The organism is Sideroxydans sp. (assembly GCF_054604835.1).
Genome location: NZ_JBTSFG010000009.1, coordinates 1 through 56913, shown reverse-complemented (window position 1 = coordinate 56913; position 56913 = coordinate 1). Strand labels below are relative to the sequence as shown.

At 59.3% G+C, this 56913-nt stretch carries 54 protein-coding genes, 2 tRNA genes and 3 rRNA genes (1 of these 59 only partly in view); 25 read left to right on the top strand and 34 right to left on the bottom strand.

The window, feature by feature from the left end; translation table 11 throughout:
• The 15 genes from ACYCZ5_RS12970 to pmbA all read right to left on the bottom strand — a co-directional run.
• A protein-coding gene (locus tag ACYCZ5_RS12970; RefSeq protein ID WP_461545221.1) for an NADP-dependent malic enzyme crosses the window boundary here: on the bottom strand, nt 1-1548 show its 5' portion. 729 nt of this gene lie to the left of the window's left edge; 1548 of the gene's 2277 nt are visible here — the first part of the coding sequence; its start codon is at nt 1546-1548; its stop codon lies beyond the left edge, outside the window.
• Nucleotides 1549-1604: 56 nt separating this feature from the next.
• Entirely contained in the window at nt 1605-3095 is a 1491-nt protein-coding gene (gene mqo / locus ACYCZ5_RS12965; protein WP_461545220.1) for a malate dehydrogenase (quinone), read from the bottom strand.
• A 36-nt stretch (nt 3096-3131) separates the two neighbouring features.
• Nucleotides 3132-6875, bottom strand: coding sequence for an ATP-dependent RNA helicase HrpA (gene hrpA, locus ACYCZ5_RS12960; RefSeq protein WP_461545219.1), 3744 nt, complete (start codon nt 6873-6875; stop codon nt 3132-3134).
• Nucleotides 6872-7528 (bottom strand): thermonuclease family protein, encoded by a 657-nt coding sequence (locus tag ACYCZ5_RS12955; RefSeq protein ID WP_461545218.1) that lies wholly within the window; start codon nt 7526-7528, stop codon nt 6872-6874. The genes hrpA and ACYCZ5_RS12955 overlap by 4 nt, the downstream gene beginning before the upstream one ends.
• Nucleotides 7525-8031, bottom strand: coding sequence for a phosphatidylglycerophosphatase A family protein (locus ACYCZ5_RS12950; RefSeq protein WP_461545217.1), 507 nt, complete (start codon nt 8029-8031; stop codon nt 7525-7527). The genes ACYCZ5_RS12955 and ACYCZ5_RS12950 overlap by 4 nt, the downstream gene beginning before the upstream one ends.
• On the bottom strand, nt 8015-8974 hold the full coding sequence (gene thiL / locus ACYCZ5_RS12945; protein WP_461545216.1) for a thiamine-phosphate kinase: 960 nt from the start codon (nt 8972-8974) through the stop codon (nt 8015-8017). The genes ACYCZ5_RS12950 and thiL overlap by 17 nt, the downstream gene beginning before the upstream one ends.
• A gap of 15 nt (nt 8975-8989) precedes the next feature.
• Nucleotides 8990-9436, bottom strand: coding sequence for a transcription antitermination factor NusB (gene nusB / locus ACYCZ5_RS12940; protein ID WP_461545215.1), 447 nt, complete (start codon nt 9434-9436; stop codon nt 8990-8992).
• Nucleotides 9433-9885: a 6,7-dimethyl-8-ribityllumazine synthase gene (gene ribH, locus ACYCZ5_RS12935; RefSeq protein WP_461545214.1), complete on the bottom strand. Its 453-nt coding sequence runs from the start codon at nt 9883-9885 to the stop codon at nt 9433-9435. Before ribH ends, nusB begins: the two co-directional genes overlap by 4 nt.
• Entirely contained in the window at nt 9882-10985 is a 1104-nt protein-coding gene (ribBA, locus tag ACYCZ5_RS12930; protein WP_461545213.1) for a bifunctional 3,4-dihydroxy-2-butanone-4-phosphate synthase/GTP cyclohydrolase II, read from the bottom strand. Before ribBA ends, ribH begins: the two co-directional genes overlap by 4 nt.
• Entirely contained in the window at nt 10982-11587 is a 606-nt protein-coding gene (locus ACYCZ5_RS12925) for a riboflavin synthase (protein WP_461545212.1), read from the bottom strand. Before ACYCZ5_RS12925 ends, ribBA begins: the two co-directional genes overlap by 4 nt.
• Nucleotides 11580-12665, bottom strand: coding sequence for a bifunctional diaminohydroxyphosphoribosylaminopyrimidine deaminase/5-amino-6-(5-phosphoribosylamino)uracil reductase RibD (gene ribD, locus ACYCZ5_RS12920; protein ID WP_461545211.1), 1086 nt, complete (start codon nt 12663-12665; stop codon nt 11580-11582). Before ribD ends, ACYCZ5_RS12925 begins: the two co-directional genes overlap by 8 nt.
• A 2-nt stretch (nt 12666-12667) precedes the next feature.
• On the bottom strand, nt 12668-13141 hold the full coding sequence (gene nrdR, locus ACYCZ5_RS12915; protein WP_461545210.1) for a transcriptional regulator NrdR: 474 nt from the start codon (nt 13139-13141) through the stop codon (nt 12668-12670).
• 71 nt (nt 13142-13212) lie between these two features.
• Entirely contained in the window at nt 13213-14460 is a 1248-nt protein-coding gene (gene glyA, locus ACYCZ5_RS12910; protein WP_461545209.1) for a serine hydroxymethyltransferase, read from the bottom strand.
• A 109-nt stretch (nt 14461-14569) separates the two neighbouring features.
• On the bottom strand, nt 14570-15847 hold the full coding sequence (locus ACYCZ5_RS12905; RefSeq protein ID WP_461545208.1) for a FecR family protein: 1278 nt from the start codon (nt 15845-15847) through the stop codon (nt 14570-14572).
• A 20-nt stretch (nt 15848-15867) separates the two neighbouring features.
• On the bottom strand, nt 15868-17214 hold the full coding sequence (gene pmbA / locus ACYCZ5_RS12900) for a metalloprotease PmbA (RefSeq protein WP_461545207.1): 1347 nt from the start codon (nt 17212-17214) through the stop codon (nt 15868-15870).
• Between the two features lie 71 nt (nt 17215-17285).
• On the opposite strand from pmbA, the gene yjgA reads away from it, so the two are divergent.
• Both yjgA and ACYCZ5_RS12890 read left to right on the top strand, forming a co-directional pair.
• Entirely contained in the window at nt 17286-17801 is a 516-nt protein-coding gene (yjgA, locus tag ACYCZ5_RS12895; protein ID WP_461545206.1) for a ribosome biogenesis factor YjgA, read from the top strand.
• A complete protein-coding gene (locus ACYCZ5_RS12890) occupies nt 17798-18493 on the top strand; it encodes an alpha/beta hydrolase (RefSeq protein ID WP_461545205.1) in 696 nt (231 codons plus the stop codon). The genes yjgA and ACYCZ5_RS12890 overlap by 4 nt, the downstream gene beginning before the upstream one ends.
• Here the strand turns inward: ACYCZ5_RS12890 and ACYCZ5_RS12885 are convergent.
• Complete coding sequence (locus ACYCZ5_RS12885) at nt 18490-20019, bottom strand: hypothetical protein (RefSeq protein ID WP_461545204.1); 1530 nt, start codon at nt 20017-20019, stop codon at nt 18490-18492. The two genes, ACYCZ5_RS12890 and ACYCZ5_RS12885, sit on opposite strands and share 4 nt — an antisense overlap.
• Before the next feature lie 153 nt (nt 20020-20172).
• Here ACYCZ5_RS12885 and aat point away from each other — a divergent pair, with 153 nt between their 5' ends.
• Entirely contained in the window at nt 20173-20868 is a 696-nt protein-coding gene (gene aat / locus ACYCZ5_RS12880) for a leucyl/phenylalanyl-tRNA--protein transferase (protein WP_461545230.1), read from the top strand.
• Between the two features lies 1 nt (nt 20869).
• Here aat and ACYCZ5_RS12875 read toward each other — a convergent pair whose 3' ends face one another.
• On the bottom strand, nt 20870-21724 hold the full coding sequence (locus ACYCZ5_RS12875; protein ID WP_461545203.1) for a GGDEF domain-containing protein: 855 nt from the start codon (nt 21722-21724) through the stop codon (nt 20870-20872).
• Nucleotides 21725-21861: 137 nt separating this feature from the next.
• Here ACYCZ5_RS12875 and ACYCZ5_RS12870 point away from each other — a divergent pair, with 137 nt between their 5' ends.
• The 13 genes from ACYCZ5_RS12870 (at nt 21862) to ACYCZ5_RS12810 (ending at nt 32055) form a co-directional block, all read left to right on the top strand.
• On the top strand, nt 21862-22602 hold the full coding sequence (locus ACYCZ5_RS12870; protein ID WP_461545229.1) for an arginyltransferase: 741 nt from the start codon (nt 21862-21864) through the stop codon (nt 22600-22602).
• The gene (locus ACYCZ5_RS12865) at nt 22596-23474 is read left to right on the top strand and encodes a hypothetical protein (RefSeq protein WP_461545202.1); all 879 of its coding nucleotides are present in this window, start codon (nt 22596-22598) and stop codon (nt 23472-23474) included. The genes ACYCZ5_RS12870 and ACYCZ5_RS12865 overlap by 7 nt, the downstream gene beginning before the upstream one ends.
• The gene (locus ACYCZ5_RS12860) at nt 23474-24508 is read left to right on the top strand and encodes a quinone-dependent dihydroorotate dehydrogenase (RefSeq protein ID WP_461545201.1); all 1035 of its coding nucleotides are present in this window, start codon (nt 23474-23476) and stop codon (nt 24506-24508) included. The genes ACYCZ5_RS12865 and ACYCZ5_RS12860 overlap by 1 nt, the downstream gene beginning before the upstream one ends.
• Nucleotides 24509-24618: 110 nt before the next feature.
• Complete coding sequence (rsxA, locus tag ACYCZ5_RS12855; RefSeq protein ID WP_461545200.1) at nt 24619-25194, top strand: electron transport complex subunit RsxA; 576 nt, start codon at nt 24619-24621, stop codon at nt 25192-25194.
• Nucleotides 25191-25739: an electron transport complex subunit RsxB gene (gene rsxB / locus ACYCZ5_RS12850; RefSeq protein ID WP_461545199.1), complete on the top strand. Its 549-nt coding sequence runs from the start codon at nt 25191-25193 to the stop codon at nt 25737-25739. Before rsxA ends, rsxB begins: the two co-directional genes overlap by 4 nt.
• A complete protein-coding gene (gene rsxC / locus ACYCZ5_RS12845; protein ID WP_461545198.1) occupies nt 25736-27427 on the top strand; it encodes an electron transport complex subunit RsxC in 1692 nt (563 codons plus the stop codon). The genes rsxB and rsxC overlap by 4 nt, the downstream gene beginning before the upstream one ends.
• 5 nt (nt 27428-27432) lie before the next feature.
• Nucleotides 27433-28464, top strand: a complete 1032-nt coding sequence (locus ACYCZ5_RS12840) for an RnfABCDGE type electron transport complex subunit D (RefSeq protein WP_461545197.1) — start codon at nt 27433-27435, stop codon at nt 28462-28464.
• Nucleotides 28461-29111, top strand: coding sequence for an electron transport complex subunit RsxG (gene rsxG / locus ACYCZ5_RS12835; protein WP_461545196.1), 651 nt, complete (start codon nt 28461-28463; stop codon nt 29109-29111). Before ACYCZ5_RS12840 ends, rsxG begins: the two co-directional genes overlap by 4 nt.
• Nucleotides 29108-29803 carry an electron transport complex subunit E gene (locus ACYCZ5_RS12830; protein ID WP_461545195.1) on the top strand — a complete coding sequence of 232 codons (696 nt, stop codon included), beginning with the start codon at nt 29108-29110 and terminating at the stop codon, nt 29801-29803. Before rsxG ends, ACYCZ5_RS12830 begins: the two co-directional genes overlap by 4 nt.
• Nucleotides 29800-30432, top strand: a complete 633-nt coding sequence (gene nth, locus ACYCZ5_RS12825; RefSeq protein ID WP_461545194.1) for an endonuclease III — start codon at nt 29800-29802, stop codon at nt 30430-30432. The genes ACYCZ5_RS12830 and nth overlap by 4 nt, the downstream gene beginning before the upstream one ends.
• Complete coding sequence (locus ACYCZ5_RS12820) at nt 30432-30854, top strand: DUF1841 family protein (protein ID WP_461545193.1); 423 nt, start codon at nt 30432-30434, stop codon at nt 30852-30854. Before nth ends, ACYCZ5_RS12820 begins: the two co-directional genes overlap by 1 nt.
• On the top strand, nt 30851-31384 hold the full coding sequence (locus ACYCZ5_RS12815) for a cob(I)yrinic acid a,c-diamide adenosyltransferase (RefSeq protein ID WP_461545192.1): 534 nt from the start codon (nt 30851-30853) through the stop codon (nt 31382-31384). Before ACYCZ5_RS12820 ends, ACYCZ5_RS12815 begins: the two co-directional genes overlap by 4 nt.
• A gap of 98 nt (nt 31385-31482) precedes the next feature.
• A complete protein-coding gene (locus ACYCZ5_RS12810; protein WP_461545191.1) occupies nt 31483-32055 on the top strand; it encodes a CBS domain-containing protein in 573 nt (190 codons plus the stop codon).
• A 70-nt stretch (nt 32056-32125) separates the two neighbouring features.
• On the opposite strand, the gene pssA is transcribed toward ACYCZ5_RS12810, so the two are convergent.
• The 5 genes from pssA to ilvB all read right to left on the bottom strand — a co-directional run bounded on the left by pssA (nt 32126) and on the right by ilvB (nt 36846).
• Complete coding sequence (pssA, locus tag ACYCZ5_RS12805; RefSeq protein WP_461545190.1) at nt 32126-32878, bottom strand: CDP-diacylglycerol--serine O-phosphatidyltransferase; 753 nt, start codon at nt 32876-32878, stop codon at nt 32126-32128.
• Nucleotides 32879-32882: 4 nt separating this feature from the next.
• A complete protein-coding gene (locus tag ACYCZ5_RS12800) occupies nt 32883-33524 on the bottom strand; it encodes a phosphatidylserine decarboxylase (RefSeq protein WP_461545189.1) in 642 nt (213 codons plus the stop codon).
• Nucleotides 33525-33599: 75 nt separating this feature from the next.
• On the bottom strand, nt 33600-34616 hold the full coding sequence (ilvC, locus tag ACYCZ5_RS12795) for a ketol-acid reductoisomerase (RefSeq protein WP_461545188.1): 1017 nt from the start codon (nt 34614-34616) through the stop codon (nt 33600-33602).
• Nucleotides 34617-34652: 36 nt separating this feature from the next.
• Entirely contained in the window at nt 34653-35144 is a 492-nt protein-coding gene (gene ilvN, locus ACYCZ5_RS12790) for an acetolactate synthase small subunit (RefSeq protein ID WP_461545187.1), read from the bottom strand.
• A gap of 1 nt (nt 35145) precedes the next feature.
• Nucleotides 35146-36846 (bottom strand): biosynthetic-type acetolactate synthase large subunit, encoded by a 1701-nt coding sequence (ilvB, locus tag ACYCZ5_RS12785; protein WP_461545186.1) that lies wholly within the window; start codon nt 36844-36846, stop codon nt 35146-35148.
• A gap of 158 nt (nt 36847-37004) precedes the next feature.
• On the opposite strand from ilvB, the gene ACYCZ5_RS12780 reads away from it, so the two are divergent.
• From ACYCZ5_RS12780 to ACYCZ5_RS12770, 3 genes are read left to right on the top strand one after another with little or no spacing between them, the layout of a single operon-like run.
• Nucleotides 37005-37586, top strand: coding sequence for an RNA polymerase sigma factor (locus ACYCZ5_RS12780; protein ID WP_461545185.1), 582 nt, complete (start codon nt 37005-37007; stop codon nt 37584-37586).
• On the top strand, nt 37571-37918 hold the full coding sequence (locus ACYCZ5_RS12775; RefSeq protein ID WP_461545184.1) for a DUF3619 family protein: 348 nt from the start codon (nt 37571-37573) through the stop codon (nt 37916-37918). Before ACYCZ5_RS12780 ends, ACYCZ5_RS12775 begins: the two co-directional genes overlap by 16 nt.
• Nucleotides 37908-38303 (top strand): DUF3106 domain-containing protein, encoded by a 396-nt coding sequence (locus ACYCZ5_RS12770; protein WP_461545183.1) that lies wholly within the window; start codon nt 37908-37910, stop codon nt 38301-38303. The genes ACYCZ5_RS12775 and ACYCZ5_RS12770 overlap by 11 nt, the downstream gene beginning before the upstream one ends.
• A 6-nt stretch (nt 38304-38309) precedes the next feature.
• Here ACYCZ5_RS12770 and lptG read toward each other — a convergent pair whose 3' ends face one another.
• Both lptG and lptF read right to left on the bottom strand, forming a co-directional pair.
• Entirely contained in the window at nt 38310-39386 is a 1077-nt protein-coding gene (gene lptG / locus ACYCZ5_RS12765) for an LPS export ABC transporter permease LptG (protein WP_461545182.1), read from the bottom strand.
• On the bottom strand, nt 39383-40477 hold the full coding sequence (gene lptF, locus ACYCZ5_RS12760; protein WP_461545181.1) for an LPS export ABC transporter permease LptF: 1095 nt from the start codon (nt 40475-40477) through the stop codon (nt 39383-39385). Before lptF ends, lptG begins: the two co-directional genes overlap by 4 nt.
• Before the next feature lie 82 nt (nt 40478-40559).
• Between lptF and ACYCZ5_RS12755 the strand changes: the two genes are divergently transcribed.
• The 5 genes from ACYCZ5_RS12755 (at nt 40560) to ACYCZ5_RS12735 (ending at nt 46067) form a co-directional block, all read left to right on the top strand.
• Nucleotides 40560-42047 (top strand): leucyl aminopeptidase, encoded by a 1488-nt coding sequence (locus ACYCZ5_RS12755; protein WP_461545180.1) that lies wholly within the window; start codon nt 40560-40562, stop codon nt 42045-42047.
• Entirely contained in the window at nt 42044-42469 is a 426-nt protein-coding gene (locus ACYCZ5_RS12750) for a DNA polymerase III subunit chi (RefSeq protein ID WP_461545179.1), read from the top strand. The genes ACYCZ5_RS12755 and ACYCZ5_RS12750 overlap by 4 nt, the downstream gene beginning before the upstream one ends.
• Nucleotides 42466-42813 (top strand): hypothetical protein, encoded by a 348-nt coding sequence (locus ACYCZ5_RS12745; RefSeq protein ID WP_461545178.1) that lies wholly within the window; start codon nt 42466-42468, stop codon nt 42811-42813. The genes ACYCZ5_RS12750 and ACYCZ5_RS12745 overlap by 4 nt, the downstream gene beginning before the upstream one ends.
• A gap of 91 nt (nt 42814-42904) precedes the next feature.
• Entirely contained in the window at nt 42905-45709 is a 2805-nt protein-coding gene (locus tag ACYCZ5_RS12740; RefSeq protein WP_461545177.1) for a valine--tRNA ligase, read from the top strand.
• Between the two features lie 10 nt (nt 45710-45719).
• Nucleotides 45720-46067 carry a DUF1622 domain-containing protein gene (locus ACYCZ5_RS12735; RefSeq protein WP_461545176.1) on the top strand — a complete coding sequence of 116 codons (348 nt, stop codon included), beginning with the start codon at nt 45720-45722 and terminating at the stop codon, nt 46065-46067.
• Between the two features lie 4 nt (nt 46068-46071).
• Here the strand turns inward: ACYCZ5_RS12735 and ACYCZ5_RS12730 are convergent, their stop codons facing one another.
• Genes ACYCZ5_RS12730 through ACYCZ5_RS12720 form a run of 3 tightly spaced genes read right to left on the bottom strand, consistent with a single transcriptional unit; the run spans nt 46072 to nt 47942 of the window.
• The gene (locus tag ACYCZ5_RS12730) at nt 46072-46299 is read right to left on the bottom strand and encodes a sulfurtransferase TusA family protein (RefSeq protein ID WP_461545228.1); all 228 of its coding nucleotides are present in this window, start codon (nt 46297-46299) and stop codon (nt 46072-46074) included.
• 8 nt (nt 46300-46307) lie between these two features.
• Complete coding sequence (locus ACYCZ5_RS12725; RefSeq protein ID WP_461545175.1) at nt 46308-46613, bottom strand: rhodanese-like domain-containing protein; 306 nt, start codon at nt 46611-46613, stop codon at nt 46308-46310.
• Between the two features lie 36 nt (nt 46614-46649).
• A complete protein-coding gene (locus tag ACYCZ5_RS12720; RefSeq protein WP_461545174.1) occupies nt 46650-47942 on the bottom strand; it encodes a protein kinase domain-containing protein in 1293 nt (430 codons plus the stop codon).
• Between the two features lie 95 nt (nt 47943-48037).
• Here ACYCZ5_RS12720 and ACYCZ5_RS12715 point away from each other — a divergent pair, with 95 nt between their 5' ends.
• On the top strand, nt 48038-49453 hold the full coding sequence (locus ACYCZ5_RS12715; RefSeq protein WP_461545173.1) for a M48 family metalloprotease: 1416 nt from the start codon (nt 48038-48040) through the stop codon (nt 49451-49453).
• Here the strand turns inward: ACYCZ5_RS12715 and mutY are convergent, their stop codons facing one another.
• The 7 genes from mutY to ACYCZ5_RS12680 form a co-directional block, all read right to left on the bottom strand.
• Nucleotides 49454-50497, bottom strand: a complete 1044-nt coding sequence (mutY, locus tag ACYCZ5_RS12710; protein WP_461545172.1) for an A/G-specific adenine glycosylase — start codon at nt 50495-50497, stop codon at nt 49454-49456.
• Nucleotides 50498-50520: 23 nt separating this feature from the next.
• Complete coding sequence (locus ACYCZ5_RS12705; protein WP_461545171.1) at nt 50521-52857, bottom strand: AsmA family protein; 2337 nt, start codon at nt 52855-52857, stop codon at nt 50521-50523.
• A 95-nt stretch (nt 52858-52952) separates the two neighbouring features.
• Nucleotides 52953-53066: ribosomal RNA gene (gene rrf, locus ACYCZ5_RS12700) — 5S ribosomal RNA — on the bottom strand.
• Between the two features lie 121 nt (nt 53067-53187).
• Nucleotides 53188-56073 (bottom strand): 23S ribosomal RNA (locus ACYCZ5_RS12695).
• A gap of 298 nt (nt 56074-56371) precedes the next feature.
• Nucleotides 56372-56447: transfer RNA gene (locus tag ACYCZ5_RS12690), tRNA-Ala, on the bottom strand.
• Nucleotides 56448-56462: 15 nt separating this feature from the next.
• A tRNA-Ile gene (locus tag ACYCZ5_RS12685) sits at nt 56463-56539 on the bottom strand.
• A gap of 124 nt (nt 56540-56663) precedes the next feature.
• Nucleotides 56664-56913, bottom strand: a 16S ribosomal RNA gene (locus ACYCZ5_RS12680); the annotation flags it as partial.

Here is a 56913-nt window from a genome sequence, read left to right as displayed (position 1 = left end):
CAGGCGGTGGTATTCCATCCAGTAGTCGCGGTAGCGCGGATCATCGTTCGGATCGACCAGCTCGAAATCCTGACCGGCACGGATGCGCAAACCCAGCCGTTCGATGCGCTTCGCGATCACATCCGGCCGGCCCACCAGTATCGGCAGTGCTAATCCCTCGTCCACCACGGTCTGTACCGCATGCAGTACACGCTCGTCCTCGCCCTCCGCATAGACCAGACGATGTTTTGTCTTCTTCGCCAGATCGAACACCGGCTTCATCAACATCGTCGAGTGATAGACGAAGCTGGATAAGTGTTCGATGTAGGCCGACATATCAGGTATCGGTCGCGTCGCCACCCCGCTATCCATCGCCGCCTGCGCCACCGCCGGCGCGACCTTGTAGATCAGACGCGGATCGAAGGGCTTGGGGATCAGGTACTGCTCGCCGAAGCTCAGACTCTCGTCGCCATACACCGCAGCCACCTCATCCGACTGCTCGGCCCGTGCCAGTTCGGCGATGGCGCGTACTGCCGCCTGCTTCATCTCTTCATTGATGGCGGTCGCGCCCACATCCAGCGCACCGCGGAAGATATAGGGGAAACACAGCACGTTGTTGACCTGGTTCGGATAGTCGGAGCGGCCTGTCGCCAGGATCGCATCCGGGCGCGCCTCCAGCGCCAGCGCGGGCAATATCTCGGGATTCGGATTGGCCAGCGCGAAGATCAGCGGCCTCGCCGCCATCTGCTGCACCATCTCCGGTTTCAACACGCCGCCCGCCGACAGACCGAGGAACACATCCGCACCCGCAATGACCTCCGCCAGTTTGCGCTGCGGGATGTCGCGCGCATAACGCGCCTTGTTGTCGTCCATCTCCTCGGCACGCCCCGTGTACACCACGCCCTTGATGTCGGTGACGACGATGTTCTCCATCTTCACACCCAGGCTCACCAGCATGTCCAGACAAGCCAATGCCGCCGCACCCGCACCGCTCGCCACCAGTTTGATGTCCCCGATGTTCTTGCCGACCACACGCAGACCATTCAACAATGCCGCGCCGACGATGATGGCCGTACCGTGCTGGTCGTCGTGGAACACCGGGATTTTCATGCGCTCGCGCAGCTTGCGCTCGATGTAGAAACACTCGGGGGCTTTGATATCTTCCAGGTTGATGCCGCCGAAGGTGGGCTCCAGCGCGGCGATGATGTCGACCAGTTTGTCCGGGTCGTTCTCGGCGATCTCGATGTCGAATACATCGATACCGGCGAACTTCTTGAACAGCACGCCCTTGCCTTCCATCACCGGCTTGGACGCCAGCGGGCCGATGTTGCCCAGCCCCAGCACCGCCGTGCCGTTGCTGATGACGGCGACCAGATTGCCGCGTGCGGTGAGGTTGCGCACTTCAGAGGGGTCGCGCACGATCTCATCACAGGCCGCCGCGACGCCGGGTGAATAGGCCAGCGCCAGATCGCGCGCCGTATGCAAGGGCTTGCTCGGCTGCACGGTGATCTTGCCCGCCGGGGATTGGCGATGGTATTTCAATGCGGCTTCGCGTATCTGCTTGTCCATACTGCCCTCGCTATTCTGACTCCCCTCAACGGGTACTTCGCACACCCCCGCCGTACTTACCCCTTGCGCTCCAGCCGCAAAGTCTCCAGCGTGCGCTTGCGAACCGCATGCAACAACGGCACATCGTCATCCAGCGATGAACCGTAAGACGGGATCATCTCCCGCATCTTGCGCTGCCATTCTGCGCTCTTCATGCGCGGTTTGAAACAGCGCTCGATCACCTCAATCATCGCCTGCACCGAGGTCGATGCGCCGGGTGAAGCACCCAACAGCGTGGCCAGCGTGCCGTCCTGCGCAGTCACGATCTCGGTGCCGAACTCCAGCTTGCCGCCTTTCTTGTCGCAGTCCTTGATGATCTGCACGCGCTGACCGGCCGAGGCCAGCTCCCAGCCGTTCTCGCGCGCATTACCGAAGAAATCGCGCAGCGCACCGACACGGTCCTTGTGCGACTTCATCGCCTCGCCGATCAGGTAGCGCATCAATGGCAGGTTGTCGCGCGCCACCGACAGCATAGGTTTGAAGTTGCCCGACTTGAGCGAACCGAACAGGTCGAAGATCGAACCTTCCTTGAGGAACTTGGTGGTGATGCTGGCGAACGGCCCGAACAGCAGCACCGATTCACCGCCCAGGATGCGCGCATCCAGATGCGGCACCGACATCGGCGGCGCGCCCACCGCCGCCTTGCCGTACACCTTGGTCGTATGCTGGCGCACGATCTTCGGATCGTGGCAGATCAGCCACTGGCCGCTGACCGGGAACCCGCCGTAGCCCTTCGCCTCCGGGATGCCGGATTTCTGCAGCAGCGGCAGCGCGCCGCCACCCGCGCCGAGGAACACGAAACCCGCCTCGACAGTGCGCGTCTTGTCGTCGTGCGTATCCTTCACGCGCACATGCCAGCGCCCGTCGTCGTGCTGCTTGAGACCGGTGATGGTGTTGTTCAGCTTCAGCTCGAAATTGGGCAACTTGAGCAGCGCCTTCACCAGCTTGCGCGTCAGAAAACCGAAATCCACATCGGTACCATGCTTCACCTGCGTCGCCGCCACCGGCTCCTTGTCGTCGCGCCCCTGCATCACCAGCGGCATCCACTCGCGCAACACCGCCGGATCGTCGCTGAACTCCATCTCCTCGAACAGGTGATGAGTGTGCAGCGCCGCATAGCGCTTGCGCAGGAATTCGACATCCGCCTTGCCGCGCACGAAACTCTGGTGATACACGGGATTGATGAACTTCTCCGGCGTCGGCAACAAGCCCTGATCGACCAGATAGGACCAGAACTGCAACGACACCTCGTACGCCGCGTTGATCTCCAGCGCGCGCTTGATACTGACACTGCCATCCGCCTGCTGGGGCGTGTAGTTCAGCTCGCAATAGCCGGCGTGCCCGGTGCCCGCGTTGTTCAGCCCGTGCGAACTCTCGCTCGCCACCTTGGACAGGCGCTCCACCATCATGATCTTCAGTGAAGGATCGAGTTGCGCCAGCAACTTGCCCAGCGTCGCACTCATCACCCCTGCCCCGACCAGCAACACATCCACTTTCTTGTTCGACATCTTCAGACTTTCCGGCACCGTTATCCGGCACACATTCTACCCGTTCAGGGACGCCAATACCTTCTCCAGCCGCTTGGCCGACACGATCACCGGAGTTTTCAATTCCTGCGCAAACAGGGATACGCGCAGTTCCTCCATCATCCAGCCGAAGTCTTCCAGACGCTCGTCGCGTGCGCCTTGCTGGGCTTGCAGGCGGCGTTGCCATTGCTGCTGCAAAGGCAGTAATTGGGCCAGATTGGTTGCGTCGCGCGCGGGGTTGCTGCGCAGTTTTTCCAGGCGCACGTTGATCCCCTTCAGGTAACGCGGCATGTGTTGCATGCGCTCGTAGGGCGTGCGGGCGATCCAGCCTTTTCCGAGCAGGCTCTCCAGTTGCTGGCGGATGTCCTGCTGCGCTTGGCCGTGCGCCTTGAAGCCGGGCAGGGCTTTTTGCAGGGCCTGATGTTCGGTGAGCACCGTGCCGACCAGACGCGCGATCTCCTGCCCCACCAGATTGAGGCGCGACTTCGCGTCCTTGCAGCGCACGTTGAAGGTCTTCTCACTGTCCGGCAGCGGATCGTTCAGACAGCAGCGGTCGAAGGTGACGCAGAGGATCTGCTGTTGCAGATCCTGCTGGCTGCCGAATGGAAGGAACAGCATCGCCATCTTCTGCAGGTCGGGCAAGTTCTTCTCCAGGAACTTCACCTGCTCTTTCAGCGCCAGCATGAACAGGCGGCGCAGCCCGGCACGGTGCACGGCTTGCGCTTCGTCTGCAGTATCGAAAGCTTGCAGCGTCACCGCATCGCCCTCGTCGTGCAGTGCGTTGAACACCGTCACCTGCTGACCGGCACGCGGCACTTGGGTGGTCTCGGCGAAATCGCCGAAGGTCCAGGATGTGTAGCGTTCCCTGTTGGTCGTGACTGCAGTCTGCGTCTGCTTCACAGGCGCGCTGGCGGCCAGCGTCACCTTAGGTGCCCACTCGCCGCGCAAATGCAGGAAGTTGCGCCCCATCCCCAACTGCCGTCCGTGCTCATCTATGACACGGAAGTTCATCAGCAGATGCGGCGGCAGTTGTTCCAAGCGGAAGGCATCCAGCGGCACGTCGACCTGTTTCTGCTCGCGCATGTATTTCGCGATGGCCTGCAACAGCGGCATGTCGCTCGGCTTCACTGCGACACAGAAGGCGGCGGCGAATTCCGGCACTGGCACGCAATGACGGCGCAGTTTCTGCGGCAGCGACTTCAGTAGTTGCGCCACCTTCTCCGCCAATATGCCCGGCACCAGCCATTCGCAGCGTGCAGGCTGCACCTGGTTGATGAGCGCCTGCGGCACGGTCAGCGTGACGCCGTCGTCGTTCTTGCCGGGCGCGAAGTTGTAGGCCAGCGCGTAGCTCACGTTGTTCATCAACAACTGCGGCGGAAAGTGCTCGGTGGTGATACCCGCCGCCTCGTGCCGCATCAGGTCGTCCTTCTTCAGGTACAGCAGTTTCGGATTCTCGCGCTCGACTTCCTTGCGCCACTTCTCGAAATTCGCACCGTTATGCATCCCGGCCGGGATGCGTGCATCGTAGAAAGCGAAGATCAGTTCGTCGTCCACCAGCACGTCGGGACGGCGCGATTTGTGTTCCAGCGCTTCGATGTCGGCGATGAGTTTCTGGTTGTGCGCGAAGAACGGCGCCTGCGTGTTGAACTCGCCTTCCACCAGCGCGGTACGGATGAACACCGCACGCGATTCCTGTGGATCCATCGGGCCGTAATGCACGCGCTTCTTCGGATTGATGAGCAGGCCGAACAGCGTGCTGCGTTCCCATGCTGCCACCTGCGCCGCTTTCTTCTCCCAGTGCGGATCGAAGTAGCTGCGCTTCAACAGGTGGTCGCCGACCTCCTCCAGCCATTGCGGTTCGATGCGCGCCACGCAGCGCGCGTACAGGCGCGTGGTCTCCATCAGCTCCGCCGCCAGCACCCACTTCGCGCCTTTCTTCGCCAGCACCGAGTTGGGCGCGATGAAGAACTTCGTCTCGCGCGCGCCAAGGTAGTGCGGCTCGTTCACCGCGCGCGTGCCGATGTTGCCGATCAGACCGGTGAGCAGCGCCTTGTGTATCTGCTCATAGCTGGCGGGCTGCTCGTTGAAGCGCATGTTCATCTCGGCCATCTGCGCATGCAGCTGCTGGTGCAACTCGTGCCATTCGCGCAGACGCAGCGGCGACAAGAAATGACTGCGGCATTCGTTCGCCCACAACTTGTTGCTCTTCTTGTGCTGCACGCCCTTCTTGAACCAGTCCCATAACTTGAGATAGGCAAGGAAGTCTGAACGCTCGTCGTTGAAGCGCTGGTGCGCGGCATCGGCCGCCTCGCGCCGCTCCGCCGGGCGGTCGCGCGGGTCTTGCAGCGACAAGGCGCTTGCAATGATGATGATCTCGGTCAGACACTGGTATTGCTTGCCGGCCAGCAACAGGCGCGCGATCTTGGGATCGAGCGGTAGCTTGGCCAGCTCGTGGCCGAGTTTGGTCAGCTGGCGCTGCTCGTCGATGGCGTTCAGTTCGTGCAGCAACTGATAACCGTCGGCGATGGCGCGCGAACCGGGCGGCTCGATGAAGGGGAACTCCGCGACATCGCCCAGCCCCAGCGCGCTCATGCGCAGGATGACGGTCGCCAATGAGACGCGGAATATCTCCGGATCACTGAACTCGGGACGTTGCGTGAACTCCTCTTCGTCATACAAGCGGATACAGATGCCGCTCATCACACGACCGCAACGACCGGCGCGCTGGTTGGCGGCCGAGCGCGCGATCTTCTCGATATGCAACTGCTCCACCTTCTGGCGGATGCTGTAGCGGTTGATGCGCGCCACACCGGTGTCGATCACATAACCGATGTTGGGCACAGTGAGCGAGGTCTCCGCCACGTTGGTGGCCAGCACCACGCGGCGCTGATTACCGACTTTGAACACGCGATCCTGTTCTGCTATCGACAAGCGGGAGAACAGCGGCAATATCTCTATGCCTTTGTGCTGATGCTTGCGCAATGCCTCGGCGGCTTCGCGTATCTCGCGCTCGCCGGGCAGGAACACCAGCACGTCGCCGTGCAGTCCGCCGATGGAAAGTTCATCGAGTGCGCTGCAGATAGCCTGCGGCACATCCTGCATCTCGCCTTCCTCATCTTTTTGCGGCGGTCGGTAGCGCACTTCGACCGGGTAGGTGCGACCAGAGACCTGCAACACCGGCGCGCCCGAAAAATGTTTCGAGAAGCGCTCCGCGTCCAGTGTGGCCGAGGTGATGATGAGTTTCAGGTCGGGCCGCTTGCGCAATAACTGCTTGAAGTAGCCGAGCAGGAAGTCGATGTTGAGCGAGCGCTCGTGCGCTTCGTCGATGATGAGCGTGTCGTATTGCTTGAGCAGCGGGTCGCTGTGGATCTCGGCCAGCAGGATGCCGTCGGTCATCAGCTTGATGGCAGAATCGGGCGACACCTTGTCGTTGAAGCGCACCTTGTAACCGACCAGCCCGCCCAGTTCGCTCTTCAGTTCCTGCGCGATGCGTGCGGCCACCGAACGTGCCGCCACTCGCCTGGGTTGCGTGTGACCGATGACGCCATGCACACCGCGCCCGATACTCAAACATATCTTGGGCAACTGCGTGGTCTTGCCGGAGCCGGTCTCTCCGCACACGATGATGACCTGATGCTTTTCTATGGCCTGCGCCAGTTCTTCGCGCCGCGCCACCACCGGCAGGTCGGCCGGATATTCGATGCTGGTGAGTTGCTGGATGCGCGCGAGGCGGCGCTGGGCGATGGCGGACAGTGGTTTCATCGCTGCTCCACGCACAATTTCGGACACGGGATGCCGTCACCATCCGTATCCAGCGAAGTCTCGCCGCAGCGCGTCAGGTAGAAGTGCGCTTCGTCGCAGGCAGACATTTGCGCGCAGCGCCTCTTCTTACCGCAAGTCAAATCATAGGGTTCAAAGACCGGCGGGGTGTTCGTTGTCGCATGCTGTCGGTAGTACAAGGGATGTTGCCTGCGCCATTCCCACGGCGCTTGCGGACTGGTTTGCGTCCACAGGCCGCGCCGCGCCTGTTGCGCTTCGTGCTGCAATTCGATGAACTCATTGTCGGCGTGATGGAAGGAATATTCCCATGCCAGCCCTTGACGCACTTGCTCACGATTCAAGTTGATTCCGCTCAAAGTGAGTGTGGCGATGGTGCGACCGTATTGGTCGACGGCTCTACTCTCCACCTGCACCACTTTTTTGATCACGCGGGACTTCAAATAATTTAGGGATTCAGGACCGAACGGTTGCGCCTTCTCGGGTGCATCGATATCGGCCAGCCGCAGTTTGATCTTCTGCTTGTCGCGCAACGCTAGCACGGTATCGCCGTCGAGCACGGCGATCACATACGCTTCGAACGTTTCCGCCTGCGCCGCCCAAGTCAGGCAACACAATAGAACGCACCACCACTTCATAGCAGGATGCTTTTAAGGAAAGCCAGGCAGAGCAGCGTGTAGCCCGCCGCCAGCAGGTCGTCGAACATGACCCCGAGACCGCCATGCCAGTGGCTGTCGTAATAGCGGATGGGTTGCGGTTTGACGATGTCGAAGAAACGGAACAAAGAGAATGCCAGTAACTGCCAGATCAGACCGTCAGGTGTGAAGAACAGCACCAGCAGGAAGGCCACCACTTCGTCCCACACGATGCCGCCGAAATCGGCCTCGCCCAGTGCCTTGCCGGTGATGTCGCACACCCACACACCGATGACGTACATCCAGATCAGCACGAAGATAAACATGGCGTCGGACAGGCGCGGCGACATGTACCAGAAGAACGGGAATGCCAGCAAGGTGCCGGCGGTGCCGGGCGAGCGCGGCACCAGCCCCAGCCCCAGCCCGAATGCAAGCATGTAGGCGGGATGGCTGAACAGGAAGCGCCAGTTTGGCTTGACCTTCAATACTTCATGCGAAGTGGTCATAGCCCTCCTTCTCGATCCTGATCACACTGCCGTCTGCCGCGCGCAATTTGCAGCTCTGCCCGGAAACGATCTTGCCGATACGCGTCAGCGGCAGGTGCAGCGGATCGGCCAGCGCCATGATCTCTTCGCGCCGCGCAAGCGGTGCGGTGAAGCACAGCTCGTAGTCATCGCCGCCGGAGAGCACGCAATCCTGTGCCAGCATGTCCATGCCTGCGCCTGAAGTGGCGAAATAAGCGCATTTCGGCAAACGGTCGTAGCGCACTTCGGCCGCCACATTCGAACTGTCCAGGATGTGTTTCAGATCAGCCAGCAGGCCGTCCGATATATCGATGGCGCTATGTGCGAGACCGCGCAGGGCCAGCCCCAGCTCCACACGCGGTTGCGGCTGCTGCAAGGCGGCGAGACAGGTCTGGCGCGCCCCATCGGGCAGCTGCACCCGATCCTGCAACTGCGCCAATCCCAACGCGGCTTCACCCAATACCCCCGACACCCAGATATCGTCACCGACCTGAGCGCCACTGCGGCGCAGCGCTTGCCCCTGCGGCACTTCGCCCATGATGGTCACGCTCAGATTGAGCGGGCCGCGCGTGGTGTCGCCACCGACCAGCTCCACACCGTGCGCATCGGCCAGCGCGAAGAAGCCCTCGCTGAATGCCAGCAACCAGTCGTCGTGCGCCTGCGGCAACGACAAGGACAGCGTCGCCCAGCGCGGTTGCGCGCCCATCGCCGCCAGATCGGACAGATTCACCGCCAGCGTCTTGTGGCCCAGTTGCCGGGGATCGGTATCGAGATAGAAATGGGTGCCACCGACCAGCATGTCGGTGGAGACTGCCAACTCCATGCCCGGGCTGACAGTCATCAGTGCTGCATCGTCGCCCACGCCCAGATTCGTGTTGGGGGTGGGGCGCGTGAAGTAACGCCTGATGAGATCGAATTCTGACATCAGGACGGCTTGCCCTTACTTGGCCGAGACTTCGATCGCTCGCGCCTGCGCCGCCAGCTTGTCCAGCACGCCATTGACGAACTTGTGGCCGTCGCTGCCGCCAAAGGTCTTGGCCAGCTCGACGGCTTCGTTGATGACCACGCGATAAGGCACTTCAGGCTGATGGAACAATTCGTAAGCGCCGAGCAGCAACACCGAATATTCAACCGGGCTCAACTCCGCCAGCGCGCGATCAAGTTGGGGGGTGATCTGCTCATCCAGCGCTTCATGCTGGGCGATGGCGCCGCGCAACAGTTGCTGGTACAGCTCGCTGTCGTAGCGTCCCAGACTCTTGTCGTCGCCCGTGCTGCGGCCGATCTGCGTCGCGCTGCTGCCGGAGATCTTCCATTCGTAGATGCCCTGCAGCGCCAGTTCACGCGCGCGGTGGCGCGGGCTGACGGCGACTTTCTTGGTGTCGGTCATGCCAGTTCCCGTGCCAGATTGACCATCTCAATGGCGACCAGTGCGGCTTCCGCACCTTTGACACTCATGCGCACTTCGGCCTGCTCATCGGTATCGGTGGTGAGGATGGCATTGGCGATGGGCATGCCGGTCGCCAATTGCACTTCGCCCACGCCGCGTGCGGATTCGTTGGACACAATCTCGAAGTGATAGGTGTCGCCGCGGATCACCGCGCCCAGCGCGATCAGCGCATCGTAGTCATGGCTCTCGGCCATCTGCCACAGCACCAGCGGTATCTCGAGCGCGCCCGGCACGGTGGCCAGCACGATGTCGTCGTCCGCCACACCGCTCTTGAGCAGTTGCGCATGACAGGCAGCCAGCAAACCGTCGCATACGACATCATTGAAACGGCTCTGCACGATGCCGATGCGCATCCCCGTGCCATTCAGATTCTTTTCGATCTCTCTCATTTTGTATCCTTGGAAGAACAATAACCCACGATCTCAAGGCCGAAGCCCGCCATGCTCGGCATCTTGCGTGCCGTGCCGATCAAACACATCTTGCCCACACCGATGTCGCGCAGGATCTGCGCGCCGATGCCGTAACTCTTCGGGTCCCACTTGCTCGCCGGATGTTCGGCATGATTCTCCAGCGCACGGTCCAGCAGCGTCTGCGATGTCTCGTCCTGATGCATCAACACCAGCACGCCGCTGGAAGCCTGACTGATCTTTTTCAGCGCCTCGTGCACACTGGTGCTCTTCTCGTAGCTGGTCTGCTCCATGAAGTCCATCACCGACAGCGGCTCGTGCACACGCACCAGCGTCTCGAACTCGGGCTGGATGTCGCCTTTGGCCAACGCCAGATGCGTGCGCTGCGTACTCTTGTCGGTATAGGCATACAGCTCGAACTCGCCATACGCGGTCTGCACGGTACGCTTGCCCACGCGATCGACCAGTGTCTCGTTGTGCGCACGGTATTCGATCAGGTCGGCGATGGTGCCAATCTTCAGGCCGTGCTGCTGGGCGAACGGGATCAGGTCCGGCAGGCGCGCCATCTCACCGTCTTCCTTGAGGATCTCGCAGATCACCGAGGCGGGTGTCAGCCCGGCCAGTTGCGCCAGGTCACAGCCAGCCTCGGTGTGACCGGCACGCACCAGCACACCACCGTCGCGCGCCATCAGCGGAAAGATGTGGCCGGGCTGCACGATGTCTTGCGGCTTGGCATCCTTGTTCGCTGCGGCGAGGATGGTGCGCGCGCGGTCCGCAGCGGAGATACCGGTGGTGACACCGGTCGCCGCTTCGATGCTGAGTGTGAAGTTGGTCGCCAGCGGCAGACCGTTCTCGCGCACCATCAGCGGCAGGTCGAGCTGCTTGCAATGCTGCTGGGTCAGCGTGAGGCAGATCAGGCCGCGACCATGCTTGGCCATGAAGTTGACCATCTCCGGTGTGGCGAACTCGGCGGCGAATACCAGATCGCCCTCGTTCTCGCGGTCTTCCTCGTCCACCAGCACGACCATGCGGCCGGCGCGTATCTCTTCGATGATCTCGTGGATCGGTGCAACGTCTGTCATGTGTTCTGTTCTTTCTCTGCCTGCATCATGCGTTCCACATAGCGCGCGATCAGGTCGATCTCCAGATTCACGCGCTTACCTTTTTCCAATTCATTCAGTGTCGTCACTTCCAGCGTGTGCGGGATCAGGTTCACCTCGAACTCGTTGCCCGCGACATGGTTCACCGTCAGGCTCACACCGTTGATGGTGATCGAGCCCTTCACCGCGATGTACTTGGACAGTGCCTGCGGTGCACGCACCACCAGACGCCAGCTTTCGCCGATATCATTGAACGCCGCCACCTCACCCACGCCGTCCACATGGCCGCTAACCAAGTGACCGCCGATGCGGTCTGACAGGCGCATCGCCTTTTCCAGATTGACGTGCCCGCCTTGCTGCTCCAGCCCGGTGGTGCAATCCAGCGTCTCTCGCGAGACATCGACGGTGAAGTCGTTGCCATCCACCGCGATCACGGTCAGACACACACCGTTCACCGCGATGCTGTCGCCCAGTGCCACATCGTCCATGCCCAACACTTCGGTCGCCACGGTCAGGCGCAGACCGCCTTCGCGATCGGCCACCTTCTTGATCATGCCGGCGTCTGCAATGATTCCACTAAACATGTTTCACCTCCGCTGTGATTCGTAGATCCTCACCCACCCGGCGCACGTCGCGCCAAGCCAGCTCCACGCGCTGCTCCAGACGCAACAACTCGCCCAAGTCTGCCATGCCGCGTGCGGCGTCGCCCAGTAGCTGCGGCGCCAGATACAGCACCAGCTCATCCACCAGTCCAGCTTGCAGCAATGCGCCGTTCAGTTCGCGCCCCGCTTCCACCAACACTTCGTTGATGCCGCGCCGTGCCAGTTCGCGCATCACTGCCTGCAGATCGACACGCCCTGAGGCATCGGCCAACAACAATACTTCCGCGCCCCGCTGCTGCAAAGCTGCACGCTTGCCGGCATCCTGCGATGCCGTGCAGACCAGCACCGAACCGCTTTGCAGCATGCGCGCCGCAGGCGGCATGCGCAGCGTACTGTCCAGCACCACGCGCAAAGGTTGGCGTTCGGTCGCGATGCGCACGTTCAATTGCGGATCGTCCGCCAACACCGTGCCGATGCCGGTCAGCACCGCACAGGAACGCGACCGCAGATGCTGCACATCCTGCCGGGCCGCCGCGCCGGTGATCCACTGACTGACGCCGTTCGCCAGCGCGGTGCGTCCGTCCAGGCTGGCGGCGATCTTGCTGCGCACCCAGGGCGAACCACGTGTCATGCGCGAGACGAAACCGACATTCAGTTCATGCGCCGCCGCTTCCATCAGACCGCATTCGACTTCGATACCTGCCGCACGCACACGGGCGATGCCTTGCCCGGCCACCTGCGGATTGGGATCCTGCATCGCGCACACCACGCGCGCCACACCCGCTGCGATCAATGCATCGGCACAAGGCGGCGTACGCCCGTGATGACTGCACGGCTCCAGCGTGACATAGGCAGTCGCCCCGCGCGCTTTTTCCCCGGCTGCACGCAAGGCGTGCACTTCAGCATGCGGCTCACCGGCACGTCTGTGCCAACCTTCACCGACAACTTCATCGCCCTTGACCAGCACACAGCCGACACGCGGGTTGGGCGAGGTCGTGTTCAACCCCTGCGCCGCCAGTTGCAGCGCCCGTGCCATCCACTGACTATCGGCCGCGTGCATGATCAGTCCGTCTTGCGCCGTCGCACCGGCTTGCGCATGGCGTCCACCTCGTCGGTGAAGTCGTCCACATCCTGAAAGCTCTTGTACACCGAGGCGAAGCGGATGTAGGCCACCTTGTCCAGCTTCAGCAGCTCTTTCATCACCAGCTCGCCGATCTGGCGCGACGGGATCTCACGCTCACCGAATGCGAATATCGTTTGCGTGACATGCCCGATCGCCGCATCCACCAACTCGGTCGGCACCGGTCGCTTGTGCAGCGCACGGGTGAAACTGTTGCGCAAACGCTCATCGTCGAACTCACTACGCGTGCCGTTATGCTTGACCACCTGCGGCATGCGCAGCTCCACCACTTCATGCGTGGTGAAACGTTTGTCGCACGACAGGCAACGACGGCGACGTCGGATGCTGTCGCCTTCTTCGCTCAATCGCGTATCCACCACTTGGGTGTCTTCGTGCTTACAGAATGGACATTTCATCGCTGCAAGTACCGGGTGATAGGTTTCAAGTGCCGGCTTGTGAGTCTGTTCAGGCCGGCACTCAAAACGATTTAGTTACCGTACACGGGGAAGGCGGTGGTCAGCTGCTTCACCTCGCCCACCACGCGCGCGATCACGGTTTCGTCGGTCGGCGCATCCAGCACATCGGCGATCAGGTTGGCCAGCTTCTCTGCTTCCAGCTCCTTGAAGCCGCGCGTGGTCATCGCGGGCGAACCGATACGGATACCGGACGTGACGAACGGCTTCTCGGGATCGTTGGGGATGGCGTTCTTGTTGACGGTGATGTGCGCTTTGCCCAGCGCCTCTTCGGCAGCCTTGCCGGTCAGTTTCTTGGCACGCAGATCGACCAGGAACACGTGACTGTCGGTGCGGCCGGAGACGATGCGCACGCCGCGCTCGGTCAGCACTTTGGCCATCACGCGCGCGTTGTCGATCACTTGCTTCTGGTACTCCTTGAACTCGCTGCTAGCCGCTTCCTTGAACGCCACCGCCTTGGCGGCGATCACGTGCATCAGCGGGCCACCTTGCAGTTGCGGGAAGATGGCGGAGTTCAATGCCTTCTCATGTTCCGCCTTGGCCAGGATCAGACCGCCGCGCGGGCCGCGCAAAGTCTTGTGAGTGGTGGTGGTGACGAAGTCGGCGATGCCGACCGGGCTGGGGTAGCAACCCGCCGCGATGAGACCCGCGTAGTGCGCCATATCAACGAACAGATAGGCACCGACGCTGTCGGCGATGGCGCGGAAGCGCTTCCAGTCGATTACCAGCGCGTAAGCCGAAGCACCCGCCACGATCATCTTGGGTTTGTGTTGCGTCGCCAAAGCCTGCACCTGGTCGTAGTCGATCTCTTCCTTGTCGTTGAGACCGTACTGGATGGCGTTGTACAGCTTGCCGCTGATGTTCACCGTCGCGCCGTGGGTCAAGTGACCGCCATGCGCCAGACTCATACCGAGGATGGTGTCACCCGGCTTCAGCACGGAGACGTACACACCCTGGTTGGCCTGCGAACCGGAGTGCGGCTGCACGTTGGCGTATTCAGCACCGAACAAAGACTTGGCGCGATCGATGGCCAATTGCTCGGCGACGTCCACGAACTCGCAACCGCCGTAGTAGCGCTTGCCGGGATAACCTTCGGCGTACTTGTTGGTCAGCTGACTGCCCTGCGCTTCCATCACCGCCGGGCTGGTGTAGTTCTCCGAGGCGATCAGCTCGATGTGATCTTCCTGACGGGCGGTTTCTTTCTGGATCGCATCCCACAGATCGGGATCGACGGCGGCGAGGGTGTTTTTGCGCGAGAACATGGATGGCCTTCCAAAGTTAAAGGATAAAAAGAAAGGCGCGCATTTTATCACGCCCGGAAGCTAAAACGCCGCCCATCAGGGCGGCGTCTCCTTGGGGCGCATCGGCCGCTCAGGGGGCGTCGAACAGCATCGGCACATCCCAGGCACCGGCCTGCCCGCCGGCAAATATCTGGCGCACACGCAGGAAATAGCGCCCGGACTGCGGGCGCGGCATATCGATCCAGTTGTCCGCCGTCTTGGCATCCAGCAGCAGATGCTGGAAATCCTGACGCGGCGCGACCTGCACCTGATAACTCACGCTCTGCTTGCGCCCCACCCAGCGCAGTTGCAATTGCTTGCCGCCGACATAGACCTTGGTCATAGCGAACTTGCGCGGCGGCACATTGACCTCGAAGCTGATCCGGCCCTCCATGCCCTGCAGACCGTGGCTATCCACCGCGCGCAACTTCAACCAGTAACGGCCGTTCGGCAGTTCGTTCAAACGGATTGTCTTGCCGTCGCTGCGCACCGAGACCAGTCGGTCAGAGAAGTCCGCGTTTCGCGCCAGTTCGCCGACAAAGCGCTGCGCGCCAGCCTGCTCGCCCATTGTCCACTCGATATAGGGCGTATCGAACGAGACAGGCAATTCGGGATAGACCGGCTCGGACAACAGCGGAATCACCTGCGCCGCGTCACGCCCATTGGCCACCGAACCCTCGCGCGCATTCAGCGCCAGCACGACCGGTGTCTGCGTGGCATCGAAGGCGACCGCGCCTTCTTCCACTTCGGTAAAAGTGACCACGCCATCCTGTCGCACACGGAAGTGCGTGCCGCGTATGCCGACTGTGGCATTGCGTCCCGCGATAGCCAGATCGGCCATGCCGACTTCATGCCGGACCTTGAACGCATCGATCTGTCCGGTCACCAGTCGCAACAGCGACGAGAGCACGCCATCCGCGCGCTGCTCCAGCTTCTCAACCTTGAGCTCGCTGCGCTCCAGCATGTTCACCAGCGAAGTATCCGGCATGCGCAAGCGCAAGGCTCCGCCTTGCGCGGTCAACACACTTGCACCGGCGGGGATCATGTCACCCGCTTTCAATTCTTTGCCATTCGCCGTCGCCTCGCCTGTCACGGCTTCGACTTTCAAACTGCCCGAACGGGACTTCAACCAGACGCGCTTGACGCGCAATTGCTGACCGGGCTCGATCAGGTTCGGATCGGGCAACAGGTTGTAGTTCGCCACGTCGCGCCAGCGCGAAGGCATATCCATCTGCGCGCGCGCCAGATCGCCCAGGGTGTCGCCGCTGCGCACTTCGATGGTCACATCGTCCGGCCCCGGCAACAGCGCTTCCGCACTGACGAATTGCATCCAGAACAGGACGACAACGCCCAACAATACTTTCTTCATTGCATTCCCCTCCATGCTCTTCATTGCCCCGCTATCGACATGCGCCCGAGCAACACCGAACCGCACTGGCGCGAACCCTGCACCAGCACATCGTTGCCGATGGCGACGATGTCACGGTACATGTCCTTCAGGTTGCCCGCGATGGTGATCTCTTCCACCGCATACTGGATCTCGCCGTTCTCCACCCAAAAGCCCGCCGCCCCGCGCGAGTAATCACCCGTCACCGGATTGACGCCGTGACCCAGCAACTCGGTCACCACCAGCCCGCGCTGCATGGTGCGCAGCAGACCGGCGAAATCCTGGTCACCCGGGCGGATGATCAGATTGTGCGTGCCGCCTGCGTTGCCGGTGGTTTGCATGCCCAGTTTGCGCGCGCTGTAGGTGCCGAGGAAATAGCCTTGCAGCACACCATCTTCGACGATGGTGCGTCGACGCGTGCGCACGCCCTCGTTGTCGAACGGACTGCTGGCCAGACCGCGCTTGATGTCCGGCACATCCTCGATGTGCACGATATCGGAGAACACCGGCTTGCCCAGTTGGTCCGGCAGGAATGACGATTTGCGATACAGCGCACCGCCGCTCACCGCCTGCACGAAATGACCGAACAGGCCGGCAGCCACCGGCGCTTCAAACAGCACCGGACATTGCATGGTGGACAACCTGCGCGCCTTGAGGCGGCGCACGGTGCGCTCGGCGGCGATGCGCCCGATCTCTTCCACCTTGAGGATCTGCGCCGCATTGCGCGCCACGCTATACCAGTAGTCGCGCTGCATGCCGCTGCCTTTACCGGCAATCACCGAACAACTCACGCTATGTCTGGATGAAGCGTAACCGCCGCTGAAACCGCGACTGTTGGCCTGCACGAAACAACCCTGATTGGCATTGACGCTGGCACCTTCGGAATTGACGATGCGCGTGTCTGCGGCGAATGCGGCTTGCTCGCATTCACGTGCCAGCTCGACCGCCTGATCGACATTGATACCCCACGGGTGACACAGATCAAGGTCCTGATATTCGAAAGCCAGCTGGTCGACATCGGGCAGACCTGCGCAGTCGTCCTCGGCAGTGAAGCGCGCGATGTTGAGCGCGGCATCCACCGTGTCGTGCACGGCCTGTGTGGAGAAATCCGAGGTACTGGCATTGCCGCGTCGCTGGCCGAGATACACAGTCACGCTCAAACCCTTGTCGCGGTTGTATTCGATGGTCTCGATCTCGCCCTGGCGCACGCTGACCGCATGCCCGTCACCTTCGGACACTTCGGCCACACAGTCCGAAGCGCCCTTCTTGCGGGCGTAAGCGACGATGTCGGCAGCCAGTTGGCGCAGGTCATCCAGGGTCGGTCGGGTATTGTTTACGGGAGCGCGCATAAAATTTTCAGTCGGGGGCAAGCAGCAGGGGCGCTATCATAACAACATACCGACCTGGAACGACACCCACGATGAAACCGCACAACACCCCCGACGAGGAGCTGGAAGAGCTCCCGCCCAGCAAGACCAAGATCAAGAAACAGATGCACGACCTGCGTGATCTGGGCAAAGAACTGACCGAACTTTCCAAGGACAAATGGCGCGAACTGGATCTGCCGGAGAACCTGTTCGATGCTTTGGTTGAATACAAGCGCATCACCAAGTTCGGTGCACAGAAACGCCAGCTGCAATACATCGGCAAATTGATGCGCGATGTGGAGACCGAGCCCATCCTGGCCAAGATGGATATCTGGAGCGGCAATTCGCGCCAGCACACGGCATGGCTGCATCAGGTGGAAGCCTGGCGCGACCGCATGCTGGAAGAACCGGATGCGCTGACCGAATTCCTGGCCCAGCATCCCGAGGCGGATGTGCAAAGACTGCGTACGCTGATCCGCAACGCGCTGAAAGAGAAAGAGCTGAACAAGCCGCCCAAGTCCTACCGCGAGATCTTCCAGTTGCTGCGCGAGATCATTCCGCAACCATGAGCGGACTGTTGCGCCACATCGCCTTCGACAGCGGACGCGAGCCCCGCCACAGCATGATCTGGCTGCATGGTCTGGGGGCGAGCGGTGACGATTTCGTGCCTGTGGCGGAAGCCTTGCAGCTGCCGCACGCGATGCGCCATATCTTCCCGCATGCGCCGCAGATACCGGTCACGCTCAATGGTGGATTCGTGATGCCCGCCTGGTACGACATCCGCAATGTCGATGCGTCCAGCTGGAACCGCACCGGCAGTGATTCATCACAGGATGTCGAGGGTATTCGTGCGTCGCAACAAGCGATCGATGCCTTCATCGAAAACGAGATCACGCGCGGCATTGCGCCTTCCAATATCTTTCTTGCGGGATTCTCCCAGGGCGGCGCCATCGCGCTGCAATGCGGACTGCGCAGACAAGCGGGCTTGGGCGGCATACTGGCCTTGTCCACCTATCTGCCGCTGGCGGACACGTTACAGACAGAGGCAAGCGAGGCCGGATCGCACACGCCATTGTTCATGGCGCATGGACGGCAGGATACGGTGGTGCCATATGCGCTGGGCACGCACTCGCTGCAGCTATTGCAGGATGCGGGTTGCATGGTGGACTGGCACGAATACGACATGCCGCATTCGGTATGCATGGAAGAGATCGACGATATCTCAGGCTGGCTTAGCCAGCGTATGACCAGCCCCGTTTAAGCTTCGCTGGTGGAGTCTTGCTCCATCATGCGGTAACGCGCGAGGTCATAATCATCCCCTCGCTCGACCAGCGCCAACGGCAACAGCAGGTAGGCCTTGTCATCCAGCTCCATATTCAGACTGCGCTGCGGCGTATAGGTATCCTGCTTCATCAGCAGCCACGCCTCGCCGCTGGTATCGGCCGGCCGGTTCAGATACAGACCGAGTTGCCCGCCTTCCGGCCCCCGCACTGCGCGATCCTGTAAAGGTACTCCGACCACGCGCGGACTCAACACTTCGACACCGATGTGCATAGTGCCATCACGCTCGCGACTCAAACGGCGCACCACACCCGCTCCCCAGTGGGTGACACTCTCCGGCTTGCTGCCGACCAGCGCACCGATCTTGATGCCGTCGACCCGCGCAGGTTGCACCACGCTGCGAAAACCTGTCGCACTGATGTCTTCGATCTCCCAGGTCTCGCTCTCTTCGGCGCCGAAATTCAAACCCACATCACTGTGCTCCAGCATCTTCAGGAAACCGTTGGCGACCTTGAGATTGACCTTGATCTTGCGGCGCGGCGTGCGGCGCGTGGGCGGCGGCAAGGTCAGGCTCTGCATCAACCTCCCCGCGATATCCTTCACCAGCTCCGCTTCGAACTTGGCACCGTACAGATTCAAGCCGTCCGGCAGGATGCCCTTGTCCAGCGTCTTGGTCATGTTTTCCAACATCTGGCGCATATCGTCAGCCACGATGTAGCGCAAGGCAGGATGGATGGTGCCTTCTGCCGTGGCGCGCATGGGAGGGGTGGGTTGTGCCATGTCGAATACGAACAGCGCCGTACCGTTGTAGGCATTGAACACCTTCACACCTTTGCCCAGTGCCGCGAACAGGCGCTCGGCGATATGTTCCTGCACGGGATTCAGGTTGCCGGCACTACAGCCGTACCACAGCATCAGCACGGCAAAAGCTTCTCCGGTGCTGAGATTGCATCCGGGATAGACGGTGACGCTTTCGTTGCTGAATTCCTGCGACTCGGCCAGCTCATAGTAGGCGGCCAAGCGTCGCCATAAGGCCGGGTCGACCATCGCATAGCGCGCCGCCGCCATCTTGAGCAGGCCGCCGATGGCACCGATCCCGCGCGTACACAGCAGAGCCAGATCCGGCTTGATCGCAGAAGCACCTTTGGCATTGTCGCGATAGCGCTGCAGCACATCGAAATGCGCGTAATCACTCTGTGTGTAATAGGTATCCAGCAGCGTCCACAGACGATTCTCCTGGAATTTCGAGAGCGTTTGCAGCACGAAGTAGTCGTGCAACAGTTTGCGTACATGTCCCTGCGCCGCCTGATCGTACAGACGCAACACCGCCCAATGATGGTCGAGCTTGAAGTTGTCCGCCTGCTCGCTGATGGCCTCGACCCAGTCGGTCAGCTCCTGCAGCGCCTTGATCGAATCATGCTTGGGAATATCGTCCAGCAGCGATTGGGCGGACTTCAAATCCGCCAATGGATGATCCGATTTCTTGCCAAATATCCCCAGTACCACCGTTGCCTCCCCTTTGAGCGCGCACCTTGCAGGTAGCAATATAAGCACATTTCAGGCGTACTGCACATAGGGAGAATGGCCTATATACCGGCATATACCCACCATCCATCCGCTTTCAGTGCCAAATCCGGCAAGTTGTTCTATGCTCAAGGCATGATCCTGCTGCTGCAAGAAGACACCCCTTTCCCGCCTGTCACACAAGCCCTCAGACATCCGAACGGCTTGCTGGCCGCCGGTGGCGACCTGTCGCCCGCACGTTTGCTGGATGCCTACCGGCACGGCATCTTCCCTTGGTTCGGCGAAGGAGACCCCATCCTGTGGTGGAGCCCCGATCCGCGCATGGTGCTGATCCCTGCCGAGTTCAAACTCTCCAATTCCTTACGCAAGACTTTGCGCCGTGGTGCTTACCAACTGCGCACCGACACTGCCTTCGAGCAAGTGATGCGTGCCTGCGCCGCGCCGCGTGACGGGCAGGACGGCACCTGGATACAGGATGAGATGGTACGCGCCTATTGTGAGTTGCATCGCCAGGGCTACGCGCACTCGGTGGAGACCTGGATGGATGATGAACTAGTCGGCGGTCTGTACGGCGTGAGCATCGGCAAGATGTTCTACGGCGAATCCATGTTCAGCCGCCGCAGCGACGCATCCAAGATCGCGCTGGCACATCTGTGCGCACAACTGCAACGCTGGGACTTCGGCATGATCGACTGCCAGATGAACACCGCACACCTCGCGTCGCTCGGCGCGCGCGAGATACCGCGTCAGTCGTTCACCACCGAGATAGCGCGGCTGACCGCATCGCATGCTCCGCCCGCCCGATGGCAGTTCGACGTTGCAAACTGGTGAATCAGGCTGCGCTGGACACCACGCAGTTACGCCCCATGCGCTTGGCTTCATACATTGCGTCGTCGGCGCGGGCGTAGATGCTTTCCTGCGTATCGCCTTCCCTGAAGTGGGCGATGCCGATACTGACCGTGATATTCCCCACCACCGGGAACGGCCGATCCGCCACGACCATGCGTAATTTCTCGGCGAGCGGCCCGATATCCTCATCACCCGCCACATTCGCCAGCAGACAAAACTCTTCGCCGCCGACACGAAACAGCTGATCCGCACTGCGCACCGCCCCGCTTATGCGCTCGCAAACACCGCGCAACACCTTATCACCGACCTGGTGACCGTGAGTGTCGTTGATAAGTTTGAAGTGGTCGATATCAATCATCAGCAAGGCGAAGCGATGGTCATGGCGTATGGCATTGGATACGGCGCGATCCAGCACATCGTGGAACTTGCGCCGGTTGTAGGTGCCGGTCAGGGGATCGGCGACCACCAGATGCTCCAGCTCCGCCTTCAGCCTCTCCAGTTCCGCATTGCTCTCGCGCAGTGCATGCCCGGCCTTCTCGGCGCGATCGAGCAGGATGGCGGCATACAGTCCGAACAAGACGAACAGCACGGACACCAGCAGCCGCATGTACAGCTCGACCGGCTCCAACTCGAACAGCCCATGATGGAATGCTTCGCCCAGACCGAACATATAGACGTCTATGGCACCATCCAGCAACCAGAACAGCGGCACCATCACCACACCGGCCCAGGCGACCCGTCGCGAGTCTTTGCTCAGATGGGCCAGCGCCCCGAACCACACGCACAAGATGCAGAACCGTCGCTGCGCCTGCGCAGGCTCATGACTTTTGTCTTGCATACGCCCCCCTCTTTTCTTCTTTTGTCAGCACTCTACTCTTCCGCCCGCACGCCGCAAACCCCTGCAAAATCGGGGTTACCGCCGCGAGCGCGGAATTGGTACACTTGCACACCGCTCGCGCCAACACCGTATCCCGCATGAGTCTGCTCAACGATATCCCGCTCTCTTCCATCCAGCTCTATCTGACTGCGCCCTATCCATGCAGTTATCTGGAGGGACTGGAAGCGCGCTCGCAGGTCGCCACGCCGTCCTTCCTGATCAACGCTCAGGTCTATTCCGAACTGGTGCGGCAGGGCTTTCGCCGCAGCGGCACCTTCACTTACCGTCCGCGCTGCGACACCTGCCGTCAGTGTGTGCCGGTGCGCGTCGAGGCGAATACATTCACTGCCACGCGCTCACAGCGCCGCAGTTGGAAGAAGCATGGCAACCTGCATGTCGAGTTGTTGCCGCTAGAGGACAAGCCGGAATATTTCGAACTGTACCGGCGTTACCAGCAGGCGCGCCATGCCGAAGGCAGCATGGCGGACGACGATCCCGAGCAGTACCGCAACTTCCTGCTGCAGAGTCACGTGGACAGCATGCTAGTGGCATTCCGCGAGAACGGTGCCCTGCGCATGGTCAGCATCGTGGATGTTTTGAAGGACGGCCTGTCCGCGGTCTACACCTTCTACGATCCGGATGTACCCGGTGCCAGCTATGGCACTTACAACGTGCTGTGGCAGATCGAGCTGTGCCGAAAACTGGAACTGCCTTATCTCTATCTCGGCTACTGGATCGCCGCCTCGCGCAAGATGGCATACAAAGCCACTTTCCAACCCCTGCAAGGTCTGCGCGACGGATTCTGGCAACGACTCGAACACAAGGACCGCACATGCTGACCCGTCTGGCACTATTCGTATCACTGATACTCGCCCTGCCCTTTGCCGGATCGTTATTATCCGACGGCGAAGTCGATTGGCGCTTCGGCGAACTGGCGACACAGCCAGTGCAGCCATTGCTGATATCACTGGGCGCGATACTGGCACTATTCATCGCGATCGAGGTCGGCAACCGTCAGCGTTCCCTGCTCAAGCTGCAACGCCATTACCTGATCGCCCTGAGTGTGGCGGGCGCGGTGAGCGGGTGGTTGTTGCTCTATCTGAATCGTTATGTGGAAAGCTGGCTGGCCCCTGCCGAGCTGGATACAGCAGGCATGCTGACCCTGACCCTGTTGTTCGCCTTGCTGCTGCCTGCCGTGCTGGGATTGCGCACCCTGCTCGCCGGGCTGCCCGGCCTGTTGCAGCGACTGGCACGGCTGCCTGCCATGCCGTCGCTTTCGGCCAGCCATACCGTCAATGTGTTGGCACCGCTCGCCCTGCTGGGATTGATCGGCGGCGCAGCCTGGCCGGAGTTGCTGTTCTGGTTGATGTGGCTCGCACCGCTACTGTTGCTGATCTCGTTGCAAGCCTTGTGGCATGAACGCAGCATCTTCGCCGAACTGGCGACCGGCGACTGGGGGCGTGTGCTGTGTGCCGCGCTGTCCGGTCTGCTGGTGTGCAACGTCGCCGTGCTGGCGTTCCGTCTCGGCGGCGGCACGCTGATCGTGCAAGTGCCCAACGCCGCCTTCGCGCAACTCGGCTACGCCCTGTTCGGCCTGCTCAGCCTGCAACTGGGCGATGTGATCGCCGAATACTGGCGCGGCAAGACGCGCGGCGAAGTGTTCAAACGCAAATCGTTTCCCATTCCAGTCGTTTCCAAGAAAGAGCAGTGATGTCATTTTTTCAGTTGTTCCGCCCCGCCCTGTTCGCGCTCGATGCCGAGACCGCGCACCACGCCACCATCGACGGCCTTAAGACCGCGCAATGCCTCGGCCTCACCTCGATGATGTTCAAGCGCCCCGCAAATGATCCGCGCACCGTGATGGGCCTGACCTTCCCCAACCCGGTCGGCTTGGCCGCAGGTCTCGACAAGAACGGCGAAGTGATCGACGCGCTGGCCGCATTCGGCTTCGGCTTCATCGAGATCGGCACCGTGACACCGCGCGCCCAGCCCGGCAATCCCAAACCGCGCATGTTCCGCATCCCCGAAGCGCAGGGCGTGATCAACCGCATGGGCTTCAACAACGGCGGCGTGGATGCGCTGATCGAGAACGTGAAGCGCGCGAAGTACCAAGGCATCCTCGGCATCAACATCGGCAAGAACGCCGACACCCCCATCGAAAAGGCGGCGGACGATTACCTGATCGGACTGCGCAAGGTGTATCAGCATGCCAGCTACGTCGCCATCAACATCTCCTCGCCCAACACCAAGAACCTGCGCCAGCTGCAGGGCGGCGACGAACTGGATGCACTGCTCGGCCAACTGAAAGCGGAACAGGAAAAACTCGCGCAACAACATGGCAAATACGTCCCGCTGGCCGTAAAGATCGCGCCCGATCTGGATAGCGAACAGATCAAACAGATCGCCGCGCTACTCACCAAACACCGTATCGACGCCGTCATCGCCACCAACACCACCCTGTCGCGCGAAGGCGTGGAAGGCCTGCCGCACGGCAACGAAGCAGGCGGCCTCTCCGGCGCGCCGGTGCGCGACAAGTCAACCGCCCTGATCCGTCAACTCGCCGCCGAACTGAATGGCGCCCTGCCCATCATCGGCGTGGGCGGCATCCTCAAAGGCGCGGATGCCGTGGAGAAGATGCAGGCCGGTGCCGCGCTGGTGCAGGTCTATAGCGGATTGGTGTATCGCGGGCAGGAACTGGTAACAGAATGTGCGGCCGCGATACACACTGTCGACAACAAGGTCTGACCCCCTTCAACCGCCTGCAAGTTATATGCTTATAGCCTGCCTGCGGTTGAAGCGCCCCCCGTTCCGGCGCATAATCCGCCCCTGTTTTTTCGCGCCTCGCGCTCCTTGCAATGACTGACTATCTGCTGATACTGATCGGAACGGTGTTCGTGAACAACATCGTGATGGTCAAGATCCTCGGGCTGTGCCCGTTCATGGGCGTTTCCAAGAAATTGGAGACGTCGCTCAGCATGGGCGCGGCCACCACTTTCGTGCTGACCATCGCTTCCGGTTCCAGCTATCTGGTCAATCACTATCTGTTGGGGCCCGATCTCGCTTATCTCACCACGCTGTCGTTCATCGTGGTCATCGCCGCCACGGTGCAGTTCACCGAAATGGTGGTGAAGAAGACCAGCCCGGTGCTGTATCAGGTGCTGGGCATCTATCTGCCGCTGATCACCACCAACTGCGCAGTGCTCGGCATCCCGCTGCTGAACGTGCAGGCCAAACATAACTTCATCGAGTCGCTGCTGTTCGGTCTCGGCGGCGCGCTGGGCTTTACTCTGGTGATGGTGTTGTTCGCCGGCATGCGCGAACGTCTAGAGGGTGCCGACGTACCCGCCGTCTTCCGTGGCACCGCTATCGCCATGGTCACTGCAGGATTGATGAGCCTCGCCTTCATGGGCTTCTCGGGCCTGGTTAAATGATCACTGCGCTGTGGATCATGATCGCCCTCGCGGCGCTGCTGGGCATGATCCTCGGTTATGCATCGATCCGCTTCCGCGTAGAAGGCAATCCGCTGGCGGAGAAGATCGATGCGGTGCTGCCGCAGACACAATGCGGCCAGTGCGGCTATCCCGGATGCAAACCCTATGCCGAGGCCATCGCCAAGGGCGAGGCTGACATCAACCTGTGCCCGCCGGGCGGCGAGGAAGGCATCCACAAGCTGGCCGAACTGCTGGGCGTGGAATTCAAACCGTTCGGCGAGAATGCGCAACCGAAACCGAAAGCGGTCGCCTTCATCGACGAGCAGACCTGCATCGGCTGTACCTTGTGCATCCAGGCTTGCCCGGTGGACGCCATCGCCGGTGCCGCCAAGCAGATGCATACCATCATCGCCGCCGAATGCACCGGCTGCGAGCTGTGCGTGCCGCCCTGCCCGGTGGATTGCATCAGCATGGTGCCCATCGAAGAGCAGCTGACCAACTGGAAATGGCGCTATCCGGTGTTCAAGTTGAGGCAGACCTCATGACCAGGCTGCACAGTTTCCACGGCGGCATCCATCCGCTCACGCACAAAAAAGAATCAACGCAGTCGCCGATCATGTCCGCACCGCTGCCCGCGCAACTGATCGTGCCGTTCCGCCAGCATGCCGGCGACGCGGCCAAACCAGTGGTACAGGTCGGCGAACGGGTGCTTAAAGGTCAGCTCATCGGCGAACCGGTGGGGATGATCTCCAGTTCCATCCATGCGCCGACCTCGGGCACCATCACCGCCATCGAACTGCAGCAGATCGCCCACCCTTCGGCGTTGCCCGATCTGTGCGCGACGCTGGTTCCGGACGGACTGGATGAATGGGGCGTGCGGCAGCCGCTGAACTATCGCCAGTTGTCGTCCGACGAATTGCAGAAGCATCTGCGCCGTTGCGGCATCGTGGGGCTGGGCGGTGCGGCCTTTCCCAGCGACATGAAGCTGAGCCACCCGGTCGTGGTCGACACACTGGTCATCAACGGCGCCGAGTGCGAACCCTATATCACCTGCGACGACATGCTGATGCGCGAACGCGCGGAAGGCATCGTGCGCGGCATCGAGATCCTGCGCCATGCGCTGGGCACCGACGCGGTGCTGATCGGCATCGAGGACAACAAGCCGCAGGCCATCGCCGCGATGCAGCGCGCGGTCGACGACAGCAGCCACCCGTTCAAGGTGGTCGCCGTGCCGACCCTCTACCCGGGCGGCAGCGCCAAACACCTGATCAAGGTGCTGACCGGCGTCGAGGTGCCATCGGGCAAGTTGCCCACCGATGTCGGCGTGCAGTGCTTCAACGTGGCGACCGCCTACGCCGCGCATCGCGCGGTCGAGCATGGCGAGCCGCTGGTGTCGCGCGTCGTCACCGTCACCGGCAATGTCGAGCAGCCGCGCAACTACGAAGCGCTGATCGGCACGCCTTTCAGTGACCTGATCGCGCTGAGTGTCGCCAAACCCGATACCAACCGTTACATCATGGGCGGCCCGATGATGGGCGTGGAACTGCCCGCCGTGAACGTGCCGCTGGTGAAAGCGAGTAACTGCGTGATCGCAGCCAGCGATGCGCTGTTCCCGCCGCCGCCCGCCCCCATGCCGTGTATCCGCTGCACGCGCTGCGCACAGGTCTGCCCGGTAGAGTTGCAGCCGCAAGACCTGTTCTGGTTCTCCCAGTCGCACAACTTCGGCAAGGCACAGGAATTCGACCTGTTCGACTGCATCGAATGCGGCGCCTGCGCCTATGTCTGCCCGAGCAGCATCCCGCTGGTACAGTATTACCGCTATGCCAAGAGCGAGATCCGTGCGCGCGACCTGGAAAAGCGCGCCGCCGATCTGGCGCGCGAACGGCACGAGTTCCGCCAGTTCCGCATCGAACGCGAGAAGCAGGAAAAAGCCGAGCGCCTGGCACAGAAGGAACGCGCGGCGGCGGAAGCCAAGGCAGCGGCTGCAACTGTGATCGCGACGCCTGTCGATCCAACCGCCGATGCCGACGATACCCAGCAGATGCGTATCGATGCGGCCCTGGCGCGCGCCAAGGAACAGGCTGCGGCAGCCACACCCAAGAACACCGAGGCGCTCACCCCCGAACAGCGCGCCGAGATCGAAGCGATCGAAGCACGCCGCGCGCATATCCACGAGCTGGCGGCCGATGCCGGTGCCGACGACGAACCGCCGAAACACAGCCAAGGAAACTGACCGATATGCTGTCTTCCCCTTTCATCACGCGCCCGCTCACCGTCGACCGCATCATGCTGCGCGTGTTGTATGCGCTGCTGCCCGGCATCACGCTGTATGTGTGGTATTTCGGCCCGGCCATCCTGGTCTCCATCGCGCTGGCGGTGACTGCCGCACTGGCAACCGAGGCGCTGATGCTCAAGTTGCGCGACCGGCCGGTGCGCCCCTTTCTGGCTGATTACAGCGCCCTGCTCACCGGCGTTCTGATCGCGCTGTCGATTCCGCCGCTCGCGCCCTGGTGGTTGCCGGTGGTCGGTACTGCATTCGCCATCGCGGTCGCCAAGCATCTGTATGGCGGACTGGGTAGCAATCCGTTCAATCCGGCGATGATCGGCTATGCCGTGCTTATCATCTCCTTCCCGCAGGAGATGACGCAGTGGCTAAGCCCGCAAGGCATGGGGCACAGCGTCCTGACTTACGGCGACCAACTGCGTTATGTATTCTCCGGCGTGCTGCCGGTCGGCATGCAACTGGATGCGCTGACCATGTCGACGCCGCTGGATACGATGAAGACGCAATTGCATCTGGGCATGCCAATGAGCGACATCCGCGACCTGCCCATTTACGGCCGACTGGCCGGCAAAGGTAGCGAGATGGTGGCGGCCGGTTTTGCGCTGGGCGGCATCTATCTGCTGATCGCACGCATCATCCCCTGGCAGTTGCCGCTGGCTTTCCTGGGTACCTTGTTCGCACTGTCCGGCATCTTCAACCTGATCGATCCCGCGCACTATGCGCCGCCGCTGTTCCACTGGTTCTCCGGCGCGGCCATGATCGGTGCGTTCTTCATCCTGACCGATCCGATCACCTCGCCGACCACCGCCAAAGGCCGTATCGCATTCGGCATCGGTGCGGGCCTGCTGACTTTCCTGATCCGTGCCTACGGCGGCTTCCCGGACGGTGTCGCGTTCGCCACCATCCTGATGAACATGTGCGTACCGCTGATCGATGCCTGGACGCAGCCGCGCATCTTCGGCAAGAAGAAAGGGAGCGAACGATGAAGCGCATCGCCCGTTCCTCGCTGCAGACCGCAGTCAATCTGGTGTTCTTCGCCATCATCGGCACTGCCATCCTGTCCGCCACCTATTACCTGACGCGCGACACCATCGCCGCCACGGTGGAGCAAGCCAAGCTGAAGCTGGTATCGCAACTGTTGCCACCCAGCTCGTACGACAACGACATCATGCAGGACATCCACACGGTCGCGGCGGATGAGATGCTGGGAACCGATGAAGCGACACAGGCGCATATCGCACGGCGAGACGGGCAGCCGGTCGCCGTGGTGCTGGAAGCTGTTGCGCCGGACGGCTACAGCGGCAAGATCGCACTGATCATGGCGATCCACCCCGACGGCTCGCTGGGTGGCGTGCGCGTGGTGAACCACAACGAGACGCCTGGCCTGGGGGATTACATCGACATCGCCAAGCACGACTGGATCAAGACCTTCGACGGCCGTTCGCGCACCCTATTCAAGGATGAGATGTGGAAGGTGCGCAAGGACGGCGGCATGTTCGAATACATGGCCGGGGCCACCGTGACGCCGCGCGCAGTGATCAAGGCAGTGAACCGTGCACTGCAATATTTCGAAGCGCATCGCGACGAACTGTTCATCGCCGATGCGCAGCCCGCGAAAGGAGCACGAAAATGACGCTCACCGAAATAAAGGACATCGCCTACAACGGTCTGTGGAAACAGAATCCGGGGCTGGTGCAACTGCTCGGGCTGTGCCCGCTGCTGGCGGTCAGCAATACGCTGGTCAATGCCGTCAGTCTGGGCCTTGCCACCACGTTGGTGATGACACTCTCCAGCGCGACCGTTGCGCCGGTGCGCAGCTATGTGCCGAACGAGATCCGCATCCCGGTGTTCGTGCTAATCATCGCGGTGCTGGTGACCGTGGTGCAATACTTGATGAACGCCTATCTGTACGGCTTGTATATCGTGCTCGGCATCTTCGTGCCACTGATCGTGACCAACTGCATCGTGCTGGCACGCGCAGAATCATTCGCCTCCAAGAACCCAGTGCTGCCCTCCGCCTTCGACGGCATGATGATGGGACTGGGGCTGACTGCCGTGCTGGCGGTACTGGGCGGCCTGCGCGAGATCGTGGGCAAAGGCACACTGCTGTCCGGCATCGATCTACTGTTTGGTGAACAGGCCAAAGCCTGGGTGATCCCGGTCATCCCCGACTATCACGGTTTCCTGCTGGCCATCCTGCCGCCCGGCGCGTTTATCGGCCTCGGCCTGATCATCGCTGCCAAGAACTGGCTCGATCTGCGCGCGGCAAAGAAAGTCTCCAGCCAGCCCGCACCGGAGACCTTGCCCGAGGCGGCACAGGGATGAACGCAGCCAAACGGCGCGAGATATTCCTGCGCCTGCAAGCCGCCAACCCGCATCCCACTACCGAGCTGGAACACAAGTCCGATTTCGAATTGCTGGTGGCGGTGATCCTTTCGGCGCAGGCGACCGACAAGAGCGTGAACATAGCCACGCGCGAACTGTTCCCCGTCGCCGATACCCCGCAGAAGATCTTCGATTTGGGCGAAGACGGCCTGCGCGAATACGTGCAACGCATCGGCCTGTACCAGACCAAGAGCAAACACATCATCCAGATGTGCCGCATCCTGCTGGAACAGCACGGGGGCGCAGTGCCGCAGACGCGCGAGGCGCTGGAAGCGCTGCCCGGTGTGGGCCGCAAGACCGCCAACGTGATCCTCAACACCGCCTTCGGCCAGCCCACCATCGCGGTCGACACACACATCTTCCGCATCAGCAACCGCATCGGCCTCGCGCCCGGCAAGGATGTGGCGGAAGTGGAGAAGAAGCTGATGAAGTTCGTGCCGAAGGAATTCATGCAGGACGCGCATCACTGGCTGATCCTGCACGGGCGCTATGTATGCGTGGCGCGCAAGCCGAAATGCGGCGAGTGCTGCATACAGGACTTGTGCGAATTCAAGGAAAAGGTGTTCTGATGTTCCAACCGACACGCGACGAAGCACGGCTGTTCCTGTTCGAATCCTGGCGCAAACGCAGCGCCGGTGAACTGCTGTCACCGCTGGAAGACCTGACTGCGCAGCTCATCGGCAAGCATCCCGAGTACCACGCGCTGTTCAACGACCCCGAGCACAATCAGGACAAGGATTTCGCGCCGGATGGCGATGTGGTGAACCCCTTCTTGCACCTGATGATGCACCTGACCATAGAGGAGCAGATCAGCATCGGCCAGCCGCACGGCATCCGCGAGCAGTTCGCACGGCTGACGCAGAAATACCAATCCGAGCACGAGGCGCAGCACGCCATGATGGATTGTCTGGGCGAGATGATCTGGCAGGCACAGCGCAACAAGACTGCACCGGATGCGGCGGTGTATCTCTCCTGTCTGGAGCGGCAATGAGACTGTCGAAGATCACCACACGCACCGGCGACGACGGCACAACGGGGTTGGCGGACGGCTCTCGCCTGCCCAAGGACGATCCTCGCATCGCGGCCATCGGCAGCGTGGATGAATTGAACAGCCAGCTCGGCTTGCTGTTGACCGAGTCATTGCCGGAAGCCGTGCGCAAGCAACTGCTGGATATACAGCATGAGCTGTTCGACCTCGGCGGCGTGCTGGCCACGCCCGGTGCCCCTTTCGATGCAGCGAGATTGGCTAAGCTGGATACCGCCATCGTTCGTTTCAATGCTGATCTTCCGCCCTTGAAGGAATTCATCCTGCCCGGCGGCAATCGGGCGGCGGCCTTGTGCCATGTCGCCCGCTGTATCGCACGACGCGCCGAACGTGAATACGCCCCGTTGGCGCGGGAGAACCTGGCCCCGATGCATGGCTTGCAATACCTCAATCGCCTGTCCGACCTGTTGTTCATCCTGTGCCGCGAGATCAATCGCTCCGAAGGCCGTGCTGAGACACTTTGGCAACGCAGCTGATTGGGATCATCCTCCGCCTTTACACTGACGAAATATCACCTTGCAGCTATAATCTGCACCGTATCGACAACAACCATCTGTTCTAAGGAGAGAGTTCCATGCCGCATCGCCCGCCGCAGCCTACCGAGCTGAAGACCACCAGCCACGTCCAGGACATCCTGGAGCCACATAACGAGCCTTGGCAGGTTGAACTGAAGGACCCCGCCACGTCCGTGATGACCGATTTCCACGTGCGCGGTATGTTCAAGATCACGCCGGATGAGACCATCGACCAGGCACTGCACGAGATGAAGGTCGCCGGGTTACGTATCGCCTTCGTAAAGGAGAAAGGTTCCGACAAGCTGCTGGGATCCATCACCGCTTACGACATCATGGGCTCCAAGCCTATGGAATTCCTGCAAAGCGTCGGCTTTGCTGACCGTGCTGTGACCCATAAGGACATCCGCGTCAGCGACATCATGGAACACACCAAGGATTGGGTGGTCGCCGAGATGCACGACGTGGAAAAAGCCACGGTGAAGGATGTGCTGACAGCCATGCAAAAAGCCGGCAAGACCCACATGCCGGTGCTGGAAGTCGCGGAAGGCAAACAGCCGCAATTGCGCGGCCTGTTCTCCTCCGCGAAGATCCTGCGTCTGACTGAACTCAGCCGCCAGAAGTCTGCCAAGTAAGCACAGGCCAACTACCTGCAAAAAAAGGGCGCATCGTGAGATGCGCCCTTTTTAATTATCCAATCGAAACTTATGGCTGCGGCGAGGAAGGCTTCTTGCGCAGATCTATCAGGCTCATCACATAGCCCGACAGACAATAGCCGAAGAACAGCAGGAACAGGTGCAGCGGCGGATTCTGCGCCACAAAGATGAAGAACAGCGCGAACAGGAAGATCACGAAGAACGGCACGCTCTTGCGCATGTTGATCGACTTGAAGCTGTAGTACTTGAAGTTGCTGACCATGGACAGGCCAGCGAACACGGTCAAGGCAGCGGCATACCAGCGCAGGTCGTAACCGGTGAACTTGTTATCCAGCATGACCCACACGAAACCGGCCACCAGCGCCGCTGCCGCCGGGCTGGGCAGCCCCTGGAAGTAGCGTTTGTCGACCACATCGATGTTGGTGTTGAAACGTGCCAGACGCAATGCGGCACCGGTGCAATAGATGAAGGCGGCGAACCAGCCCCACTTACCCAGATCGCGGAACGCCCATTCGTACATCAGGATGGACGGTGCGACACCGAACGACACCATATCGGACAGGCTGTCATATTCTGCACCGAACTCGCTCTGTGTGTGTGTGAGACGTGCGACACGACCGTCCAGACCATCCAGCACCATGGCGATGAAGATAGACACTGCCGCGATCTCATAGCGGCCATTCATCGATTGCACGATGGCGTAGAAACCGGCGAACAGCGCAGCGGTGGTGAACAGGTTGGGCAACAGATAGATGCTGCGCCGACGCAGATTCATTTTGCTGCGGGTGTTCATCATGGTCATCAGCTCAGGCCAGTTTGGCTAATATGGTTTCAGTGGCTCGCACTTTATCACCGATGGCGACCTTGACGGTAGCATCGAGCGGCAGGTAGACATCCACGCGCGAACCGAAACGGATGAAACCGTAACGCTGGCCGCGCGACAGCGCATCACCCGCATTGACATAGCACAGGATGCGGCGTGCGATCAGGCCCGCCACTTGCACAAAGGTCACGGTCTGCCCTTCGTTGGTCTTCAGCACGATGGCATTGCGCTCGTTCTCGCTCGACGCCTTGTCCAGATCGGCATTGACGAACTTACCGGGGAAATATTGCACTTTTTCGATGACGCCATCGACCGGACTACGGTTGGAGTGCACGTTGAACACGTTCATGAACACGCTGACCAGAATGGCTTCGCGCTCACCGTACAGATCGGTGGTGCGTTCAACTTTGATCACACGTCCATCCGCAGGTGACAGCACGGCACCCGCTTCTTGCGGAATGACACGTGCCGGATCACGGAAGAACTGCAACACGAACACGAAGATGATCCACAACGGGATCGCCCATGTGATGCACCATGCCGAGACGGCAAGTGCGACGACCAGCGATATCGCCAGGAAAGGCCAACCCTCGCGGGCGATGATGGGATGCGGATAGTTGCTCATATGAAATTGCCGGAAAAGTGACGACCAATGAAAAGAAGGTGAAGCATCTGCTTCACCTTCTATCTGTTACTGCGATCAGTTCTTGGATTGGTCGACCAGCTTGTTCTTGCCGATCCAAGGCATCATCGCACGCAGCTTGCCGCCGACAACTTCGATCGGATGCTCTGCATTGATACGACGACGTGCTGTCATTTCTGGATAGTTGGTGCGACCTTCCAGAATGAACTGCTTGGCGTAGGAACCGTTCTGGATGTTGGTCAGGCATTCCTTCATCGCAGCGCGCGCTTGATCAGCGATCACACGGTTGCCTGTGACATACTCACCATACTCTGCGTTGTTGGAGATGGAGTAGTTCATGTTGGCGATGCCGCCTTCGTACATCAGGTCGACGATCAGCTTCAGTTCGTGCAGACACTCGAAGTAAGCCATTTCCGGAGCGTAGCCCGCTTCGGTCAGTGTTTCGAAGCCAGCCTTCACCAGTTCCACTGCACCACCGCACAGCACGGCTTGTTCGCCGAACAGGTCAGTCTCGGTCTCTTCGCGGAAGTTGGTCTCGATCACGCCACCCTTGGTGCCGCCGTTGGCTGCCGCGTAGGACAGTGCCACGTCTTTTGCTTTGCCAGTCTTGTCCTGATACACAGCGATCAGTGTCGGGACGCCGCCACCCTTCAGATATTCGGAACGCACGGTGTGACCTGGGCCTTTAGGCGCGATCATGATGACGTCCACATCTGCAGGCGGCACGATCTGGTTGTAGTGGACATTGAAACCGTGGGCGAATGCCAATGCAGCGCCCGACTTAAGGTTCTTTTCAACGTTTTCGCGATAGATGTCTGCCATCGTCTCATCTGGCAACAGCAACATCACCAAGTCAGCGCCTTTGACTGCGTCTGCGATCTCGGCGACTTTATGACCAGCGGCCACAGCCTTGTCCCAGGAAGAGCCGCCTTTGCGCAGACCAACGGTCACGCTCACGCCGGAATCTTTCAGGTTTTGCGCATGGGCATGGCCCTGCGAACCGTAACCCACGATGGTCACTTGCTTGCCCTTGATCAGGGACAGGTCTGCGTCTTTGTCGTAATAAACTTTCATGTTGGCCTCGTCGAAAAAATCAGTAAAAGAAAGGGGTTAAATCTTCAGGATGCGTTCGCCGCGTCCGATGCCGGAAGCGCCGGTACGTACCGTCTCCAGGATCAGCTTGCGATCGATCGCCTGCAGGAAACTGTCCAGCTTGGAACCGGCTCCGGTCAACTCGATGGTGTAGGTCCTGTCCGACACGTCGATGACGCGACCACGGAAGATATCGCTCATGCGCTTCAGCTCTTCGCGATCGGCACCTTCCGCGCGCACCTTGACCAGCATCAGTTCGCGTTCGATATGGTCACCGTCGGAAAGGTCCATCACCGACACGACATCCACCAGTTTGTTCAGCTGCTTGTTGATCTGCTCGATCACCTCGTCGGAACCGCTGGTGACGATGGTCATGCGCGACAGGGTCGCATCTTCGGTCGGCGCGACGGTGAGCGACTCGATGTTGTAACCGCGCGCGGAGAACAGGCCGGACACTCGCGACAGCGCACCCGCTTCGTTCGCCATCAACAGGGAAATGATATGTCGCATGTTACAGGTCCTCCGCCAAGATCACTTCCGACAAGCCTTTGCCGCCGGGCACCATTGGGTACACGTTCTCGGTGGAATCGGTACGGAAATCGAGGAACACCAGTTCATCCTTGCGGGCGAACGCCTCTTTCAACGCGCCTTCCACATCGGACGGCTTCTCCACCAGGATGCCGACGTGGCCGTAGGCCTCGGCCAGTTTGACGAAGTCAGGCAGCGCATCCATGTAGGACTGCGAATAGCGGTTGCCGTGGAAGAACTCCTGCCACTGGCGCACCATGCCCAGATAACGGTTGTTCAGTGCGATCACCTTGATCGGCAGGTTGAACTGTTTGCAGGTTGACAACTCCTGGATGTTCATCTGGATACTGCCCTCGCCGGTCACGCAGGCGACCGTCTCGCCCGGATGCGCCAATTGCACACCCATCGCGGCAGGCAGGCCGAAGCCCATGGTGCCCAGACCGCCGGAGTTGATCCAGCGGCGCGGTTTGTCGAACTTGTAGTATTGCGCGGCCCACATCTGGTGCTGGCCGACGTCGGAGGTGATGTAAGCATCACCGTGCGTGATCTTGTGCAATGTCTCGATCACGAACTGCGGCTTGATGATCTCGCTGGAATTCTTGTAGTTCAGCGAATTCGCACCGCGCCATTCGTCGATCTGCTTCCACCAATCCTTGTGCGCATCCGGCTTTTGCTTGCTGCTCTTCAGCACCTTGATCAGGTCGGTCAGCACGCTGCCCACGTCGCCGACCAGTGGCACATCGACCTTGACGCGCTTGGAGATGGAGGCCGGATCGATGTCGATATGGATGATCCTGCGCGGCACGGAATTGAAATGCGCGACATTGCCGATTACGCGGTCGTCGAAACGCGCGCCGACGGCCAGCAGAACGTCGCAGTTCTGCATGCCCATATTGGCTTCGTAAGTGCCGTGCATGCCGAGCATGCCGACGAACTGTTTGTCGCTGGCGGGATAACCGCCCAAGCCCATCAGGGTGTTGGTGCAGGGCGCATCGACCAGGCGCACCAGTTCGGTCAGTTGCTTGGCCGCATCGGACAGAATCACGCCGCCGCCCGCATACACCATCGGGCGCTTGGCTTCGAGCAGCATCTGGGCCGCCTGCTTGATCAGATTGGCATCACCCGTCACTTGCGGATGATAGGAACGGATATTGACTGTGGACGGGTACTCGAACGCGGTCTTATGGTTGGACACATCCTTGGGGATATCCACCAGCACCGGGCCGGGACGACCGCTCTTGGCCAGATAGAAGGCTTTCTTCAGCGTGGCCGCCAGGTCCTTGACATCCTTGACCAGGAAATTGTGCTTGACGCAGGGGCGCGTGATGCCGACCGCATCCACTTCCTGGAACGCGTCCTCGCCGATGAAGCTGGTCGGCACCTGGCCGCTGATCACCACCATCGGGATGGAATCCATATACGCCGTGGCGATACCGGTGACGGCATTGGTCACGCCGGGACCGGAAGTCACCAGCGCGACACCCACCTTCTCGGTGGAACGGGCATAGCCGTCCGCGGCATGCACGGCGGCCTGCTCATGACGTACCAGCACGTGCTTGACCGCCTCCTGCTTGAACAGCTCGTCGTAAATGAACAACACTGCGCCGCCGGGGTAGCCGAAAACGTACTCGACCCCCTCCTCCTGCAAACAGCGTATGGTTATCTCTGCACCGGTCAGTTCCATGGCCTAAAACCTATATATCGCAACAATCGAAAGACCGCGCAAGATAAAGGCTGGCGGCCTTTTGGTCAACCCCAATCACGCCTTGACCGCCCGAAAACCCTTGCTGCAACAGGAATTTGCTATCATCCGGCGACCAGCGAACTTGCTCACCTCCATCCGTGTCCAGCCGAGAACAGCTTTCCGATTTTCTTGCCAGCGTCGAACGCCGCGCCTTCAAGCAGGCCGCCTATGCCGTGCGCGACGATCATGCGGCGCTGGATATCGTGCAGGATGCCATGATCAAGCTCTCCGAGCGCTATGGCGACAAGCCCGCTGCGGAATTCCCAATGCTGTTCCAGCGCATACTGCAAACCACTATCCTTGATTACTTCAGGCGGCAGAAAGTGCGTAACGCACACTTCAGCCTGTTCTCGTCCTTCACCTCGCACCATGATGACGAAGAATTCGAGCCGCTCGACGTGCTGCAGGATGGTGACAACGCCAGCCTGCCCGCCACACCGGAAGCAGCCCTGCAGCAATCCGAGATACTTGCTTTGATAGAAGGGGCTTTGCAACAGCTGCCGGTACGTCAACGGGAAGCATTTTTACTGCGTTATTGGGAGCGATTGGACACCGCCGAGACCGCCGCCGTCATGGGCTGCACCGAAGGCAGTGTCAAAACGCATTGTTCGCGCGCCACGCATGCGATGGCCGCCACTTTGAAAGCGAAGGGAATAGACCTGTCATGGGACTCAAACTGAAACTCGACGACCTCGCCCCTATTTTGGATCGGGCAGCGCAGCAACTCGACCACGACACACTGGATCGTTTGCATGCCGCGCGCCGACAGGCACTGAGCAGGCATCGCACTACTGCGCCCGCGGCGCTGTTGTCGCGACTGCATCATCTGGTCACCGACCACGGACATGAATCCCATCACCACCGGGCGCTTAACTGGGCCGGTGGATTGCTGCTGCTTGCTGCAGTGCTGGCCGGCGGCTGGCATTGGAACCAATCGACTTGGCACGACCATGCCGCTATCGACTTGGCCATCCTGACCGACGATCTGCCGCTGCACATGTATGTGGACTAAATTCAGCGCGATGCGTCCGATTCGTATGCATACGCTGCTGCCACTGCTTATCCTGGCACTGCTTCCGTTGTCAGCCAGTGCCGAAAAGTGGGATACGCTCAGCCCGACCGCCCAGCAGATACTCTCCCCTCTGGAGCAGACTTGGGAGACCCTGCCGCGTAGCGAACAGAAAAGCTTCATCGGAGTGGCGAAAGCCTACCCCTCACTGCCCCCCGAGAAGCAGCAGCGTTTGATCTCGCAGATACAGAAATGGGCCGATCTGTCGCATACACAACGCGAACGCGCCCGTGAAAAGTTCACCGCTTTCAGCAAAGTGCCCGAGGAAAAGCGGGAAGCCGTCAAACAGATGGTGCGTGAGCAGGAATCACAACCGGACAATCAATGAGCGCGATCATCTGCGCTCGGTGCGCCACAGCATGGCAAGCGCCAGCCCCAGGAAAATCCAGGTCATCGCCGTAGCACTCAATGCCGCGGGCCACTCATTGAGCGCGCCCAGATTCGCAAACAATCTGCCGGCAAAGTGGTAGCTCAGTCCCAGCACGACGCCGACGAATATCTTGCCGCCGATACCCCCCTCGCGTCGCTGATAGGACGAGAAGGGTAGCGCCAGCAACATCATCACCAGCACCGCGAACGGATACACCAGCTTGTTCCAGAGAGCGATGTCATAGCGCGCCGTACTTTGTTTGTTGTCCGCCAGATGCTGGGTGTACTGGTACAGATCCAGCGCCGACATCTGCTCTGGCAACACCAGCAGCACATTCAACAGATTGGGGTTGAGCGCTGTATGCCACTCCATATCCGGCAGGCTCTCGGCCGAGGCGCCTTGCCCGGCAAAATTCGTGCGCTGGATATCTTCCAGCCGCCACAGGCGCTCTTTCAGGAAGGTCGCGCGTTTGGCGGCCGTGACACTGACCAGGCGATAGTTCTCATCGAACTGGTAGATGCTGACATTCAGCAGCGATGTGTCTGGCAGCACGTTACGGATGTTGACGAAACTGCCTTCGTCCTTGACCCATACGCCGGAGCGGAACTCCCTCAGGTTCACTTGTGCCTTCTGCGCCTTAAGCTTGGTCTGCTGCGCCAACTGTTCGCTGTAAGGCGCGACCACTTCGCCGAACAACAGGCACAGCACCAGCAGCGGCGCGCCGATGCGCAACAGCGCAAAGATCAGCTGTTTCAGCGACACGCCGGATGCGCGATACACCGTCAATTCCGAATTGGCCGCCATCTGCACCAGCGCGAAGATAGTGCCTATCAGTACCGCGACAGGAAAGAGTTCGTAGACATGCCCGGGCAGGATCAATACCACGTAGAGCAGCATGTAACCCAGGCTGTAATCGCCGCGCCCCATCTCATTCAACTGGCTGATCAGGTCCAGCAACGCGAACAACATGAGCAGCGCGGCGAAGACCAGCGCCACACTGAAATAGATCTCACGCGAGAGGTACTTGGTCAGCAGCTTCATCGCTTCCAGCGCCGCCAGGAGAAAACCGAAGACCGGTGATAGAAGAACACCATCAATAGCGCCAGCATCAGCAGATGCAACCCCCAGAAGCCGGTCACCGCATCGACCTTCTGCCGCGCCACCCAAGAGTTGGTCACGCTGATCATGTTGTTGTAGAACATGTAGATCACGATGGCCGTGATCAGATTCAGCGAACGCCCGGAGCGGTTATCCACGTAACTTAGCGGGATGGCCAGCAAGGCAAGGATCAATGCGCTGATCGGCAGACCGAGGCGCCATTCCAGCTCGGACAGGTTGCGCGGCGTGGGATGCTTTACGAGATAGACCGTGGAATAGGCTTTCAGGTTGGGCTGCTCCTTACCCAGTTCGGCCGGCTCGATGCGCATGGCATAACGGTCGAACTCGGCGATCCTGAAATCGGCCTGCCCCGGGATGCCCTCGTAGCGCGTACCGTTCAGCAGCACCAGAAAGCGGTCGCCATTCTCGGCTGTTTCCTGATAGCCCTCTTTCGCCACCATGGTGCCTTCCTTGCCATGCTGCACAGAGCGCACGAATATGTTCCCGACGCGCTTGTTCTCGGAATCGACACCTTCCAGAAAGAACACGCGATCGGACTGTTTCGATTCTCGGAATGCGCCCGGCGAGGCGACCGAGACATCGTCCCGACTGTCCAGACGGCGTTTGTATTCATCCGCTTTGGAAAGCGCCCAAGGCGACAACACCAGACTCATCAATGCGATGACGGCCGTCACAGGCAGTGCATACCCGAGCACAGGGCGTATCCATCGCGTCAGGCCGATGCCGGAAGAGAACCACACCACCATCTCGCTGTCGCGGTAACAACGCGTCAGCGTGATCAACACCGAAAGGAACAGACTGATCGACAACAGGACAGGCAGATAGTTGATGGCGCTGAAACCCAGCATCACCATCACACCATCCACAGCCAGCAAACCGCTCACCGATTCGCCGAGGAAACGGATCAACTGGGTGAAAACCACGATTCCGAGCAGAATGGCGAACACCAGCATGCCGATGGAGGCGAATTCGCGTATAAGCGAGCGATAGAAGATGCCTCGCACACGCCGCACGTGAGCTTGTTTTGACTTTTGCGGCGGTGATTGCGGATAATCCGGCATCTGCAGAATTTTGAGATCTTTTGAGGAGAAGCGCGTGGAATTTAGCATAAAACAGGGTAGCCCGGAGAAGCTGAAGAGTGGATGCGTGGTGGTCGGCGTCTACGAAGGCGGAAAATTATCCAAAGCGGGGCAACTGCTCGACAAATCCACCGGACACGCTTTGAGCGATGTCATCGCGCGCGGCGACATGACGGGAAAGTCTGCCACCACGCTCTTGCTGCACAAGATCGCTGGCGCATCGGCCGAACGCATCTTGCTGGTCGGCCTCGGCAAACCCGCCGAGCTGGACAACCGAGGTAGCGTGGATATCCTGCGTGCCGCGTTCAAAGCACTGCATGCCACCTCCGCCAAAGATGCCGCGCTGTTCATCACCGATGACGGCGTGGGCAAGGATGCAAGCTGGGTACTCAAACAAGCCATACTCGCGGCAGCCGATGGCGCTTACCGCGCCGACGGCCTGAAGAGCAAACCTTCGAAACCCGCCACGCTGAAGCAAGTGACCTTCATCACGCTGGAAAAGCCTGCAGCAGAGCTGAAAAAGGCAGTCGCACAAACTTCCGCCGTCGCGCGCGGCATGGAACTGACCAAAGACCTGGCCAACTTGCCCGGCAACATCTGCACCCCTACCTATCTCGCAGCCAAAGCACTGGCGCTGGCTAAGGCGCACAAGAAGGTCAAGACCACCGTGCTGGAAAGGAAAGACATGGAGAAGCTCGGCATGGGCTCCTTCCTTTCCGTCACGCGCGGCAGCGCACAGCCGCCCAAGTTGATCACGATGGAATACAACGGCGGTGCCAAGACGCAGAAGCCTATCGTGCTGGTCGGCAAAGGCATCACTTTCGACTCCGGTGGCATCTCGCTCAAGCCGGGCGCCGACATGGACGAGATGAAATACGACATGTGCGGGGCAGCCAGTGTGTTCGGTACGCTGCAGGCCATCGCCGAGATGGAACTGCCGATCAACGTGGTCGGCGTGATCCCCACTTGCGAGAACATGCCCAGCAGCACCGCCACCAAACCGGGCGACATCGTCACCTCCATGTCCGGCCAGACCATCGAGATCCTCAACACCGATGCCGAAGGCCGCCTGATCCTGTGTGATGCACTGACCTACACAGCGAAGTTCAAGCCCGACACCGTGATCGATATCGCCACCCTCACCGGTGCCTGCGTGATCGCATTGGGCCATGTCGCCAGCGGCATGTTCGCCAACGACGACAAGCTGGCCAAAGAACTGGTCGGTGCCGGCGAACAGGCACATGACCGCGTATGGCAGTTGCCGCTGTGGGACGACTATCAGCCACTCCTGGACAGCAACTTCGCCGACATGGCGAACATCGGCGGTCGCGCCGGCGGCACCATCACCGCAGCCTGCTTCTTGGCACGCTTCACCAAAGACTACCGCTGGGCACACCTCGACATCGCGGGCACCGCCAACAAGTCCGGCAAGGACAAGGGCGCGACCGGACGTCCGGTGCCGTTGCTGACGCAGTATCTGATCAATCGCTCAACAAGCAAGTGACCAGAGTCGACTTCTATACCGGCAGCGAAGACAAGCTGCGCACCGCATGCCTGCTGAGCCACAAGGCGATGCAGAGCGGCATGCGTGTGTTGTTGCATGTGCCGGATGAAGACACGGCAGACAAACTGGATAAGCTGCTGTGGCATTACCCGGCCACGGCCTTTATGCCACATTGCCATAGCAGCGATGCCGAGGCCGGCGCGATGCCGATCGTCATCGGCCACGATGAGACCTTCCCCCACTCCGAACTTCTGATCAGTCTGCATGACGAATGTCCGACCTTCTTCAGCCGCTTCGAACGTGTGATAGAGATCGTAGGACATGATGCCGAAGAGGCCACACGCGGACGTGTCCGCTTCAAGTTCTACCGCGACCGTGGCTACGAACTCAACCACACCGACCTGTCCAAGTTGCGCCCATGAGTACGAACGACATCGATCAGGCATTACCCCACGACCTGCCGGTGCTGACCGAGGTTGTCAGTGACGACGACCTGCCCACGCTGACCGATATCGTCGAAGCGCCTGAAGCGGATGCTCCAGCCATTGAACTCGATCCGGCCGTAGCCGCCGCCCCTCTGCCCTATGCTGAAGAAATACCGTTTGAGGTCCCACCGCAACTCGAAGCACACCTGGAAGCTCTCTTCATGCAGCGCTTATTGCCGCGTCTCGAAGCAGCACAACGTCAGGCCATCGCCCAGACATGGGACGAACTGAAGGACGAATTGCCGCAGCTTGTTCGCGACATCCTCCCGCCACACTCATAAACCCGGCAAGCACCCCGCTGTCGCAGCGCCGTCTTGATATAATCGCGCCTTCCTCACGACAAGCTCAGGACAGGCATCACGCCGCATCGCAATGACTCAATCCAAAGAACTCGCAAAAAGCTTCGACCCCAAAGACATCGAATCCCGCTGGTATCCCGCGTGGGAATCCGCCGGACACTTCAAAGCCGGACTGGATGCAAACAAGCAGGACAACTTCTGCATCCTGCTACCGCCGCCCAACGTCACCGGCACGCTGCACATGGGCCACGGTTTCAACCAGACACTGATGGACGCGTTGACGCGCTACCACCGCATGAAGGGCGACAACACCCTGTGGCAACCGGGCACCGACCACGCAGGCATCGCCACACAGATCGTGGTGGAACGCCAACTCGATGCACAAGGTGTCTCGCGCCACGACTTGGGCCGCGAGAAGTTCATCGAGAAGGTGTGGGAGTGGAAGGAATATTCCGGCAACACCATCACCAAACAGATGCGCCGCCTCGGCACCTCGCCCGATTGGTCGCGCGAGCGCTTCACCATGGACGAAGGCCTGTCGCGATCCGTCACCGAAACCTTTGTGCGCCTGTTCAACGAAGGCCTGATCTATCGCGGCAAGCGACTGGTGAACTGGGACCCGAAATTGCACACCGCCGTCTCCGACCTCGAAGTAGTGCAGGAAGAAGAAGACGGTTTCATGTACCACATCCAGTATCCATTGGCGGATGGCTCCGGCCACTTGGTCGTTGCAACGACACGCCCCGAGACCATGCTGGGCGACGTGGCGGTGATGGTGCATCCCGAGGACGAGCGCTATGCGCACCTCATCGGCAAGCAAGTCACGCTACCGCTGTGCGACCGCACCATCCCGGTCATCGCCGATGACTATGTGGACAAGGAGTTCGGCACCGGCGTGGTGAAAGTCACGCCTGCGCACGACTTCAACGACTATGCCATCGGACAGCGCCACCAGTTGGAGATGATCTCCATCCTCACGCTGGACGCGAAGATCAACGAACACGCACCCAAGCAATATCAGGGCATGGACCGCTTCGCCGCACGCAAACAGATCGTGGCCGATCTGGAAGCTGCCGGTCTATTCGTTAAAGCAGACAAGCACAAACTCAAAGTGCCGCGCGGCGACCGCACCGGCGTGGTGATCGAGCCGATGCTGACCGACCAATGGTTCGTCGCCATGAGCAAGCCCGGCGACGGCGGCAAGAGCATCACCGAGCAAGCGCTGGAATGTGTGAGCTCCGGCGAGATCAAGTTCCATCCCGAGAACTGGGTGAACACTTACAACCAATGGCTGAACAACATCCAGGACTGGTGCATCTCGCGCCAACTGTGGTGGGGCCACCAGATCCCGGCATGGTATGGCGTGAACGGCGAAGTGTTCGTCGCGCACGATGAAGCCGAGGCGCGCAAGCTGGCCGACAAGGCAGGTTACGCCGGACAGCTGGATCGCGACAACGATGTGCTGGACACCTGGTTCTCTTCCGCGCTGTGGCCGTTCTCCACGCTGGACTGGTCGGGTGATGCGGACAAGGATGCAAAGAACCCGTTCGTGCAGCAGTACCTGCCATCCTCCGTTCTGGTCACCGGCTTCGACATCATCTTCTTCTGGGTGGCGCGCATGGTGATGATGACCAAGCACATCACCGGCAAGATCCCGTTCAAGGATGTGTACGTGCACGGCCTGATCCGCGACGCGGAAGGCCAGAAGATGTCCAAGTCCAAAGGCAACGTGCTCGACCCCATCGACCTCATCGACGGTATCGATCTGGCTGCGCTGATCAAGAAGCGCACCACCGGCTTGATGAACCCGAGGGATGCCGAGAAGATCGAGAAACGCACACGCAAGGAATTCCCGGACGGCATCACCGCTTTCGGCACCGACGCACTGCGTTTCACATTCGCCTCGCTCGCTTCGCCCGGCCGCGACATCAAGTTCGACATGCAGCGCTGCGAGGGCTATCGCAATTTCTGCAACAAGCTGTGGAACGCCACGCGCTTCGTGCTGATGAACTGCGAAGGCAAAGATGTTGGTCAGGATGAATCACTGCCGATGGAATTCTCTGCGGCCGACAAATGGATGATCAGCGAACTGCAGAAGGCCGAAGCCGAGATGGCGACGCATTTCGCCGACTACCGTTTCGACATGGCCGCGCGTGCCGTGTATGAACTGGTGTGGAACACCTACTGCGACTGGTATGTGGAGTTGGCCAAGGTGCAGATGGCGAATGGCAGCGAAGCTCAGCAACGCGCCACCCGCCGTACATTGGTACGCGTGCTGGAGACCATCCTGCGTCTGGCCCACCCCATCATCCCGTTCATCACCGAAGAGTTGTGGCAGACGGTTGGACCGATGGCGAATGCAAAAGGTGACACCATCATGCTGCAATCCTATCCCAAGGCGGATGCCGGCAAGATCGATGCAACGGCCAGCGCACAGATCGCACTGCTGCAAGAGCTCACCACCGCCACCCGCAGCCTGCGTAGCGAGATGAACCTGTCCCCCGCCGCACGCGTGCCGTTGATCGCGGCGGGCGATGCGACCGTGTTGGATGCACTCGCGCCCTACATCAACAGCCTCGGCAAGTTGAGTGAAGTGCAGGTGGTCGCAGAACTTCCGGAAGGTGACGCACCGGTTTCCATCGTCGGCAGCTACAAGCTGATGTTGAAGGTGGAGATCGATATTGCGGCGGAGCGCGAGCGTCTGGACAAGGAGATCGCGCGTTTATCCAACGAGATCACCAAAGCCAACGCAAAACTCGGCAACGAAAGTTTCGTGGCGCGCGCACCGGCTGCGGTAGTTGAGCAGGAGAAGAAACGTCTGGAAGAATTCGGCACCACGCTGGTGCAGTTGCAGGCGCAGCGCGCAAAATTCGACTGAGGAGAACGCCATGCTGCACGAACTGCTGATCGACGCCATCGCCTACATCGTGCCGCTCACCGAGTTGCTGGGCGTGGCGGTGGTCACCTGGGGCAGCGTGCACGGTCTCATCCTGCTCCTGCAACGCGGCTGGGACCTGCTTAGCAGCCGAGAACCGGGCAGTTCCTTGAGCGACATCCGCATCGCCATCGGCGAGAAGATGGCACTGGGCTTGGACTTCTTCCTCGCAGGCGACATCATCGGCACCATCGTGGTACCCAGTCAGGAGGCACTGCTGCTGCTTGGGGGTATCGTGGTGATCCGAACGGTGATGGCCTATTTCCTGGCCAAGGAGATCGAGAAGAAAGCGGCCGAATAAGCGGCTAGGCGCGACGGCGAAGCAGGATCACGAACTCGCCGCCCTGCTCGGTCGACGACAGCAGATCGTTGCCGGTCTTGCTGCAGAAATCGGCGAAGTCTCTGGGCGCGCCGCCGTCGGTCGCCACCACTTTCAGCACCTGCCCCGCGCTCATCCCAGCCAGTGCTTTCTTCGCGCGCAGGATGGGCAATGGACAAGCCAGCTTGCGCACATCCAGCTCCACGTCGAACATCTCTCCGCTCACGCGACCAATTCCCCGCCCGACTGCGCCCAAGCCAGAATGCCCCCCTGCAGATTGGCTGCACCATGCAATCCCTGTGCAGCAGCGAATGCCGCCGCCTGCGCCGAGCGTCCGCCCATCTGGCAATAGAACACAGTGGTCTTTTCGGAACCCAGCTCGTTCAGACGCAAGGGCAACAGATGCAAAGGCATGCAGATCGCACCTTTGATGCGACCGCGCGCGATCTCGGCATCGGTGCGTACGTCCACCAGTTGCACATCGGGCTTGTCCATCAATTCGTGCAATTCAGCCACGGTAATATTCATGAAACCGCTCATTCCCATCCACTCCACTTTTCTGATTCATTGACCTTCATCATGGTCGCTCAGCAGACGCGCGATGCGCGTATTGGCGACCGACAGCCGCTTGACGATGATGCGCAGGAAAGCTTCATCGAAGCGGTAACGACAGTTTGAGGTTGCTAACGCCAGAACCGACGGATCGATCTCTATCAGCTTCACATCCGTTTTGGCCAGCACATCGGTGCTCCGCCTGGTGCCATTCTCGCTCAGATGCGCCATCTCGCCGAAACAGTCCCCCTTGTGCAACAAGCTGAGCAAACGCCCCTGTTTCACCACGCGCACAGAGCCGCTGGCGATGATGAAGAAGTTCAGCCCTTCCTCTCCTTCGCGCAGTATCTGCTCTCCCTTGGACACTTTCCGCCACTCGCTGATGCGCAGCACTTCCCACAGCTCCACATCGTTGAACTGCTTGAAGAACGGCAAAGCGCGCACGGTATCGAACTTCTCAGTGTCGCGGATCCCTTCCTGTTGCGGCACGTTATCGCTGATGAATGACACCAGGTCGCGCGCCATCTCATCCCAGGTTCGATAACGCTTGGCCGTGTCCTTGTGCATCGCGCGCAACACGATACCGTCCAGCACCGCGGGGATCTCGGGACGGAAAGTGCTGGGAGGCGGCGGCTCGATGTTCATGATCTGATAGATCATGCTGTAGTTGTTGGCCGCGTCGTATGGCAACTTGCCGGTCAACATGCGGTACATGGTCACACCCAGCGAGTAGATATCGGTCTGGTGTGACAAAGAGTGTTCCTTGATCTGCTCGGGAGACATGTAGGCGGGCGATCCCACGCCGCTCACCTGTGTGGTCTGCTGGCTCTCGATCACGGCGGCGCCGAAATCCGATATCTTGATGTCGCTCTCGCCGCACAAGAGGATGTTGGCCGGCTTGATGTCACGATGGATCACCCCCTGGTACTGGGCGTATTCCAGCGCCTTACAGCACTTGTAGATGATCTCGGCAATACGCCCCAATGGCAGCAGGTGATCGACTTCGGCGAATCGCTCCAGCGTCTCGCCTTCGACATACTCCATCACCATGTAATTCGTATCGCCTTCCATGATGGCGTCGAATATCTTCACGATGTGTGGATGGGACAATTTGCCGGCGAGCGATGCTTCGGTCAGCAACAGTTTGCGGAAAGCCTTGCCGCTGGCACTGTTATTGAGCACATTCGCATTGAACACTTTGAGCGCGACCTGTTGCTCATTGAACGGGTCCAGCGCAAGATACACGGTGCTGGTCGCGCCGTGCCCGAGTTCTTTGACGATGTGATATTTGCCTAATGATTCCATACTGATATCGCTCGAATGGGAGCGCATTCTGCGGCTTTGGGGGCGTACTGTCCAGCTTGGGGGAACCAGTTCGAGCCGGTGCTATCATAGCTTCCATGAAAAAATTCCTGCTCCTGCTTTTGATCCCCTTCAATCTGTACGCAGAAGGGCTGCCCGATCTGGGTGACGAATCGCAAACCGTGATCTCTCCCCAGATGGAAAGACAGATCGGTGAGCAGAGCATGTTCCAGATCCGGGCCAGCGAGCAATATCTGAGCGATCCGGAAGTCACGGATTACCTGAATCGCCTCGGCAAACGACTGGTCGCCAACAGCAGCGAACCCAGCCAGCCGTTCGAGTTCTTCGTCATCGACGATGCGGCCATCAATGCCTTTGCCATGCCCGGCGGTTTCATCGGCGTCAACACCGGGTTGATCATGCTCTCGCAGAGTGAATCTGAGCTTGCCTCGGTATTGAGCCACGAGATATCGCACGTGACTCAGCACCATCTGGCTCGCATGATCTCGGGTCGCAAATACGATTCACTGGCGGCGATGGCGACCATCGCGGTCGCCATTCTGGCTGCTCGCGACAACCCACAAGCCGCGCAGGCCGGCATCGTCGGCGCACAAGGCGGACTCATGCAACGGCAGCTCGACTTCACGCGCGAGCATGAAAAGGAAGCGGACCGCATCGGAATCGACCTGCTGCAACAATCCGGTTTCGATCCGCACGCGATGCCGAGTTTCTTCGAGCGTCTACAGAAAGCCACACAACTGGTGGAGGGAGACACTCCCAGTTATCTGCGCACCCACCCGCTCACGACAGAGCGCGTCGCCGATGTGGGCAACCGTGTGCAGCGCATCCCGTTCAAACTGGTCGCGGACAGCCTCGATTTCCATCTGGTGCGGGCACGCTTGAATGCCATGCAGAAGCCGCCGCGCGAAGCGGTAAGCTATTTCCAGTCGGCACTGGGCGCACAACGCTTCGGCAATCAGATCGCGCAACGCTACGGACTGGTGCTGGCCTTGCTACGCGACAGGCAGGACAAGCGTGCCGCACAGGAATTCGCCATACTGCACAAACAGGCACCACGCAATGCCACGATCGAGACGCTGGCAGGGCGCATCCGCCAACTGGACAAGAAAGATAGCGGCGTGCTCGATTTCTATCGCACGACGCTCAAGGAGTACCCGACGCACCGCGCCTTGATCTACGACTACGCATTGCTGCTGCTGCGCACGCAGCATTATTCAGAGGCACTTACCCTGCTGGACGAGCAGATCAACCGCGATGGCAATGATGCGGCACTCTACGAATTGCAGGCACGAGCCTACACAGCATTGGGTCGTCATCAGGAAGCGCATCATGTGCTTTCTTACTATCAGATCCTGCACGGCAACCTGCGTGGCGCGATAGAACAACTGGAGCTGGCGAAACTGGCTGGCAACGATTATTACCAGCTATCCACCATCGAGACCGAGTTGCGCCAATACCGCGAGATACTGGAATCATTCCGCAAGAAGAAGTGATCAGCCAGCTCGTTGGGATGTCTGGAGGCTGAGTAGAATCTGACGTACCGGACTGGGAATGGCCGCCCCCAGCGCATCGTTCAGATCCAGCCACACACACCCCTGCTGTTCGATCCGCATAGGCTTGCTTGCCAGCTCAAACAACACCGGCCGGATATGCAGCTTGAAGTGCGTGAAGACGTGCGTGAACGCATCCATTTCGGTGCGCCGTGAGATTTTCATATCGTTGCGCAACAAGTAGTTCGTCTCTTCTTGCGCGTCCACCTGCGGAGCGCACCACAGCCCGCCCCAAATGCCGCTAGTCGGACGCTTCTCCAGCATGATTTCGCTGCCGTGCTTCAGCAACAAAAAAGTCGTCGAACGTTCAGGAATCGCCTTGCGTGGACGCGGCGCGGGAAGTCGCTCGACACGCTCGGTGTTTAATGCCACGCAGCTCGCTTGGACGGGGCAATTCGCACAACGGGGGCGTGAGCGCGTGCAGACCGTCGCCCCCATATCCATCAAAGCCTGCGTATAGATTGCCACATCGCTCGCGGGGAGCAGTTGCTCTGCCAACTCCCACAATCGTGCTTCGACCTTGCGCTCCCCAGTCCAGCCATCGATGCCACAGTAGCGGGCGAGCACACGCTTCACGTTGCCGTCCAGGATCGCACGACGCTCATGCCACGCCAAAGCAGAGATCGCGGCGGCAGTCGAACGTCCGATACCCGGCAACATCAGTATCTGTTCGAAATCTCGCGGGAATCGTCCTTCATGTCTTTCAACGATGAGACGTGCAGCCTTGTGCAGATTACGACCGCGCGCGTAGTAGCCAAGGCCACTCCAGTGCGCGAGCACCTGCTCTTCTGTGGCGGCAGCCAGCGCGGCAATATCCGGGAACGATGCTATGAACCGCTGGTAATAGGGAATGACAGTCGTCACCTGCGTCTGTTGCAGCATGATCTCAGACAGCCAGATGCGATATGCCGACTCCCCTTGCCAGGGCAAGTCGTGGCGGCCATATTCTTTCTGCCAGCCTATCAGGCGTCTTGCGAAGGTGTTCACAAATGCCAAGGACTAGCGAATGTTCACTTGAGCAAACCCTTCAGACCCTGCTTCAGCTTTTCCTCTGCATTGGCTTTAGCGGCTGCCTTTTCAGCATCCAGCTTGGCCTTGGCTGTAGCTTTGGCTGCATCTTTCTCCGCCTCCAGCTTGGCCTTGAGTGCGGCCTTTTCTGCGTCCAGTTTCTGTTTCAGTGCGGCTTTCTCTTCGTTCAAACGCTGACGGGCGATATCTGCCAGCAGTTCGGCATAGTCCACTTGGATTTTGATCGCATCGAATGGGCCGTAGACTCTCACCGGCAAGGATCCCGTGCGTCCCTGGTCCGTCTTGGCCATGATGACCTTGGCGTTGTAATCCATCATGTCCTGGCCGATATCCACATCGCCGCTGCCGCTCAAGCGCAGCACGGTCGATCTGACAGATAAGTCATCGTTGTGTGCGACACCATCCTTGATCTTGAGGCTGGCCTTGAATTCGCTGAACTGCGTCAGTTCACCCTTATTGACACCCAATGTCTCAGCCTTGCTGTCCTTGTTCAGATTCTGCACCCCTTGCACCAGCTTGCCGAGGTCTATACCGCGGATCGCACCATCCGCCAGTTCCACCGAAACTGTGCCGTTCAACGCCTTCTTCAGTGCGCTGACGGTATTGCCTTGAGTGGTCACCGCCAGAGAGACATTACCCTTTCCCTCCGCCAGCTCCAGATCAGCGGCGTCCTTCATCAGCGGCGCGATCTCCACCCCGATCAGTTTTTGCGTCACTGCAAAACTGGATGTATGCGCATCGACACGCAGCTTGCCATTGACCGCCCCTTGGTACAGCGAGGCACTCAACGGTTCAATATTTACGATGCCGTCTCTGGCTATAAGGTCCACGCGCAGTTTGGTCAGCTTCACGTTCGCCGCCTTGAACGCGCCTATGCGCACGCTGCCGTTCACATTCAATGTTTTCAAAGCGGACAAGTCGAATGGCTGCTCTGCTACGACTGCTTTGGGAGCTGCTTCCTTCGCAACCTTGGGCGGTAGATAAGGATCGACATCGAGCTTGTCTATCTCGATGTCATAGCGAATGACCGGCACTTTGAAGTTCTTTATAGCAGCTTCAGCCTTAATACGACTTTGCAAGAGTCCGCCGGTGAATTTTGCGTGCACACTCTGACGCTCAAGATCGGCCTGCACACTGCCCTTAAGAGAACTTTCGACCACTTTACCCGGCAATTTATCGCCATTCGCCTTGAGTGCGATATTCAAGTCTTTCAAATTGAATTGCATGGTCTTTAAACTACCGATCAACACTGTGTCGATCTTGGCACTGAACGACTGCTCAGGCTGAACCAATGCAGCTTGCAGAGACAGCCCCTGCAAACTGAACTTGTCCATATTCCCCTTGAAGGATGGCAGATCCAGCGCCGCACTTGCTTTGCCGAACGCCCCATCCAAGCTGGCATTGAGTTGCAAGTTCACACCGGAGAAATCCTCCCGCTTCAGACTGATGCTCGGCACGGTAAGATGAGCTTCAAAGGGTTCTCCTGCATTTTTACCACTTGCATTCAATACGAATAGATTCAATTCGTAATTCTCGGATTGCAAGTCCGCACTGGCGTCACCTGCCAGTTTCAAAACCAGCTCCGAGACATCCAACACACCGCCTTCTGCTGCCAACTCCATGCCTTTGAGAGTGTATCGTCCACGCTCAATATCGAAACTCATGGTCGTGGCGATTTGCAAGGCGATGTCCATCTTGGGTTGCGTTGTCTGTATATGGGCTGAAAGTTTTACAGGCGAGGGCAAGGCATTGGTCAGTCGGCCAGTCTTGAGATTCAATTTCGAGATGCTGATCTGATTGCCTGCTGCTTGATCATCGAATTGCAATTCGCAATTCTCTATCGCGACACTCGCCACATCAAAATCCACCACTGAAGATTTATGATCCGGCGAGGGGGCGACTTGCGCAGCTTCAGGCTTGTGACTCAAAAGATCGTCCAGATTGGTTGTGCCATTCTTGTATTTGATGACATTGACCTTTACGCCGCTAACGTTGACCTGGTTCACCACCATCTGCTTCTGAAGCAGCGGCCATACCGCAAGGGACACACTGGCATCCGCCACTGATGCGAACTCGCGATCACTCTGGAATTCAGAAAGTGAGACTTTACCCAGCCGCGCACCGACGCTGGGGAAGAACATGAGCTTGATATCCCCATCCAGCTTCAAGGTACGTTGGGTATTTTCCTGCACTGCCTGAATGATCTGCGGTTTGTAGGCATTGGGATCGAAGGTGAGGGCCACATAGGCGAGCACCGTAGAGGCGGTGGCCACGATGCCTAACAGGGACCAAAGTGTGTATTTCACGAATGTTTTCATATGACCACCTTGCTTCGAACGATGCTGTGATTATATCGGAGCTGAAAAGCAAAAACCCCTCACCGGTTGCCCGGGAGGGGTTTGCTTTATAAGGAGTCTGACGATGACCTACTTTCACATGGGTAATCCACACTATCATTGGCGCGGGGTCGTTTCACTGTCCTGTTCGAGATGGGAAGGAGTGGGGCCAACCTGCTATGGTCGTCAGACATAACTGTTATCAATCGCTGAATCTGGTATTCAAACTCAGCGCCTGATGTAATTTTGGAAGAAGTAAAGTGTGTTTTGATTGTTGCGAGCGTTACATAACTTGCGCTTGCCTAATGTTATAGGATCAAGCCTCACGGGCAATTAGTATCAGTTAGCTTAATCCATTACTGGACTTCCACACCTGACCTATCAACGTGGTAGTCTTCCACGACCCTACAGGGGCATCAAGTGCCCAGGGAAGTCTCATCTTGAGGCGAGTTTCCCGCTTAGATGCTTTCAGCGGTTATCTCTTCCGTATATAGCTACCCGGCGATACGACTGGCGTCATAACCGGTACACCAGAGATACGTCCACTCCGGTCCTCTCGTACTAGGAGCAGGTCCCCTCAAACTTCCAGCGCCCACGGCAGATAGGGACCAAACTGTCTCACGACGTTTTAAACCCAGCTCACGTACCACTTTAAATGGCGAACAGCCATACCCTTGGGACCGGCTACAGCCCCAGGATGTGATGAGCCGACATCGAGGTGCCAAACTCCCCCGTCGATATGAACTCTTGGGAGGAATCAGCCTGTTATCCCCAGAGTACCTTTTATCCGTTGAGCGATGGCCCTTCCATACAGAACCACCGGATCACTATGACCTACTTTCGTACCTGCTCGACTTGTCAGTCTCGCAGTTAAGCATCCTTTTGCCATTGCACTATCAGTACGATGTCCGACCGTACCTAGGATACCTTCGTACTCCTCCGTTACAATTTGGGAGGAGACCGCCCCAGTCAAACTGCCTACCATGCAATGTCCCCAATCCAGATAATGGATCTAGGTTAGAACCTCAAACACATCAGGGTGGTATTTCAAGGATGGCTCCACGATGTCTGGCGACACCGCTTCAAAGCCTCCCACCTATCCTACACAGATATGTTCAAAGTCCAATGCAAAGCTACAGTAAAGGTTCATGGGGTCTTTCCGTCTAGCCGCGGGGAGATTGCATCTTCACAAACATTTCAACTTCGCTGAGTCCCGGGTGGAGACAGTGTGGCCATCGTTACGCCATTCGTGCAGGTCGGAACTTACCCGACAAGGAATTTCGCTACCTTAGGACCGTTATAGTTACGGCCGCCGTTTACTGGGACTTCAATCAAGAGCTTGCACCCCATCATTTAATCTTCCAGCACCGGGCAGGCGTCACACTCTATACGTCCACTTTCGTGTTTGCAGAGTGCTGTGTTTTTATTAAACAGTCGCAGCCACCATTTCACTGCAACCCCATCGCGCTTCGAGAGCAAGTCTCTACACGCTAGCGGGGCGCACCTTATCCCGAAGTTACGGTGCTAATTTGCCGAGTTCCTTCACCCGAGTTCTCTCAAGCGCCTTAGAATTCTCATCCTACCCACCTGTGTCGGTTTGCGGTACGGTCTCAATGTAACTGAAGCTTAGTGGCTTTTCTTGGAAGCTTGGTATCAGCAACTTCTGCACCGAAGTGCATCGTCATCACGCCTCAGAATTGACCTCCCGGATTTGCCTAAGAGATCTCCCTACACGCTTAAACTGCCTATTCCAACAGACAGCTTGCTTAACCTTCTCCGTCCCCACATCGCATTACATTGAGGTACAGGAATATTAACCTGTTTCCCATCGACTACGCATTTCTGCCTCGCCTTAGGGGCCGACTCACCCTGCTCCGATGAACGTTGAACAGGAAACCTTGGGTTTTCGGCGAGGGAGCCTTTCACTCCCTTTATCGCTACTCATGTCAGCATTCGCACTTCTGATACCTCCAGCATGGTTCACACCACACCTTCGCAGGCCTACAGAACGCTCTCCTACCATATGTACAAGTACATATCCCTAGCTTCGGTGCACAGTTTGAGCCCCGTTACATCTTCCGCGCAGGACGACTCGATCAGTGAGCTATTACGCTTTCTTTAAATGATGGCTGCTTCTAAGCCAACATCCTGACTGTCTATGCCTTCCCACATCGTTTTCCACTTAACTGTGTCTTGGGGACCTTAGCTGAGGGTCTGGGTTGTTTCCCTTTTGACACCGGACGTTAGCACCCGATGTCTGTCTCCCACGCTCGCACTTCTCGGTATTCGGAGTTTGCAATGGTTTGGTAATCAGCAATAGACCCCTAGCCATGACAGTGCTCTACCCCCGAGAGTGATACGTGAGGCACTACCTAAATAGTTTTCGGAGAGAACCAGCTATTTCCAAGTTTGTTTAGCCTTTCACCCCTATCCACAGCTCATCCCCTAACTTTTCAACGTTAGTGGGTTCGGACCTCCAGTGAGTGTTACCCCACCTTCATCCTGGCCATGGATAGATCACTTGGTTTCGGGTCTACACCCAGCAACTATCGCCCTTATCAGACTCGGTTTCCCTACGCCTCCCCTATTCGGTTAAGCTCGCTACTGAATGTAAGTCGCTGACCCATTATACAAAAGGTACGCAGTCACGGAACAAGTCCGCTCCCACTGTTTGTATGCATACGATTTCAGGATCTATTTCACTCCCCTTCCGGGGTTCTTTTCGCCTTTCCCTCACGGTACTGGTTCACTATCGGTCGATTACGAGTATTTAGCCTTGGAGGATGGTCCCCCCATATTCAGACAGGATTTCTCGTGTCCCGCCCTACTTGTTCCAAACCTATTTCCACTCCTATGCTTTCGCGTACGGGGCTATCACCCACTATGGCCAGACTTTCCAGACTGTTCCGCTAACATTGAAGATAAAGTTTGCAGGCTGATCCGCGTTCGCTCGCCACTACTTACGGAATCTCGGTTGATTTCTTTTCCTCCGGGTACTTAGATGTTTCAGTTCTCCGGGTTCGCTTCTCTGTACCTATGTATTCAGTACAGGATGACCCAAAAGGGCCGGGTTTCCCCATTCAGATATCTACGGATCAAAGCTCTATTGCCAGCTCCCCGTAGCTTTTCGCAGGCTTACACGTCTTTCATCGCCTGTAATCGCCAAGGCATCCATCATATGCACTTATTCGCTTGACCCTATAACGTTAAGCCCTCAACCATCTCTGATCAAGGACGCTACAAGTATTTGTTCGTCTCGCGTTCGTGACACCACATCCATACGACTAGCATGAATATGGCTTGATACAATCAAAACCCATTTAGTTTTCATGCATTCGCTTACACAGGCTTCCCTATGCTCACGTCTGCGTGAATCACTTTCTTTACTTCTTCCAAATTTTTAAAGAACTGCTATCAGCAAAAGCCGATATCAAAACCACCAGGCTTTGATATCGAATCTCACTCTTTCGTTTCAAGACACTTCCATTCAAGGTGATGGTGGAGGTTGACGGGATCGAACCGACGACCCCCTGCTTGCAAAGCAGGTGCTCTCCCAGCTGAGCTAAACCCCCGTTATTACCTTGCTCTGGTGGGTCTGGTTGGACTCGAACCAACGACCCCCGCGTTATCAACACGGTGCTCTAACCAGCTGAGCTACAGACCCGATCTTGTGCGTTTCGGGTCTGCGTCTTCAATCACAAGCCAATTTCTCTCGTGACTTCAAACCTGTGTCTCGAAACTTTAAAACAACCGATAAGTGTGGATACCTGCGCTTTGGCATACTCTAGAAAGGAGGTGATCCAGCCGCACCTTCCGATACGGCTACCTTGTTACGACTTCACCCCAGTCACGAACCCTGCCGTGGTAACCGTCCCCCTTGCGGTTAGACTAGCTACTTCTGGCAGAACCCGCTCCCATGGTGTGACGGGCGGTGTGTACAAGACCCGGGAACGTATTCACCGCGACATGCTGATCCGCGATTACTAGCGATTCCGACTTCATGCTCTCGAGTTGCAGAGAACAATCCGGACTACGATC

Excerpts from the sequence above, each read along its gene's own strand:
- mqo (WP_461545220.1), bottom strand. The coding sequence starts at position 3,095 with ATGTCGAACAAGAAAGTGGATGTGTTGCTGGTCGGGGCAGGGGTGATG.
- hrpA (WP_461545219.1), bottom strand. The coding sequence starts at position 6,875 with ATGAAACCACTGTCCGCCATCGCCCAGCGCCGCCTCGCGCGCATCCAG.
- ACYCZ5_RS12955 (WP_461545218.1), bottom strand. The coding sequence starts at position 7,528 with ATGAAGTGGTGGTGCGTTCTATTGTGTTGCCTGACTTGGGCGGCGCAG.
- ACYCZ5_RS12950 (WP_461545217.1), bottom strand. The coding sequence starts at position 8,031 with ATGACCACTTCGCATGAAGTATTGAAGGTCAAGCCAAACTGGCGCTTC.
- thiL (WP_461545216.1), bottom strand. The coding sequence starts at position 8,974 with ATGTCAGAATTCGATCTCATCAGGCGTTACTTCACGCGCCCCACCCCC.
- nusB (WP_461545215.1), bottom strand. The coding sequence starts at position 9,436 with ATGACCGACACCAAGAAAGTCGCCGTCAGCCCGCGCCACCGCGCGCGT.
- ribH (WP_461545214.1), bottom strand. The coding sequence starts at position 9,885 with ATGAGAGAGATCGAAAAGAATCTGAATGGCACGGGGATGCGCATCGGC.
- ribBA (WP_461545213.1), bottom strand. The coding sequence starts at position 10,985 with ATGACAGACGTTGCACCGATCCACGAGATCATCGAAGAGATACGCGCC.
- ACYCZ5_RS12925 (WP_461545212.1), bottom strand. The coding sequence starts at position 11,587 with ATGTTTAGTGGAATCATTGCAGACGCCGGCATGATCAAGAAGGTGGCC.
- ribD (WP_461545211.1), bottom strand. The coding sequence starts at position 12,665 with ATGCACGCGGCCGATAGTCAGTGGATGGCACGGGCGCTGCAACTGGCG.
- nrdR (WP_461545210.1), bottom strand. The coding sequence starts at position 13,141 with ATGAAATGTCCATTCTGTAAGCACGAAGACACCCAAGTGGTGGATACG.
- glyA (WP_461545209.1), bottom strand. The coding sequence starts at position 14,460 with ATGTTCTCGCGCAAAAACACCCTCGCCGCCGTCGATCCCGATCTGTGG.
- ACYCZ5_RS12905 (WP_461545208.1), bottom strand. The coding sequence starts at position 15,847 with ATGAAGAAAGTATTGTTGGGCGTTGTCGTCCTGTTCTGGATGCAATTC.
- pmbA (WP_461545207.1), bottom strand. The coding sequence starts at position 17,214 with ATGCGCGCTCCCGTAAACAATACCCGACCGACCCTGGATGACCTGCGC.
- yjgA (WP_461545206.1), top strand. The coding sequence starts at position 17,286 with ATGAAACCGCACAACACCCCCGACGAGGAGCTGGAAGAGCTCCCGCCC.
- ACYCZ5_RS12890 (WP_461545205.1), top strand. The coding sequence starts at position 17,798 with ATGAGCGGACTGTTGCGCCACATCGCCTTCGACAGCGGACGCGAGCCC.
- aat (WP_461545230.1), top strand. The coding sequence starts at position 20,173 with ATGATCCTGCTGCTGCAAGAAGACACCCCTTTCCCGCCTGTCACACAA.
- ACYCZ5_RS12875 (WP_461545203.1), bottom strand. The coding sequence starts at position 21,724 with ATGCAAGACAAAAGTCATGAGCCTGCGCAGGCGCAGCGACGGTTCTGC.
- ACYCZ5_RS12870 (WP_461545229.1), top strand. The coding sequence starts at position 21,862 with ATGAGTCTGCTCAACGATATCCCGCTCTCTTCCATCCAGCTCTATCTG.
- ACYCZ5_RS12865 (WP_461545202.1), top strand. The coding sequence starts at position 22,596 with ATGCTGACCCGTCTGGCACTATTCGTATCACTGATACTCGCCCTGCCC.
- ACYCZ5_RS12860 (WP_461545201.1), top strand. The coding sequence starts at position 23,474 with ATGTCATTTTTTCAGTTGTTCCGCCCCGCCCTGTTCGCGCTCGATGCC.
- rsxA (WP_461545200.1), top strand. The coding sequence starts at position 24,619 with ATGACTGACTATCTGCTGATACTGATCGGAACGGTGTTCGTGAACAAC.
- rsxB (WP_461545199.1), top strand. The coding sequence starts at position 25,191 with ATGATCACTGCGCTGTGGATCATGATCGCCCTCGCGGCGCTGCTGGGC.
- rsxC (WP_461545198.1), top strand. The coding sequence starts at position 25,736 with ATGACCAGGCTGCACAGTTTCCACGGCGGCATCCATCCGCTCACGCAC.
- ACYCZ5_RS12840 (WP_461545197.1), top strand. The coding sequence starts at position 27,433 with ATGCTGTCTTCCCCTTTCATCACGCGCCCGCTCACCGTCGACCGCATC.
- rsxG (WP_461545196.1), top strand. The coding sequence starts at position 28,461 with ATGAAGCGCATCGCCCGTTCCTCGCTGCAGACCGCAGTCAATCTGGTG.
- ACYCZ5_RS12830 (WP_461545195.1), top strand. The coding sequence starts at position 29,108 with ATGACGCTCACCGAAATAAAGGACATCGCCTACAACGGTCTGTGGAAA.
- nth (WP_461545194.1), top strand. The coding sequence starts at position 29,800 with ATGAACGCAGCCAAACGGCGCGAGATATTCCTGCGCCTGCAAGCCGCC.
- ACYCZ5_RS12820 (WP_461545193.1), top strand. The coding sequence starts at position 30,432 with ATGTTCCAACCGACACGCGACGAAGCACGGCTGTTCCTGTTCGAATCC.
- ACYCZ5_RS12815 (WP_461545192.1), top strand. The coding sequence starts at position 30,851 with ATGAGACTGTCGAAGATCACCACACGCACCGGCGACGACGGCACAACG.
- ACYCZ5_RS12810 (WP_461545191.1), top strand. The coding sequence starts at position 31,483 with ATGCCGCATCGCCCGCCGCAGCCTACCGAGCTGAAGACCACCAGCCAC.
- pssA (WP_461545190.1), bottom strand. The coding sequence starts at position 32,878 with ATGACCATGATGAACACCCGCAGCAAAATGAATCTGCGTCGGCGCAGC.
- ACYCZ5_RS12800 (WP_461545189.1), bottom strand. The coding sequence starts at position 33,524 with ATGAGCAACTATCCGCATCCCATCATCGCCCGCGAGGGTTGGCCTTTC.
- ilvC (WP_461545188.1), bottom strand. The coding sequence starts at position 34,616 with ATGAAAGTTTATTACGACAAAGACGCAGACCTGTCCCTGATCAAGGGC.
- ilvN (WP_461545187.1), bottom strand. The coding sequence starts at position 35,144 with ATGCGACATATCATTTCCCTGTTGATGGCGAACGAAGCGGGTGCGCTG.
- ilvB (WP_461545186.1), bottom strand. The coding sequence starts at position 36,846 with ATGGAACTGACCGGTGCAGAGATAACCATACGCTGTTTGCAGGAGGAG.
- ACYCZ5_RS12775 (WP_461545184.1), top strand. The coding sequence starts at position 37,571 with ATGGGACTCAAACTGAAACTCGACGACCTCGCCCCTATTTTGGATCGG.
- ACYCZ5_RS12770 (WP_461545183.1), top strand. The coding sequence starts at position 37,908 with ATGTGGACTAAATTCAGCGCGATGCGTCCGATTCGTATGCATACGCTG.
- lptG (WP_461545182.1), bottom strand. The coding sequence starts at position 39,386 with ATGAAGCTGCTGACCAAGTACCTCTCGCGTGAGATCTATTTCAGTGTG.
- ACYCZ5_RS12745 (WP_461545178.1), top strand. The coding sequence starts at position 42,466 with ATGAGTACGAACGACATCGATCAGGCATTACCCCACGACCTGCCGGTG.
- ACYCZ5_RS12740 (WP_461545177.1), top strand. The coding sequence starts at position 42,905 with ATGACTCAATCCAAAGAACTCGCAAAAAGCTTCGACCCCAAAGACATC.
- ACYCZ5_RS12735 (WP_461545176.1), top strand. The coding sequence starts at position 45,720 with ATGCTGCACGAACTGCTGATCGACGCCATCGCCTACATCGTGCCGCTC.
- ACYCZ5_RS12730 (WP_461545228.1), bottom strand. The coding sequence starts at position 46,299 with ATGTTCGACGTGGAGCTGGATGTGCGCAAGCTGGCTTGTCCATTGCCC.
- ACYCZ5_RS12725 (WP_461545175.1), bottom strand. The coding sequence starts at position 46,613 with ATGAATATTACCGTGGCTGAATTGCACGAATTGATGGACAAGCCCGAT.
- ACYCZ5_RS12720 (WP_461545174.1), bottom strand. The coding sequence starts at position 47,942 with ATGGAATCATTAGGCAAATATCACATCGTCAAAGAACTCGGGCACGGC.
- ACYCZ5_RS12715 (WP_461545173.1), top strand. The coding sequence starts at position 48,038 with ATGAAAAAATTCCTGCTCCTGCTTTTGATCCCCTTCAATCTGTACGCA.
- ACYCZ5_RS12705 (WP_461545171.1), bottom strand. The coding sequence starts at position 52,857 with ATGAAAACATTCGTGAAATACACACTTTGGTCCCTGTTAGGCATCGTG.